At 37.7% G+C, this 57671-nt stretch carries 33 protein-coding genes, 3 pseudogenes and 1 riboswitch (1 of these 37 running past the window's edge); of the genes and pseudogenes, 18 read left to right on the top strand and 18 right to left on the bottom strand.

Annotation, left to right across the window (positions count from 1 at the left end):
• From ACFIL7_RS05155 to ACFIL7_RS05125, 7 genes and pseudogenes are all read left to right on the top strand, one after another.
• Window positions 1-2537, top strand: partial view of an autotransporter outer membrane beta-barrel domain-containing protein gene (locus ACFIL7_RS05155; protein WP_375683422.1) — the end only. The gene continues 3478 nt to the left of window position 1, outside the view; the window shows 2537 of its 6015 coding nt (coding positions 3479-6015); its start codon lies beyond the left edge, outside the window; it ends in the stop codon at window positions 2535-2537.
• Window positions 2538-3213: 676 nt separating this feature from the next.
• Complete coding sequence (locus ACFIL7_RS05150) at window positions 3214-6345, top strand: autotransporter outer membrane beta-barrel domain-containing protein (RefSeq protein WP_375643387.1); 3132 nt, start codon at window positions 3214-3216, stop codon at window positions 6343-6345.
• Between the two features lie 1165 nt (window positions 6346-7510).
• Entirely contained in the window at window positions 7511-10312 is a 2802-nt protein-coding gene (locus ACFIL7_RS05145; RefSeq protein ID WP_375683421.1) for an autotransporter outer membrane beta-barrel domain-containing protein, read from the top strand.
• Window positions 10313-10757: 445 nt separating this feature from the next.
• The gene (locus ACFIL7_RS05140) at window positions 10758-14108 is read left to right on the top strand and encodes an autotransporter outer membrane beta-barrel domain-containing protein (protein ID WP_375683420.1); all 3351 of its coding nucleotides are present in this window, start codon (window positions 10758-10760) and stop codon (window positions 14106-14108) included.
• Between the two features lie 542 nt (window positions 14109-14650).
• Window positions 14651-14779 (top strand): hypothetical protein, encoded by a 129-nt coding sequence (locus tag ACFIL7_RS05135; protein WP_375634810.1) that lies wholly within the window; start codon window positions 14651-14653, stop codon window positions 14777-14779.
• 28 nt (window positions 14780-14807) lie between these two features.
• Window positions 14808-15534, top strand: a pseudogene (locus ACFIL7_RS05130) (autotransporter outer membrane beta-barrel domain-containing protein); the annotation flags it as partial.
• A 173-nt stretch (window positions 15535-15707) separates the two neighbouring features.
• A complete protein-coding gene (locus ACFIL7_RS05125) occupies window positions 15708-19046 on the top strand; it encodes an autotransporter outer membrane beta-barrel domain-containing protein (protein ID WP_375677084.1) in 3339 nt (1112 codons plus the stop codon).
• 894 nt (window positions 19047-19940) lie between these two features.
• Here the strand turns inward: ACFIL7_RS05125 and ACFIL7_RS05120 are convergent.
• The 4 genes and pseudogenes from ACFIL7_RS05120 to ACFIL7_RS05105 all read right to left on the bottom strand — a co-directional run.
• Window positions 19941-20602 (bottom strand): annotated as a pseudogene (locus ACFIL7_RS05120) (autotransporter outer membrane beta-barrel domain-containing protein); the annotation flags it as partial.
• Window positions 20603-21134: 532 nt separating this feature from the next.
• Complete coding sequence (locus ACFIL7_RS05115; protein WP_375633825.1) at window positions 21135-22106, bottom strand: WD40 repeat domain-containing protein; 972 nt, start codon at window positions 22104-22106, stop codon at window positions 21135-21137.
• A gap of 10 nt (window positions 22107-22116) precedes the next feature.
• The gene (locus ACFIL7_RS05110; RefSeq protein WP_375633824.1) at window positions 22117-23145 is read right to left on the bottom strand and encodes a CobW family GTP-binding protein; all 1029 of its coding nucleotides are present in this window, start codon (window positions 23143-23145) and stop codon (window positions 22117-22119) included.
• Between the two features lie 21 nt (window positions 23146-23166).
• Window positions 23167-23910: a creatininase family protein gene (locus tag ACFIL7_RS05105; RefSeq protein ID WP_375661860.1), complete on the bottom strand. Its 744-nt coding sequence runs from the start codon at window positions 23908-23910 to the stop codon at window positions 23167-23169.
• A gap of 1480 nt (window positions 23911-25390) precedes the next feature.
• On the opposite strand from ACFIL7_RS05105, the gene ACFIL7_RS05100 reads away from it, so the two are divergent.
• On the top strand, window positions 25391-25747 hold the full coding sequence (locus tag ACFIL7_RS05100) for a hypothetical protein (protein WP_375683419.1): 357 nt from the start codon (window positions 25391-25393) through the stop codon (window positions 25745-25747).
• 803 nt (window positions 25748-26550) lie between these two features.
• On the opposite strand, the gene ACFIL7_RS05095 is transcribed toward ACFIL7_RS05100, so the two are convergent.
• Window positions 26551-27885: an NAD(P)H-dependent oxidoreductase gene (locus ACFIL7_RS05095; protein WP_375661862.1), complete on the bottom strand. Its 1335-nt coding sequence runs from the start codon at window positions 27883-27885 to the stop codon at window positions 26551-26553.
• A gap of 163 nt (window positions 27886-28048) precedes the next feature.
• Between ACFIL7_RS05095 and ACFIL7_RS05090 the strand changes: the two genes are divergently transcribed.
• The gene (locus ACFIL7_RS05090; RefSeq protein ID WP_375640770.1) at window positions 28049-28528 is read left to right on the top strand and encodes a MaoC family dehydratase; all 480 of its coding nucleotides are present in this window, start codon (window positions 28049-28051) and stop codon (window positions 28526-28528) included.
• Between the two features lie 171 nt (window positions 28529-28699).
• Here ACFIL7_RS05090 and ACFIL7_RS05085 read toward each other — a convergent pair.
• From ACFIL7_RS05085 to ACFIL7_RS05070, 4 genes and pseudogenes are all read right to left on the bottom strand, one after another.
• Window positions 28700-28876 (bottom strand): annotated as a pseudogene (locus ACFIL7_RS05085) (integrase); the annotation flags it as partial.
• A gap of 563 nt (window positions 28877-29439) precedes the next feature.
• Window positions 29440-30099 (bottom strand): methionine ABC transporter permease, encoded by a 660-nt coding sequence (locus tag ACFIL7_RS05080; protein ID WP_375643374.1) that lies wholly within the window; start codon window positions 30097-30099, stop codon window positions 29440-29442.
• Window positions 30092-31126 (bottom strand): methionine ABC transporter ATP-binding protein, encoded by a 1035-nt coding sequence (locus tag ACFIL7_RS05075; RefSeq protein WP_375661863.1) that lies wholly within the window; start codon window positions 31124-31126, stop codon window positions 30092-30094. The genes ACFIL7_RS05080 and ACFIL7_RS05075 overlap by 8 nt, the downstream gene beginning before the upstream one ends.
• A 48-nt stretch (window positions 31127-31174) precedes the next feature.
• Window positions 31175-31993 (bottom strand): MetQ/NlpA family ABC transporter substrate-binding protein, encoded by an 819-nt coding sequence (locus ACFIL7_RS05070; RefSeq protein ID WP_375661864.1) that lies wholly within the window; start codon window positions 31991-31993, stop codon window positions 31175-31177.
• A 505-nt stretch (window positions 31994-32498) separates the two neighbouring features.
• Between ACFIL7_RS05070 and ACFIL7_RS05065 the strand changes: the two genes are divergently transcribed.
• The gene (locus ACFIL7_RS05065; RefSeq protein ID WP_375636988.1) at window positions 32499-33137 is read left to right on the top strand and encodes an SH3 domain-containing protein; all 639 of its coding nucleotides are present in this window, start codon (window positions 32499-32501) and stop codon (window positions 33135-33137) included.
• Between the two features lie 284 nt (window positions 33138-33421).
• Here the strand turns inward: ACFIL7_RS05065 and ACFIL7_RS05060 are convergent, their stop codons facing one another.
• The 4 genes from ACFIL7_RS05060 to ACFIL7_RS05045 all read right to left on the bottom strand — a co-directional run bounded on the left by ACFIL7_RS05060 (window position 33422) and on the right by ACFIL7_RS05045 (window position 38162).
• A complete protein-coding gene (locus tag ACFIL7_RS05060; RefSeq protein ID WP_375618537.1) occupies window positions 33422-34453 on the bottom strand; it encodes an aspartate-semialdehyde dehydrogenase in 1032 nt (343 codons plus the stop codon).
• Between the two features lie 1262 nt (window positions 34454-35715).
• Window positions 35716-36096: a helix-turn-helix domain-containing protein gene (locus tag ACFIL7_RS05055; RefSeq protein WP_375683418.1), complete on the bottom strand. Its 381-nt coding sequence runs from the start codon at window positions 36094-36096 to the stop codon at window positions 35716-35718.
• A gap of 1183 nt (window positions 36097-37279) precedes the next feature.
• Window positions 37280-37486 carry a Trm112 family protein gene (locus ACFIL7_RS05050; protein ID WP_273791466.1) on the bottom strand — a complete coding sequence of 69 codons (207 nt, stop codon included), beginning with the start codon at window positions 37484-37486 and terminating at the stop codon, window positions 37280-37282.
• A gap of 13 nt (window positions 37487-37499) precedes the next feature.
• On the bottom strand, window positions 37500-38162 hold the full coding sequence (locus ACFIL7_RS05045) for an LON peptidase substrate-binding domain-containing protein (protein ID WP_375610818.1): 663 nt from the start codon (window positions 38160-38162) through the stop codon (window positions 37500-37502).
• Window positions 38163-38608: 446 nt separating this feature from the next.
• A riboswitch (glycine riboswitch) is annotated at window positions 38609-38706 on the top strand.
• 136 nt (window positions 38707-38842) lie between these two features.
• Between ACFIL7_RS05045 and gcvT the strand changes: the two genes are divergently transcribed.
• From gcvT to gcvP, 3 genes are read left to right on the top strand one after another with little or no spacing between them, the layout of a single operon-like run.
• Complete coding sequence (gene gcvT / locus ACFIL7_RS05040; protein ID WP_375633819.1) at window positions 38843-39955, top strand: glycine cleavage system aminomethyltransferase GcvT; 1113 nt, start codon at window positions 38843-38845, stop codon at window positions 39953-39955.
• Between the two features lie 6 nt (window positions 39956-39961).
• Entirely contained in the window at window positions 39962-40330 is a 369-nt protein-coding gene (gene gcvH / locus ACFIL7_RS05035; protein ID WP_375633818.1) for a glycine cleavage system protein GcvH, read from the top strand.
• A gap of 5 nt (window positions 40331-40335) precedes the next feature.
• Window positions 40336-43131 (top strand): aminomethyl-transferring glycine dehydrogenase, encoded by a 2796-nt coding sequence (gcvP, locus tag ACFIL7_RS05030; protein WP_375634792.1) that lies wholly within the window; start codon window positions 40336-40338, stop codon window positions 43129-43131.
• 1540 nt (window positions 43132-44671) lie between these two features.
• Here the strand turns inward: gcvP and alr are convergent.
• The gene (gene alr / locus ACFIL7_RS05025) at window positions 44672-45787 is read right to left on the bottom strand and encodes an alanine racemase (RefSeq protein WP_375633817.1); all 1116 of its coding nucleotides are present in this window, start codon (window positions 45785-45787) and stop codon (window positions 44672-44674) included.
• Between the two features lie 805 nt (window positions 45788-46592).
• Between alr and ACFIL7_RS05020 the strand changes: the two genes are divergently transcribed.
• Complete coding sequence (locus tag ACFIL7_RS05020; protein ID WP_375633816.1) at window positions 46593-47420, top strand: ferredoxin--NADP reductase; 828 nt, start codon at window positions 46593-46595, stop codon at window positions 47418-47420.
• A 224-nt stretch (window positions 47421-47644) separates the two neighbouring features.
• Complete coding sequence (locus tag ACFIL7_RS05015) at window positions 47645-47866, top strand: hypothetical protein (RefSeq protein ID WP_375683417.1); 222 nt, start codon at window positions 47645-47647, stop codon at window positions 47864-47866.
• A 2-nt stretch (window positions 47867-47868) separates the two neighbouring features.
• Here the strand turns inward: ACFIL7_RS05015 and eda are convergent, their stop codons facing one another.
• Window positions 47869-48534, bottom strand: a complete 666-nt coding sequence (eda, locus tag ACFIL7_RS05010; protein ID WP_375633815.1) for a bifunctional 4-hydroxy-2-oxoglutarate aldolase/2-dehydro-3-deoxy-phosphogluconate aldolase — start codon at window positions 48532-48534, stop codon at window positions 47869-47871.
• A 115-nt stretch (window positions 48535-48649) separates the two neighbouring features.
• On the opposite strand from eda, the gene ACFIL7_RS05005 reads away from it, so the two are divergent.
• The 3 genes from ACFIL7_RS05005 to ACFIL7_RS04995 all read left to right on the top strand — a co-directional run bounded on the left by ACFIL7_RS05005 (window position 48650) and on the right by ACFIL7_RS04995 (window position 53060).
• Window positions 48650-49567: a rhodanese-related sulfurtransferase gene (locus ACFIL7_RS05005; RefSeq protein ID WP_375613636.1), complete on the top strand. Its 918-nt coding sequence runs from the start codon at window positions 48650-48652 to the stop codon at window positions 49565-49567.
• A 1699-nt stretch (window positions 49568-51266) separates the two neighbouring features.
• On the top strand, window positions 51267-52400 hold the full coding sequence (locus tag ACFIL7_RS05000; protein WP_375633813.1) for a type III PLP-dependent enzyme: 1134 nt from the start codon (window positions 51267-51269) through the stop codon (window positions 52398-52400).
• A 75-nt stretch (window positions 52401-52475) separates the two neighbouring features.
• Complete coding sequence (locus tag ACFIL7_RS04995; RefSeq protein ID WP_375612299.1) at window positions 52476-53060, top strand: GNAT family N-acetyltransferase; 585 nt, start codon at window positions 52476-52478, stop codon at window positions 53058-53060.
• A 1071-nt stretch (window positions 53061-54131) separates the two neighbouring features.
• On the opposite strand, the gene ACFIL7_RS04990 is transcribed toward ACFIL7_RS04995, so the two are convergent.
• From ACFIL7_RS04990 to ACFIL7_RS04980, 3 genes are all read right to left on the bottom strand, one after another.
• Window positions 54132-55703 carry a DHA2 family efflux MFS transporter permease subunit gene (locus ACFIL7_RS04990; protein ID WP_375634787.1) on the bottom strand — a complete coding sequence of 524 codons (1572 nt, stop codon included), beginning with the start codon at window positions 55701-55703 and terminating at the stop codon, window positions 54132-54134.
• Between the two features lie 24 nt (window positions 55704-55727).
• On the bottom strand, window positions 55728-56822 hold the full coding sequence (locus ACFIL7_RS04985) for an HlyD family secretion protein (RefSeq protein WP_375633811.1): 1095 nt from the start codon (window positions 56820-56822) through the stop codon (window positions 55728-55730).
• 173 nt (window positions 56823-56995) lie between these two features.
• Window positions 56996-57388 (bottom strand): Fur family transcriptional regulator, encoded by a 393-nt coding sequence (locus ACFIL7_RS04980; protein WP_375612302.1) that lies wholly within the window; start codon window positions 57386-57388, stop codon window positions 56996-56998.
• Window positions 57389-57671 lie beyond the last annotated feature (283 nt).

Raw genomic sequence — 57671 nt, 5'->3', positions numbered from 1 at the left:
CAAAGTTTGTGAGTGCTGTGCTTGCAGAAGAAAAAGCAGAGATTGTTTTGGATAAAAACTCAACAATTCAATCTTCTGTAATTGGGCTTGAAGCTAAAAGTGGCGGAAAAATTAAGATGATTGGTGGAACAGTAGATGCGCTTTATGTGGGTGCTTTGGCAGGTTCTGGATCATCTGTTAATTTGAAGGATATGAAGATTAACGTAACGGGGAATTTTGCTTCAGCTGGTCTGGTGAGTCAGGCTGGTGAGATAACCATGGACACTGGAAAGATTGCTATTGAAAGAGGAGTGGCAGTAAGGTCGGAATCTGGAGGCAGCGTTAAGTTAGACAAAGTTAGCATTACTGCGAAAAAAGCGCAGAATAAGTTAGATTCAGCAGAGAATTTAGAGCGTGCAGCTTTTCTGGTGAGTGATAATGCTTCTGTTGATTTTAAGAACGGAAATGTTGTTACTGATGCCCATGCTGTGTGGGTTATGAAGAGTGGGGATGCTGTTGAGACGGGTTCTTCTAGGAGAAGGAGATCTTCTGACGTTCGTCCTACTATGAATCACGTAAATATCGAGTTTTCTACTGTTAAAGTGGAAGGTGACGGAGTCTACGGCATATATTTTGATGGGGGAACACAGAAGGAAGCGAGTCAACAAAATCGAAGTAAGGATTTAGCAACTGAGCAAACAAGTGTTGTTAAGCGGAGCGCTGTATCCAAACAGGAGAATGCAACTATAGGCGTAACGGGGGCAATTTCATTGAAAAAAACTGATTTTGAAGTTGCAAATGGTATAGCTATCTATGGTAATAATTCTGGTGGTCGTGTTTCATTAGAAAATAAAACAACCCTTGCTGGTGACTTGTTATTAAAAGCCGAGAATGATTCGAACATATTGGTTTCAGTTGATAATTCTATTGTTACAGGCAGTGTTCTCGTTGATAAAAATTCTTATGCAAAATTAGACTTGGCTAATAATTCACAGTGGATTCTAAAAAGAAGTGCACAGAGGAATTTGGGGACTCTAGATTCAGGATGTGTGGATTCATGCATTTCTTCTGTAAGTCTTGTAAATAGTGCTATTGATTTTGCACCTTCAGAATCTGAAGGAAAATATCAGACTCTCCATATTGGAAATGGGAAAGGAACTATTTATGCGGCACAGGGTAATACTGTAATTCATCTCAATGCACGTTTAAATCCTCGTGATCCGAGTGATCAGCAAGTCACTGATCGGCTTGTCATTCATGGTGATGTTTCTGGAAAAACAAAAATACATGTACGAGGTGATGCGGGCAATGTAGGAGATGGTAAAGCGAATGCCAAGATTGCTCATACTGTTTCAATTATTCAGGTCTATGGTCAAGCGAAGAAAGACTCTTTCCAACTCGATGGCAATTATGTTGCACTGATAAACTCACCTTACAAATACACCCTTCGTGCTTATGCTCCAGAAGCGACTTCGAAACAGGAGCATGTTCAGCAGAAATTTGTTAAGGAAGGTGGAGAATTTTGGAATTTCCGTTTAGAGAATCAGTATGTTAAGTCTGTTGGATCTGCTGCCCTTCCTGAACAATTTGTAAGGTCTGTTGTTCCACAGGTTCCAACTTATCTCAGCTTGCCTAATAGTGTATTCCACGCTGGTTTGATGGATATTAGCAATCAAAATAAGCAATTGGAGACGTTGCGGATGACTTCTACAGGAATGGTAGAGGTTCGTGAAAATCCTGCTTTATACTTGCGCGGCTATGGTGGAAGTTACCGTTATGCTTCAGATCTGTCCGCACTTGAATATGGTTATGACGGCGATCTTAGTTATAATGGTGTAGAGGCGGGTGTTCTGCTGCAAACTATTGAAAATACCGACAATGCTATATCCTTTGGCGTTATGGGAACTTATGGAAAACTTTCTTTGCAGCCTGTGAATGTTGAGTACAGTCAGAAGAGTGCATTTGATAAATGGACTGCTACGGTATATGGTAGCATGCAGCATAATGTTGGCTTCTATGTCGACGGTCTTTTATCCTATGGTCTGTTCAAAGGTGATGTTCTCACCCTTGCACGGGGTAAAACAGCAACATTAAAAGGTAATCCTTTGAGTGTTTCTTTAGCTGGTGGTCAGACAATTGCGACAGGATATAAGGGCTTTGTCTTTGATCCGCAGGTTCAGGTTGTGTATCAACATCTCCAGTTTAATAAAGCTCGTGATATTGACAATTTTGATATTGAAATGGGTAACCTTAATCAGTGGGTAGCACGTGTTGGTGGACGCTTAACCAAGATTCCTACAGGTTCTGAAGGCGTGAATGCTATTGCTTTCTATGGTAAGCTTTATCTTGCTCATGGTTTTGAAGGAAAACAGTCTGTGCATTTCAATGATGCTTTCAAGTTAGGAGCTTTTGGTTCTTCTCTAGAGGCTGGATTAGGTTTTAATGCCAAATTGTTGCCACAGTTCTCTCTGCATGCTGATATTCTCTATCAACATAAGCTTAATAAGGCTGGTTTTTCGGGAACAAGTTTTTCCGGAGGAGTACGTTATCAGTTTTAATATAAGGTACACTATGTACCTTTTTAGAAAAGGCAGCACATTGTGCTGCCTTTTTTCTTTATAACAACTTGTGTTATTCTTAAAAAATCTCGTCTTCTTTATTAAGCAAAAAAGACATAGTTTGTTTTATGCATGAGAGCACTTTTCTCCACTAAAGCGAATTTTCTTAAAATTTATGCTGCTACTGATGCGATAGAGTGCCTCGCTTTTATCGGCTTTTTAAGCGTTCAGCAGACCGGTATGCGTTACGTTATCCTTTTTAGTACTGTATTGATATTATCTAATATAATATTTGATGTTTTCTAAAGCTCGTTTTTGAGAGTTTGTTTTCTACTGATTTAAGTCATTGTTTCATTCATCTCCTTGTGGATTAATTTTTAAAAATCACAAGGTTTGATTGTGTTTTTAATTAATTGCACGCACTGGTTTTATTTTTTCTTTACACGAAATACAGAATGCATTATACACTCATAAAGTGTGTTTTTGTAATTGTTCTCTTATAGGTGGTTTTGGCGTAGAGCTTTTGCCAAATTTATTGGGATAATTCATTACACAGTTCAGATGAGCATGAGGCATGTTCTTTTGTTACACTTTTCGTATTTTTGAGGTGTGCAATGGGGTGTTTTGTAAGTGCTTTTGTTTTTAATGAGAGGGGAAGGAAAGTTTCGAGGGAACTATGATTAAAGTTTTTAGAAATCATCTATGTTTATGTGCTTGTACAACAGCTATCCTCTCTTTGTTCCAAAATGGAAGAGAAGTTTATGCGGCTGCAGAGGGGAAGGATAGTAAACCTTATGTTATAAAGGTTATCCCAGTTGTCTCTGCTAATTCTTCTTCTCATCTTAGCGGGAGTAATAAGCATAAGCTTCCTCTTAGTGGAGAAAGTGGGGATAATTATTATCCTCCTAATATGATTAATGTTGGCGATAACGATGATGGTATTCGTGGAGGAAATGATTATCGTCAGCTTAGTGGAGTGGAGGGATGGAATGGACATAAGGATAATGTAAATAACTCTGTTAAAGATGCAGACTCTGATGGAAGAGGAGTGAATCCTGGGTTTTATTACCATAGTGGGTTGTATTATGTATGTGATAATTGTGGGATAGATCCTAAAATTGATAATAAATCTTATACAATTACGAAAGAGAACTTTTCCAACTATCCTGTTGATCCTACTGCTATAACGGTGAAACGGATAGGGACCAGAGTTTATGGAGAGAATGTAACTGTTAGCAGTGAAGTTTCTGATAAATCTTTTTTGCGTGGTGTGGCTGTATCAGATGATGGAAAGATTGTTTTGAAAAAACCGACGCTTCAAAATACAAAGTTAGCTCTTTTCGCTCATAATGGGATAATTGAGATAAAGCAGGGGATTATAGAGGACAGTGATAGGGCTGTTGAAGCCGTGGGGAATTCATTGGTTATTTTAAAGGATACAAAAGTTAATACGCGTGATGGGAAGGTAAGTCTTTCCAGTTATAGCGGTGCAGATATCTGGGTGGAAGGTGGGGAGGTTAACTATACCAACAGTCATGGGATTTCTGCGATGTTGGGAGGCACGGTGATTCTCGATGGTGTTACTCTTACTGGAAAGGGACACAAAGACAAAAATGATGCAGCTTTTTTAATGGATGAAGGGGGACGTGTTGAGTTTACAGGGGGGACTATTAAGGTTGAGGATGCACATGGTATATTATTAGAAAATCCCGTCAAGTCTTTTAGTGTTGTACCAGAACGTTCTGACTCAAAAGATGAAACTGAAGATTTATCGAATAACTTTTATGTGACCGAGGCTAATTTTAAGTCTTCTTCTGTTACAGTAAAGGGTGAGGGATCTTATGGTATCTATTTTCAGGGAGAGAAGCCATGGAGCGAAGATGTGGATAAAAAAGAGGAGATTTCATTAGAGGAAGAAAAAGCTCCACCACGATTGGAAGTTGTTAATTTGGATACAACAGAGTTTTCTGTTTTAGACGATACGGCTCTTTATGGTAAAAACGTTATTTCTGGTGCGGTGAGTTTGATGAAAAGTACTCTTCGTTCAGGGGATTTTTTATTAAGAGCTGAGAAAGGGGCTTCTATAACGGTTTTGGCTGATGGTTCTACCCTTGAAGGTCGTACTCACGTTGATAAAAATTCTAATGCTGAGCTTTATTTAGGAGGTCATTCTACATGGATTTTACCACAACAGGTGCAAAAAGATCAACATGAGCCTGCAAATATCTCTTCTATTTCACTCGTTAGTCTTATGGGTGATAGCTCTATTAATTTTAAAAGACATGAATCTTCTTCTGCTGATGATTATCAAACTCTTCGTATTGGAAAGGGAAAGGGTGAGGTTTATAGAGCACGGGAAGGTGCCTCTATTTCCCTTAATACATACCTGAATAGTGGTGGTGCTCTTAATCATCAAAAGACTGATCGTGTTTTAATTCATGGTGATGTTTCGGGAAAAACAAAGCTCCAAGTGCATGGAGTTGCAGGAAGTCCAGGAGGATACACGGGAAGGGGAGGAAATGATGAAGGTATTTCAATCATTCAGGTTTCTGGACAAGCAGAGCAAGATTCTTTTCAGTTGGAAGGTGGTTATATAGCACTAGATAAATTACCTTATCAGTATAAGCTTTATAGTTATGGTCCAGGATCTGAGTTTGGAAAAGCAAGCATGGATCAGAGATTAGTTGAAGGGAGCGGAGATTTTTGGGATTTCCGCCTTGAAAGTAGGTCTATAGATTCTGATGTTCAACCTAAACCAGATCCTGCTCCTAAGCCAATTCCGGGACCAGAACCTTCTCCAGAACCAGCTCCGGAGCCCCATCCTCGTCCTAAGCCGGGCGTTAAGGCTGTTGTTCCGCAGGTTCCGACTTATCTCCTTTTGCCTAATGCTTTACGTCATATTGGTTTGATGAATGTTAACAATCAAAATAAGCGGTTAGAAGCTTTGCGAATTACTTCTGGGGGCTTATTAGAAAGTCGTGAAAACCCTCTCTTTTTTGTGAGCGGTTATGGCGGCAATCATCGTTATACTTCAAATCTTTCCGCGCTTGAATATGGTTATGGCGGCGAGTTTAATTATAATGCCATAGAGGCAGGCGTTTTGCTGAAAGCAATCGAAAATATGTATGGTTCCACTTCTTTTGGAATTATCGGGGCTTACGAGAGATTTTCTTTGCAACCTTTGAATGTTGAGCAGAGTCAAAAAAGTACATTTGATAAATGGTCAGTTACGGCATATGGTGGTATGCAGCATGATGCAGGTTTTTACGTTGATGGTCTTGTGTCTTACGGCTTGTTTAAAGGTGATGTTCTAACAACTGCACGGGGCAAGACGGCAACATTAAAGGGTTTCCCTTTAAGTGCTTCATTAACTGCTGGTAAAACGTTTATGGTGGGGGAGGACGGTTTTGTTTTTGATCCGCAAGTTCAGGTTGTTTATCAATATCTTCAATTTAATAAGGTGCGTGATGTGGACGGCTTTGATATTGATTTAGGAAAACTTCATCAGTGGGTAGGGCGTGTTGGAGGACGTTTAACAAAGAGGCTGGTTGCTACTGATGAGGCTCAGGTTGTTTCTTTCTATGGCAAGCTTCATCTTGCTCATGGTTTTGAAGGAAAACAATTTGTGCATTTTAAAGATGCTTTTCAGCTAGGTGCTTTTGGTTCTTCATTAGAAACTGGATTAGGTTTTAATGCCCAATTATCTCAAAATTTTGCGCTTTACGGCGATTTGGTTTATCAGCACAAACTAACGAAAGCTGGTTTTTCTGGAACGAGTTTTTCAGGTGGATTGCGTTATCATTTCTAGTATTATTTCTGTTTTTGATTAATCTTTCAAAAAGCTACAAGTTATACTTGTGGCTTTTTCTCATTATCTATTCATTTTGTGTTATAGCATTTTTACGAGAGTATGACTTTGCATATCTTTAATATGCTTTTAGGTTGGACTTATTTCGTTTTTTTGAAAAGTCTGAAGGCTTGTACGTTATCGTTTCAAAACGCGTATTTCAGAGTGATTATTATAATATTTTGATTTATAAAGATATTTTTAATTTAGGGTGCTGAAATATTTTCAATGCTCTTATGATGAATCCATAAAAAGCACTCCTGTTCATATTATATGTAAAATTAGCAAGTGGATAATCGTTTAAGAAAGGAGTCAATATAATTTTGGGAATTATATTAAGAGGAGAGGATTTACAATATTAGAAATTGGCAAAGACAAAGATGCTACTCAGGCACAATGAGGGCTGTATCCGATAAACTTGATATTATATCTGCTGTCGTTATGAAATGGGGATGGAAATATGAGATATATCTGAGAAAATTGGTGAATGAGAAACATAATGACGTATTGTTTTTTGAAAGTGTGTTTTCTTTAAATGCATAAATAAAAAGATGAAGTCATGTGTCATCTTCACTTTTTAAAATATGGCTCTGAATGTTTTTGAATATTGTAAAGTTGAATTAAAAGGAAAAGGTAAAATCGGAACTGATTTTTACACGTTCCTACTTTTTATTAGACTGTCTTACCATGAAGATTGCCTAAAAGGCATATGTGAACTCTTGTTTCTCAATTTTGGCATATGTTTTGTCTGCTTACAGAGTGTACACTGTTTCAATATAATATTATCGTAAGGATGTTGATTATATCCGTTCTGGCGGTGATTAGACGGCAGTTAAAGTAGGTGTTCTTAATGCATGTCAACTGACTAAGGGTGTTTTTGACTAACAACGTTAAAGGTGATTTTTCTGTCGTTCTTCAGTTATATTTTTGCAAATTCTTTGTAAAAGCGACAGATTTAGATTGTATTTTCGAGTAATTTTTTTATTCCATATTTACATAAAACACAAAAAATATTAATAAACTCACGATATTAAAACCTAAACGTATTAAATATTTTTCTTTTGGTTAAGTTTTTTGATACGTTATGTATAGATCTTAGTAAGAAGAGGGGGGTTATGGTGGAATTATGGTCAATCTATTTAAAAATCGCTTCTCCTTATGTACTTTTACAACGGCACTTCTTTTTTTGACACACAATGTTGGTGTTTTTGCACGCAATGCTGAATCTCAGGTTATCTCTGGAAGAAAGCAGTCTTCATGTGATCAGAATGCAGCATTTTATCAGTGTTCTGATGGTGGAGCGCACGAAATTAATAATAAAGTTTATTCGTTAATGGATAAAAATGTTAATGGTGTTCATGGAGCCATGGAGGCGTCTAAGGAAGGTACAATTATTCGTGGCAAGAATATAACTGTTAAGGGTATTTTGGATGAAAAGAATAACTCGGAAAACAATTTTTGGAAATATGGAGTAAAGGTATCAGAAAAGGCGACCGTCGTTCTGAGCGATTCCACGTTGAGTGGGGTTTTAGTGGGGGTGGAAGCTCAAGGTGGATTCATCGTAATGTCTGGTGGATCAATTGATGCAATCAAAGTGGGGGCTTTTGCTGGAGGAAAATCTCAAAGTGGTGTTGATTTAACGAATACGCAAATTAGCCTAGGGAGAGTTGGGGTTAAAGCAGAAGAAAAAGGATATCTTATTTTAGAGGGTGTCTCTATTACCGGCAAGGGGAGTACCGGCAAGGATGATCAAGGGCTGGATGCAGGTCGTCAGGCAGCTTTTCATATATCTGAAGATGGTTATGTTCAGTTTATGAAAGGTTCTGTTGATGTTACTGATGCTCATGGGCTTTTATTGCAGGGAGATAAAGCTCCTCAGATTAATATTGGAGATTCCAATATTACAGTGAAAGGTAATGCATTTTATGGTATACACTTTGAAGGTGTGGCAGCATCAGAAGGTTCGTCAGAGGGAAAATCATTGCGCGTTGATTTGAAAAAGACGCGTTTTGTCGTTCCAGATAGTATAGCTGTTTATAGCAGTAAATCTGGAAAATCTAAAATATTTTTAAAGGAAACAAAGCTTTTTGGGGATTTGTTGCTGAAGGCTGATCGTAACTCTTCTATAGAGGTTGTTGCTGATGCTTCTGCACTTGTCGGTCAAACTCAGGTTGATAACAGTTCTAAAGTCGACCTTATCTTGGGAAATAATTCACAGTGGGCTTTATTGCAACCAAGACAGAAAAAATTACAAGATCCTAATTATAGAGGTGTTTCGTTTATTTCATCGGTACACCTTTCTAATAGTTCCATTACTTTTGAAAAACCAAAGTCCAGTACTAATCATGCATATCAAACGCTTTATATTGGAAAAGGAACAGGTATTGTTTATCAGGCTTTTGGTGATGCTTGGATTCATTTGAATGCACGTTTAGATCCTAGTGATACAAGTGATCATCAAGTAACGGATCGGCTTCTCATTCATGGTGACGTTAAGGGAAGAACTATAGTCCATATACAAGGGGTTGCGGGAGGTTTAGAAGAAAAAAATAAAAAAGCGCATAGTGTTTCAATTATTCAAGTTTATGGAGATGCATCGTATGACTCTTTTCAACTGAATGGGCAGTATGTTGCATTAAATGGCGCGCCTTATAAATATGTTCTTCGTTCTTATGGACCCAAAGCTACTGGAGGGGAGGAGCATGTTAAACAGAGATTTGCTTTGAATGGAGGAGCATTTTGGAATTTTCGTTTAGAAAATGAATATGTTCAGACACCTGCTGTTTCTAAAAGCACTCCTATGGTTTCTAAACGTACACCTCCTGCACGTGCTTCTTTTGAGGATATTGTTCCAGCATCTTCTGAGGAGGTTGTTCCAGCATCTTCTGAGGAGGTTGTTCCAGTGTCTTTTGCAGATAGTCTTTCTAAAATTGAAAATGTTTCTCCGTCTCGACGAGGTGTAAGATCTGTTGTTCCTCAGGTACCAACTTATCTGCTTTTGCCGAATAGTTTGTTCCACGCTGGTTTGATAGATATTAGCAATCAAAACAAGCAGCTGGAGACAGTACGGACTAATCCTAGTGGAATGTTGGAAATTCGTGAAAATCCTGCTTCATTTTTGCGTGGCTATGGTGGAAGTTATCGTTATGTTTCAGATTTATCTGCGCTTGAATATGGTTATGGGGGGGATCTAGGGTACTATGCGCTAGAGACAGGTGTTTTGCTACAAAAAATTGAAAATGTTGACAGTGCTATATCCTTTGGGGTTATGGGGGCTTATGGAAAGCTTTCTCTACAACCTCGAGATGTTGCACAAAGCCAAAAAAGTACATTTGATAAATGGACTGCTACAGTTTATGGCAGTATGCAGCATGATGTAGGATTCTATGTTGATGGTTTGTTATCTTATGGTCTGTTTAAGGGAGATGTTCTGACAACTGCGCGGGGTAAAACGGCAACATTGAAGGGTAACCATTTAAGTGTTTCCTTGATGAGTGGTCAGAAAATTGCCACAGGATATGAAGGTGTTGTTTTGGATCCACAGGTTCAGGTTGTTTATCAGCATCTTCAATTTAATGCGGCTCGTGATATTGATAATTTTAATATTGAGATGGATAAATTTGATCAATTGATGGTGCGTATGGGTGGTCGCTTGATAAAGACTCTTACTGCGTCTGAAAAAGATCGTGATGTTTCTTTTTATGGAAAGATTCATTTTGCCCATGATTTTGGAAAAGAAAGGTCTGTGCGCTTTAAAGATTCTTTCCAGTTAGGGGCTTTTGGTTCTTCTCTAGAGGCTGGATTAGGTCTTAATGCTCGCTTGTCTCAAAAATTTGCGCTTCATGGTGATTTGGTTTATCAGCATAAGTTGAGTAAAGGTGGTTTTTCTGGAATCAGTTTTTCTGGTGGATTGCGCTATCGTTTTTAGGATGATCATCTTGAGGTAAGTTGTTTAAAAAACCACAAGCCATGCTTGTGGTTTTTTATTATTTGTTTGCAACTTTTTAAATAAGTTTTTTAAAAAAATGTTTTTTTTGCATGAGCAAGTTTTTTTCTTTTTAGAAACGAGATAAGGCTTTCTGGTTTGCAGTTTTTGCTTCTTATGCTGTTTTTCTTCTTTGAGTTTATTTTTATTAAATTCTCTTGAAATCACTGCTTTGGGGTGGAATTTTTATTTCTATCTATATTTTTACGCGTTTTTATAAATAATACAATTTTAAATTGTGATATTTTGGGATTCTTGCTTTACATAAAATATAGGGTGGATATATAAAATACAAAACGTATTTTAAATTATCACGCGTAACCAAAGTTATTAAACAGAACGCGTGTTTTTTGTTTTTAGAGAAGGGGAAGAAAGTTTGTAGAAAATTATGTTTAAAAATCATCTCTCTTTATGTCATTTTACAACGGTTATTTTTTTCTTTGTATACAATACTGATGCAGGTGAGATTTCTTCTGAGAAGAAGCAATATTCATGTAACGAAAGCGCCTCATTTTATCGCTGTAATGATGGTAAAACGCATGAAATTGCCAAGAAAACTTATCAACTTACGGGTGAAAGTTCTGATGCTGCCATAGAGGCATCAGGGAAAAATACAGTCATTGAGGGAGAGGCTATAATCATTAACGGTGTTTCGAATGCAAATGGCCATTCAGAAACAAACGCTTGGACAACAGCTGTAAAGTCCTCAAATGGGGGAGGCGTTGCTCTATTTGATTCCATGTTAAATGATGTGTCGATAGGGGCCGATATTAATGATGAGGGAGCTTTTGAGATGCAGAATGGGGTGATTAAAGCAACCAGAATGGGGATCAGTGTTGGGGGTAAAGGGTCGTTTGTTTCTTTGACCAAGACAGAGATTAAGACATCTTCTGATGCGATAGGTCTTTTGAGTCATAATGGTGCAAAAATTTATATGAAAGGAGGAAAAATTGATTTTGCTGATGGTATTGGTGTTCAAACAGGAGGAGATGGAGAAATTAATTTAGAGGGTGTTTCTATTACTGGGAGGGGGAAACAGGGAACAAATATAGATAATCATCGTGAAGGCTCTGCTTTTAGTATGCTTCAGGGGAAAAGCTCTCTTAATTTCCAGAAGGGAAACGTTAATGTCGACAATGCTCATGGCATTGTAGTGCAGGGGAATAACCATAATGCTGCTCATATAAAATATTCCAATGTTTTTGTGAGAGGGAATGGATTTAATGGCATGCACTTTTTTTGGGAAGCTGTCTTAAATGATAAAAAAACAATTATACCTGGAAAAGGGACTGTCCATTTGACAAAGACAACTTTTATGGCTCCAGAAAGTACGGCTATTTATAGCCGCGAATTCGAAAGTTCTGTTAAACTCTTACAAAATTCAAAAATTTCTGGAGATTCACTCCTGAAAGCTGTTGAGCGTTCTAATGTAAAGATTGAGGCTGATGCTTCTACCCTTGTAGGAGGCGCACATGTTGATGAAAGTTCTACAGCTAAGATAGATTTAAAAAATGGTTCAAAGTGGATTTTATCGCGACCAAAATATGACAAATTGCAAAATTCTGATGCTTCTGGTTCTAATTTAGGGGACTATTCCTTCATTTCATCGGTCAATCTTACGGATAGTTCTCTTGTTTTTGAAGAATTAAAATCTAAAACAACAGATGGTTATCAGACACTTCTCATCGGAAAAGGATCTGGGACTGTCTATAAAGCGCATGGTGATGTGAATCTTTATCTTAATGCATATTTGGATCAAGGGGGAGAGCTTGAAAAGCAAAAAACTGACCGGCTTTTAATCAATGGTGATCTTGAAGGAAAAACGACAGTCCATGTGTATAGTGTTCCTGGAAGCTCAGGGGCATTGACGGGAGAGGGCGGTAATAATCAGGGGATTTCCATTATTCAGGTTTATGGAAAAGCCATGGAAGATTCTTTTCAGTTAAATGGGGGGTATGTCACACTTGAAGCCTCTCCCTATCAGTATCATCTTAAGAGTTATGGTCCAAGCTCTTCTTTAGGGGCGGCAGATTCCAATCAAAGAGTGCTTAAAAATTCTGGAACATTTTGGGATTTCCGCCTTGAAAGTAAATTTGTTGATTCCACTAAAGTTTTTCCTGTTCTTGATTTGGTTGTCCCCCCTTCTTCTGATGATATTCCTTCTTTTCCTAAAATTCATCCTAATATTACTGGAGGTGAGGATGGTTCTATTGATTCTAACTCTCAGCAAAAATCTCAGGAGCCAAGTCTTTCTTCTCCTGTAGATTCTCCTGATAGGAATTCCCATCTTACGACTACACCTAATGTATCTGATGTTTTTGTGCTTGAGATCCCCAATCTTCTTTCCTCTCTTGCGCCTGTTGTTCCCGCTATTGCTGAATCTAATCCAGTTGCTCCACCTGAATCTGGTTCACTTGTTCCGCCATCTGTTTCACCCACTCCTTCTGTTGTTTCCCCAGTTGCATCTGGTTCACCTGTTCCGCCGCATGTTTCACCCACTCCTTCTGTTGTTTCCTCAGTTGCATCTGGTTCACCTGTTCTGTCATCTGTTTCACCCACTCCTTCTGTTGTTTCCTCAGTTGCATCTATTTCACCTGTTCCGTCATCTGTTTCACCCACTCCTTTTGTTGTTTCCCCAGTTGCATCTGGTTCACCTGTTCTGTCATCTGTTTCACCCACTCCTTTTGTTGTTACTCCACCTGCGTCTGGTTCTTCTGTTTCGGCATCTGTTTTTGAGCTTTCTTCTCATTTTGAGCCAAATGTGAGAGTCGTTGTTCCACAGGTTTTGACTTATATTCTTGTGCCAAATACTTTATTTTATGCTGGATTGATGGATATCAGTAATCAAAGCAAGCAGTTGCAAGCGCTGCGAACTGTTTCTGGTCGGTTGTTGAAAAATGATGAAAATCCCGCTTTGTTTTTGCGCGGTTACGGTGGACATCATCATTATACTTCAAATTTGTCTGCATTTAAATATGGTGATTATGGCGGTGAGCTTGATTATAATGCACTAGAGGCAGGTATTTTACTCAAGAAAATCGAAAGTGCATACAGTACGACATCTTTTGGGATTATGGGAAATTATGGCAAACTTTCGTTGCAGCCTCGAAAGGTTAAACAAAGTCAAGAAAGTATATTTGATAAATGGACAATCACAGCATATGGAAGCATGCAGCATGATACGGGTCTCTATATGGATGGTCTCTTCTCTTATGGTTTGTTTAATGGAAATGTTCTCACACTTGAGCGAGGTAAAACGGCTGCATTGAGAGGGAAGCCCCTAAGTGTTTCTTTAACTGCTGGTAAAACGTTTATGATAGGCAGCCGATATTTTATTTTTGAACCACAGGTTCAGTTTGTTTATCAAAATCTCCAGTTTCAGAAGACTCGTGATATTAATAATTTTAATATTGATATGCGAAGCCCAGATCATTGGGGGATGCGTATTGGTGGGTATTTAACGAAGACACTTACATTTACTAAAGATAAAGATGCACATGTTCTTTCATTCTATGGTAAGCTTCATTTCATTCGTAGTTTTGATGATAAACAATTTGTATATTTTAAAGATGCCTTCCAGCTTGGTTCCTTTGGGACTTCTTTAGAAGCTGGATTTGGTGTTTTTTCGCAATTATCTCCCAAAATTATTTTTCATAGCGATCTGATTTATCAGCATAAATTTACGAGTGACGGCTTTTCCGGAACGCATTTTTCTGGTGGATTAAGGTATCATTTTTAATTGTATTTTTCTTTAATACATCCTTTGTGAAAGACATAAGCACAAAACATGGTTTTGTTGTGTCGTTTTTCTGATTTTTGACTTTACATATAATACAAAACAAATTATATGTAACGGCACATAATAAGAATAATACGTAGATGAACCAGGTGTGTCTTTTCAGTTTTTTATGAAGATAAAATAAAGGAAGTTTAGACTAAATTATGATTAAAGTACTAAAACGCTATGTGTGTGTGTTCTCTTACGACCTCTATTTCTTTCTTCGTGCACAATATAGATGTGAGTGTAGAAGATTATAACCCCTCGTGTAATTCTCTTTTTAAGTCGTATGCGTGTGATACAGTTGATGCTTCTCGTACTTTTGGAAGTCGTAATAAGTTATATATGAGTGGATTGGATAGGAGGGCTACAGGTGTTATTTTTACAATACGAACTCATAACATAGTTATTAAGCCGCAAAAAAGTAAAGGGGAAAAAGGCTTTCAGGAACTGATGGAATTTTAGAATTAAAGAGATCTGAGAAGATTACATCAGCAGTGGTTGTGTCAAAAGATAATAAAGCTTCTTTTAAAAAGAGTTCTATTACAGGAAATGGCGAAAAGAAAAGTGGTAGAAATGCTACGTTATCTCAATCTGTGTTTGGTGTGAAGCAGGGTGGTTCTTTCCTTTGATGAAGGTAAGATTCAGGTTTCTAATGTTCATGGTATAGAGGCAAGTGTCTTGCTCAATGCGATTGAGGATACACATCACACTTTGAGCTTTGGAATAAGGGAGAATATGGAAAAAAATTCTCTACAACCTCAAGATGTTAAAGAAAGCAAAAAAGTACATTTGATAAATAGTCTATTACAGTATATGGCAGCATGCAGCATGATACAGGCTTTTATATAGATGTCCTTTTTTCCTATGGTTTATTTAAAGGGGATGTTCTGACGCAAGCGAGAGGCAAGACAGCAACATTGAAGGAAACGCCTTTGAGTGCTTCATTGATTGCGGGCAAGTCATTTATGACAAGGGCATAAAGGGGTTATTTTTGATCCGCAGGTTTAGGTTATTTATCAAAATGTGCGGTTTGATAAGGCGTCTGATATTGATGGTTTTGATATTGAGATGGGAAAACTTGATTTGTGGGTGATGCGTGTTGGTGGTCTTTAAGAAAGATGCTTGCTGCTTTTGAAGAGGCTCTTGTTGTTTCTTTCAATTGCGAGCTTTAGCTTGCCATTAGTTTTAGAGGAAAACAACGTGTGCGGTTTGGAGATGAATTCCAATAAGGGCTTTTGGCTCTTCTCTAGAAACTGGAATGAGATTGAAGGCTCAGTTGTCTTCAAACTTTGCTTTGCATGGAGATGTAACTTATCAGCATTGCCTTAGAAAAGGTGGTTTTTCAGGGATTATTTTTTCAGGCGGTTTATACTATCGTTTTTAGGTGCCTATGAAATATAGAGTAATTTTTACATAAGTTATAGAGTGTTTTATGAAGTATAAAGTGATTATTTAAGTTTTATAATTGCTATTGTTAGTGTGTTTAACTTAATGTTATGGGGAATATTTTTTTATTTTTAACTAACAGGGGGAGAAGGAAAAATTGGGAATAGAATTATGGTTAATGTATTAAGGGGTTATAGATTTTTATTTATTACAACGGCTATTGTTTCTTTTTTGCCAATCGTGAGTGTGAATGCAGATTTTAATAATTTTGAAACTCTCTGTGATCCAAACGCTCAGTTTTATAAATGCAATGATGGTAAAAAACATACAATTGAAAATAAAACTTATCATTTAAAAAATTTTTCGAGAGTTCCTTCTGATTCTGCTCCTATTGCTGCTTTATATATAGAAGAACAAGGTACAGTTGTTGATGCATCTCAGATAACTGTTACGGGCGATAATTCGCGTCAAGGAACTGTATATGGTGCATATCTAAAACGTAATGCGCGTCTTAATTTAAAAAATGCAAATTTTAAGGATGTACTTGCGCTTCATGCGCAAAATTCAGTTATTAGCATGACAGATGGGGCGATTACAGGGACTTCTCGCGTTATGTATGCATTTGGAATAGGAACGGATATTGCTTTAGTGCGTGTAAATATTGAGCTTAAACCAAATGAATTCAATAGTACACAAGAATTAAATAGTACCCAAGAAATGGGGCTGGTTAGTAGTTTTAGTTCAAAGATTAGGATGTCAGGCAGTACCGTAACTTTTAATGAGATTGGTGGGTTTTCAGCACAGTTTGGGGGACAATATACTTTTGATAATACTGTCATTAAGGGAAGAGGGAAACAAGAGACTGTTATAGTAGATGAGAAAAATGTTGATAAATTACTGGGAGCTTTTGAGGTATCTCAAGGTAGTGATGTTCAATTGAGTGGTGGTTCTGTAGAACTTACAGGCATGCATGGCTTTTTGATTAAAAATCTTACAGGTTATACAGATGATAATGGTAAATTAATTAATAAATTTAATCATTTGTATGAGTTTCAAAAGACAAATATTAAGGTTAAAAAGACAAAAATTTCTGTTCAGGGGAAAGGAGCATATGGTCTGTATTTTTATGGGTTAAGTCCAGATGTATGGGTTGATTTGGTAAGGTATAATATGTCGTCTTCAGCGCTTTCGAGCGCGCGAGGAATTACTATAGGAACAGCATCTGTTCATTTGTCAGAGACAAATTTTGCGGTTCCGGATGGTATTGCCATTTATAGTGCCGGATATAGTGCTGGAGATCGTGTTTATGGAGCTCGAGCTAAGGTTAGGTTAGAAAAGACAAAAATCTCCAGCGATTTGTTTTTAAAAGCTGAAAATAATTCTTATCTTCTCGTTGAAGCAAATTCCTCTACACTTACAGGAGGTTCTCGTACCAAGGATGCCTCTGATATTTATTTACATTTAAAGAATGGTTCTCAATGGTATCTTACCAAAAGCAAATATCAAAATCCGCAGGAACCAGATGCTACGGTTTCATCGCTTTCAGGTGTGGATCTTGAGGATAGTACAATTGTTTTTGATCACTATCAATCTACTGGTTATCAAACGCTGTACATTGGAAAAAAAAGTGGTGTAAACAAGTTAGATGAGGAGGAGTACATATATGGTGCAGATGGTAATGTTCAGATTAAGATGAGCACGTTTCTCAATAATGATGGTTCATTTGATTCTGAACAAACGGATCGTATTTTGATCTATGGGAATGTCTTGGGAACCACGCTTATTGGGATAGAAGAACTTTTAAAAACTTCAGATAAAGAAGCAGGCAATAAAAGGAGTCAAAGTATTTCACTTATTCAAGTTGCTGGGACGGCAGAGGAAAGTTCTTTTAAGTTAAACAATAGTTATACTACGGTTAATGGATTTCCTTATCAGTATAAACTTCGTGGCTATGGTCCAAGCTCTTCTTCTGGAAATGCAGACCCAAAGAATAGATTGGTTGCTGGAGAAGGGGATTTTTGGGATTTTCGTCTCGAAAGTGTTTACATTGGTCCTGAATTAGATTCTTCTGAAACTGCTTCTAAGCCAACGTCTACAGTTTTACCTCCTCAATCTGAAGAAGAGACGGTTCCTTCTAAACGACCAACAGAGACTATTTCACCTGAACAACCCCCTTCTGTTGAGCCTCCACTTATACCATCTACACCTTCTTTGCCTGAAGGTTCTAAACCGTCTGAAACATTAATCCCTACGGATTCGACGCTTACTCCTTCTGCATCAGCTCCGCCTGAGCTTCCTTCTGTACCAACAGTTCCAGAGGCTCCTTCTGCTGTGCAACCTATGCCTGTACCGTTTGTTCCAGTTGAAGATTCTACTAATGATGTTCTGCCATCTGAGCCCTCTGCTCCGGAGGACACTTCATCTCTGGATACTGTTTCTCCTCCTTCTGTCCCTGTCGAACCAAAGCCTTCTGAGTCCTCTGATCCTTTAGATCCTTCATCTAATCTCTCTATACCGCTTGATGTTCAGTCTAATCTCCAAATTAGAGCGGTTGTTCCACAGGTTCCAACTTATCTTCTTTTGCCAAATGCCTTATTTCATGCTGGTTTAGTGGATATGACCACGCAAAATAAGTCGTTAGAGACAATGCGGAATGCTTTTCATTTCTTTGGGAAAGATGATAAAAAGACAGCCTTTTTTCTGCGTGCTTATGGGGGGAGCCATCATTATGCTTCCAATTTATCTGCTTTTGAATATGGCTATGGTGCTGAGCTCGATTATAATGCATTTCAAGCAGGTGTTTTGTTAAACGAGATTGAGAGTTTATATGGTCGTACATTCTTTGGAGTTTTGGGAAACTATGGAAACCTTTCTCTACACCCTCAGGATGTTGAACAAAGCAAAAAAAGCGCATTTAATAAATGGTCTGTTGGGGCTTATGGAAATTTGCAGCATGATACCGGTTTTTATATAGATGGGGTGGTATCGTATGGTCTTTTTAAGGGTGATGTTTTGACCCTTGCACGGGGTAAGGTTGTGGCGTTAAAGGGTAAACAGTTTAGCGGTTCTTTAACGAGTGGTAGAACGTTTGCAACAGGGTATAAAGGTGTTGTTTTTGATCCGCAGATTCAGGTTGTTTATCAGCATCTTCAGTTTAATCAGGCGCGTGATATTGATAACCTTGAGGTGGATTTAGGAAAATTTCATCAATGGGTGGGGCGTGTTGGTGGGCGTTTAAGCAAGACGCTTAATGCTTCTGAAGAGGGACGTGAAGTTTCTTTTTATAGTAAGCTTTCTTATTTGCATAGTTTTGAAGATAAGCAATTCGTTTCTTTTAAAAACGATTTTCAGTTAGGTTCCTTTGGTTCTTCTTTGGAAGCAGGGGTTGGGTTTAATGCCCGTCTCTCATCAAAACTTTCTCTTCGTGGAGATGTCACTTATCAGCATAGATTTAAGAAAATTGGTTTTTCTGGAACGAGTTTCTCTGCTGGATTGCGCCACCTTTTTTGAAGAGGTGCAATATGTATTTTTAGTTAAAAGGCAGAAGATTTTCTGCCTTTTAATGTATTGAAATTTATTTTGCCTCATCAATATGGTTATTTTTTTGATATAAAAGATTACAATAGATGCTTTCTTTTATGCGATGAGAAATTTTTCTAAAATTTTTGATGTCAAGATATGAGGACAGATTTCATTGTGAATATGAGAAGTTTAAACGCTGAATGCTTGTGGCATAATCTTTCAAAAAATGCGATATTGATGATTGTTTTTGTCCGTTTCTGTATTAATTTTTATAGATCATAAGTTTAGTCTTTATGAGTTTTATGCATTGTTTTGAATTTTGTTTTAGAACTTTATTCACGTTTATATCATTTAATACGCATATTATTTGTTTCCTTTTTTAGGATTTTTACTTAAGAATTTTGGATAAATATTTATTTTTAGAACAAACAGAGGGAGTTTGAGGTCAAATTATAATAAAAGTAAAGTATGCTTTATCGTGTTGTTACGGTTGTTGTTTTGTAAATGATAGGTGGCAGAGAAATTTCGATAAGATACAGGATATTATTTTTATTGCGGTCATGCGCGGATATCATCATTCTTTTTTCAGCATTCAATATTTGCGCAGATTTTAGCACTCGAGAATGTTCATAAGAAGCAATTCACCTTTTTTCAAAAGTCCTTCTTTGCATGCCAGCTTCGTTTGTGATGGACAAGGGGTTAATTGATTAAATATAAACAGGTTTGAAATGAAAGAAATTTATAATATTCAGTTTTTATTCAATATGTAAAATGATGAGTGAGCATTCTGAATTATTGCATGAAATTTTCCTAAATCAATATTACGCGCCTGATTAAACTGAAGATGCTGATAAACAACCTGAATCTGCGGATCAAAAACANATCAATATCACGCGCCTGATTAAACTGAAGATGCTGATAAACAACCTGAATCTGCGGATCAAAAACAACACCTTTATACCCTGTTGCAAACGTTCTACCACTCGTTAAAGAATCGCTAAACTGTTTACCCTTTAACGCCACAACCTTACCCCGTGCAAGGGTCAAAACATCACCCTTAAAAAGACCATACGATACCACCCCATCCATATAAAAACCCCTATCATGCTGCAAATTTCCATAAGCCCCAANTTTAACAAAACACCTGCTTGAAATGCATTATAATCGAGCTCAGCACCATAGCCATATTCAAAAGCAGATAAATTGGAAGCATAATGATGGCTCCCCCCATAAGCACGCAGAAAAAAGGCTGTCTTTTTATCATCTTTCCCAAAGAAATGAAAAGCATTCCGCATTGTCTCTAACGACTTATTTTGCGTGGTCATATCCACTAAACCAGCATGAAATAAGGCATTTGGCAAAAGAAGATAAGTTGGAACCTGTGGAACAACCGCTCTAATTTGGAGATTAGACTGAACATCAAGCGGTATAGAGAGATTAGACGAAGGATTAACAGGGGCAAAAGACCCAGAAGGCTTTGGTTTAACAAGGGCAGAAGGAGAAGGAACAGAATCCGGAGATGAAGGAGATACCGTAACAGAGGGCGGTAATAGAAGCTCCATGAAATGATTATTAGATGGAATTTTCTAGGCAAGAAACTGAAGTGTAGAAGGCTGCTCGTAGGAAACTTTGCCCTTTAGAAGGGGAAATCAAAAAATTTTTTATTTAGGAAAATAGTGTTGCATTCCCTTCTTCTGATCGTAGGAATAAATCGTTGTTTTAATGATGATATCAGCTATTTTTTGCCAAATTTTTAAGAAAAATGCTTTTGTGGAAGTATGTAGCCTATATAGATGTTTATAGGGAGATGGGGGGCGGTCTTGAGGGTGATGTTTTTATTCTTGTATGGGGGTAGCAATGTTAAAAGGTCAAAAAACATGTTTAAGGTATTTTCTTGTCTAAAGGGGGGGAGGAAAGGAAGAGGGAAGATTTAATGATTACGAAGATTTTAGGAGATTTTGGGAGGGAGATTAGGGAGATAGGATTTCTGAGAGCTCTGGAGATGCACGGGGATAAGATTTCTGGAGGATTGTGTGGGCATTTTTTATAGGCGATAATTGCGCTTGTCGGTGTAATTTAATCAGCGATATTGATTATACCACATTCACCATTTTCGCTACCGAAGGAGAGGTTTTGCCCTGCTTGATCCCAGTTAAGTGCTGAGATAGCGCTTTTCCCACAACCTTTTAGAAGGACTTCTTTTCCATCATGAAAATGTGCCGCTAAAATCATTCCATCATTGAAGCCTATTGCTACAATTTCTTTGTTTGGGTGGCATGAAACGGTGCTAACAAGTGCATTTGCTCGTGTGCCTAGTTCTAGTGGTGTTTTTCCTATGGGGCCATCTTTTGTATGAAAGGGCCAAACAATTGCGGCAGAGGCACCTGATGTTGCTAGCCATTTTCCTTTTGCGCTCCAAGACCAGCTTTTGACTTTGCTTGGATAGCCACTCATGCGGAGGTGCTGATTATCAGTGAGACGCCAGCCATGCAAGGCGTTTTCTTGCATGGTGGAAATGACATAGCGGTTGTCTGGTGAAAAGGTGACACTACAATGAGCTCCTTTCCATACCAATGTGGTGGGAGATATTTGCGTTGATAACCAATGAAGAGTGACTCCATTGTAATGGGCAACGGCAAGTCGCAAACCTTTTGGGGCAAAAGCAAGGCCTTCTACACTGCGTTCATGTGTGAGCTCTTGTCGTTCTTTTCCAATATGCGCAAATGCGAGGCGTGAAGAGGAAAAAGCAAAAGCTTTTTGTGGACCAAAAGCAACGTTGTTTATCCATTTGCGTTCTTTTTGGCTTAACAATTCCGTGTGATCTGCTGCGGTTGTTTGACAGACTTTTCCATCTTCTCCACCGGTGATGATCGCGGTATTGTCATGGGAAAAATGGCTTGAAATTATTCCTTGGTGAACTTCAACGATTTGTGGGGTTGGATTAAAAAAAACAATGAAACCTTCTACGGAAACAAAGGCTGGTTTATTGCCTATAAAACCGCAGGAAAGGCAGTAACTTTTGAGATCATAATGGGTAATGTTTGGCATTATCACTCACTTATGCGCAATTTTCAAAACCAGTTTTTAATTTTTCAGCATCAAGAGAGCGTCCTATAAAGACAAGGCGGCTTTCTCGTTTTTCATCTTCACGCCATGGGCGTTGATGTTGTCCTTCAAGAAGCATATGTATCCCTTGAATGACGTAACGATCATCGTCTCCTTGAAAGGCGATAATGCCTTTAAGACGCAAGATATCAGGCCCTTGTTGCTGTGTAACCTGCTGGATCCAAGGGAAAAACTTTTCTGGTTGCAGAGCATCTGTTTTTAAACTTACAGAAGTGATGGTAATATCATGAATGGTGGATGCGTGATGATGGTCATGATGACAATCGGGACCGCACACATGGTTGGCATGTTGGTGTGCATGTTCGTGATCGAGAAAATGAGGTTCATGATCGAGAGTCCGTTGGAGATCAAAAAAACCACGATTAAGGAGTGTCTCAAGAGGGATATTGGTGCGCTGTGTTGTATAGAGTATAGCGCGAGGATTAATGGCCAGAATAAGGGATTCAGCATGGCTGCGTTCTTGTGGGGTGACAAGATCAATCTTATTTAAAAGAATAATATCCGCGAAAGCAATTTGGTCTTCAGCTTCACGACTTGTTTTTAATTGAGAGGGAAAATGCTTTGCATCAACGACTGCTATGACACTGTCGAGAGCTGTTTTTTCATGGATAGTATCATCCATGAAAAAGGTCTGTGCTACGGGAACGGGATCAGCAAGCCCTGTCGTTTCTATAATGATCGCATCAAATCGATGAGAACGTTGCATCAGACTTTCCAGAATGCGAATGAGATCACCACGCACGGTGCAGCAAACACAGCCATTATTCATTTCATAAATTTCTTCGTCTGATTCAATGATCAGGTCATTATCAATACCAATTTCACCAAATTCATTGACAATGACGGCATAACGTTTGCCATGATTTTCATTGAGAATGCGGTTGAGAAGGGTGGTTTTCCCAGCACCAAGATAGCCTGTGAGAACCGTAACGGGAAGTTTTTTGGGGTGTATCGTTTCCATGGAGAGACCTTTTATTGTTCTTTATTGCCATGTGTTTATGTTAAATCGATTGATATCATCAAGTAAATCACGAAGCTGAGACAGAACATGAGAAAAGATTGCTTCACCGGCTTGTGGTGTTGCTTTGCTTGCATTTCCTGCCGCACCTTGCGTATTTAGATCTTTCATTGTCCAACCAAAGGCATGAGGACCATAAGCACGTAAATACCGATAATTGGCAATCATATCCGCTTGTTTATTATGAAAATTTTCTGCCTTTTCCATATGGACTTTTTCTGGTGCTAAATAGAGCATGAGAGAGGTTTCGATAAAGCCTCCATGGATATCAAGATGTTGTTGAGATGGCTCCATGAGACCTTGTGGTAAACCAAAACGGCTCCAGCTTGTTGCTACAGCGAGCATGGAAAGGCGCTTTCGTAATTCGGTGATAACAATGCTCATTAAAGGTGAATTTCCTCCGTGAGCATTGAGAAGAAGAAGACGGTTGATCCCTTTGTGATAACAGTTTTCACCAATCTTTATCCATCGCTTAATCGCATCAGAAAAGGTAAGGGTTTGTGTACCTGTAACATCCATATGTTCTATAGAATAGCCAATCTTTTCAACCGGTAAAAGTGCGATATGAAACTGCTCTTTTGTTTGTAAAGTGAGAGCTTTTGCAAAAGCTTCAGCTATAATCCAGTCGGTTTCGAAAGGAAGGTGCTCTCCGTGATATTCGTGTGCGCCCAAAGGTAAAAGAGCGAGAAAAGGCCTGTTAGATACCATAAATTATTGCCTAAAAGAGAAGTTAACATAGACAAAGTGATCGAAGGTGCTGTCACTATTTAATCTATCTATAAGAGAAACGCAAATAGGCGTCTTTTTACATCACATATGGATGCATAAAAATGAGAGCTTTGTTAAAAATAGAGAAGCTTTTATTGAGCAAAGCCAACGCAATTTTTCTGTAATATGAGGCAATATTTCTCAAGATAGTTATCTTTTGTAATTATTTCTGATATATATTCTCATTTTTAATAAGTAAATATTCATACATATTAAATTATTATACATCAAATAATGAAAAATATTTTTTATTATTTATTGAAAATATGATTTTTTAGTAATTTTATCCTATTCCTTTTATTTCAAGCATTTGATTAATTATTTATTATTATTTATTTTGCACAAATTGCAGACAGTTATGTGAATATTGCCAAAAATTTTTTTCAAAGAGAATTATTTTTTACTAATACAGAGTAAATATAATTACTCAAAATATAAATAAGGCTGCGCTCTACAATATTGACGAAAAATATGGAATAACTTTTATGAAAATTAAGAAAGAAAGTTGTTTTTCAGTATTTTGGGGATCATTTCATTTTTCATGACTCTCTTTTTATTTAATTTTAGGTAGTTTGTTGGAGCTCTAGTATTGCTTATAATGTTTTTGTAAATCTGATAGATTTACTTATTTTATGCGTTTGTTTTGTTAGGTTTGAAAGTCAATATTTTGTGTTCTTTATGCTGTATGAGATAAAGGGGGCTGAATTACCTCTTTGAAGATGCTATGCGATATTTTTTTCTTTATATATCAGTAAAATTTGAGAATCATTTTATTAATGTCTTTTCCATTTTAAAATAGAGATCTTAATTGCTTTTTTACATTTTTATACCTATTTTATAGAAAATGAGTACACTATTTTAAGGTTGTTTTATTAGGATAGATTTGTTTTAGATCAAGTTTTTATTCGCTACCAATTTTATTTTTCAATATTACTGATAAGTGATATAATAAAAATCCATTAAGTACTATTTCATTTTTATTTTTATTGAAATAATAGACAATCATATATCATTATATTGGCAGTTTTAAATTTTATAGTTCTTTAAAATTAATTACATTTTAAATTATTTATAAAAGCTCTATTATATAATTTTTTAAATTAATTTGTTTCGTAATATTTCTTATAATAAGAAATTTAACAAATTATTATTATTTTTAATTATATCAATAAAAATGACAAAATAATATTACTGTTAGTATCTTGATTTATTATGGTGTAAAAGTAATAAATTATTTTTTATCATTTATTGTTTTTTATCTTTACATGTAATACACAATGTGTTATATTATAATAACAAAATTACATATAATATTTTATTATGTGAAATTATATAAATGATTAAATATAATTTTTGGTTTTTATATATGTGAATATTCTTTCATTTTTTTCAGTGAAGAAAAAGAGGAGTAAAGAAAGCTATGTTTAAAATATTTAAAAATCGTGTATGTTCATTTACTTTTACACTATTTATGCTTTTTTTTGTACAAACTATAGAGGGAAATGCAAGTTTTGTAAAAAATAAAGTTCAAGAGAGAATAGCAATTACTATTCCTACACTAGAAAAAAATGTAGCTATTAAAGCTGTGGATAGAGCTGTTATTCAAGGCGTTGAGGAACAAGATGGCATTGCTTTGGGGAAAGTTGAAAAAGCTGCTGCTTTTTCAGGTGCAGCCTTTTGGGGGGGAATAGGTATTTTATCACTTCTTGCTTCTTTAAGTATTGGGGATGTATTAGGTACTGTTGTATCTCTTTGGGGAATATTTAGTACACTTTAGTAGGAAGCTCATCGACAGAGTCGAGGATTTTTTTGTTCACTTCATTATTTTGAAAAAATAAATATTTTGACTTATTTATACTGTATTGGATAAAAATCACTATTCTTAATACTAAATATGGCTTTTATTAACATTATTAAAGTTCAAGGTCCTGCATTTATGGTTTTTTACAAAATAATGTAACCTGATTTTTTACAGTTTATGTTTATTCCCTAGTAATAAGGCTAGTATACTCATTATCTTTATCAGCTTTTTAATATTGTCTATCTTCTCTCATATGAAGATTATTCATCAAAGGCATATTTTATCCTTTTTAAATTTTTTTATTTTTTATAAGAGGATAAAATAAAAATATCTCTGTATTCATGGCTCTTATGCAATAAGAAAAATGAGAAATTATTATTTATCATTCAAATTTGTTTATGTTAAATACATCAAAAGTATTTTTTATGTATAACAAGTTGTGTTCGTGTATGGACAAAATTATTAAAAAAAAGAGTAAAAATTCTTCTTATGAATTATCTCTAAGGTTCAAGGACTGTTGTAGTATTGGCAAATAAATGATGGTGCTGGTTTGTATCTTTATAGAGTAAAGATAGTAATACACAATGAATCTTATGCCATCTCATGGAGTGGTTTATACTGTCGCATTTACGGGACATATTGTGAGAGGGAAGTGGTAATGTGCATCGTTGGAAAATGCTTTTATTAAAACATAAACCTGTATTTGCGATAGAAGTGTATTCTGGGTTATTCTGTTGCCTAAGGGAAGGATACTGTTAAGTAAGGTAATTCAGGAGTATTTATAGCTTAGCGGAAGAAGGGCTATGAAGTAAAAGGTCTTGTTTAGCACGAAGACGCGCAATCCATTGATCTTCACGAATAGCAGTATTATGTATTGTAATGAGTTCGTTTTTTTTAATTGCAGCTGTTACTGTTGCTTTTTCTAGAAGACCACAAGGAATGGCGTGGTGAGCGCGTGCTTCTGCGATGTTCATTATCCAAGCACGATAAGTATAAAGACCGATAAAGTCTAGCGGATCACCTGGATGTAAATCTTTTTTAGCAACAGCACAGACTTCTACTACGGGATGGCTAAGAGGGACCATATCTTTTTTGCCATAAAGCATAATACGTGCGCAGGTGAGGGGAACTTCCATTGCTGTTAAATGATAGGGGCGATGAAAGGTGAAGTAAGGTCCCTGGCCAATTTTTAAATCTTCCATACGTTCGCGTAAACGTGGGTGTGCTATTTCGGCAATGACAAAGACACCTGGTGAAACACCTTGACCTATTGAATAATCTACAACACCATATTGCTGTAAAATGCCCCCATCTTGTTTTGGAATAAGCACTTTGTTTAAATCTTGTAGCGCTGCTCGTGGTCCATGCATTCCTGGGCAATCGGGGAGAAGTCCGGTGGCATTGGCAATGGCTGCCATTTCAACCATCGTTTTGGAACCATCAATAAATTCAACCAACATACGCACATTCATATTACGCCGGAATGCTTCTTCTTCGTAAGCATCAGGTGTAGCATCAAAGCGCAGAGGATTATTTTTTCCTTTACCCGCTGCAACAATCTTATGTCCAAGGGCTGAAACAAATTCTATGAGTTCCATACAAGAAGTAGGTTCATCGCCGGCACCAAGTGTATAAATGAGCCCTCGTTTTTCTGCTTCATGTTTGAGATAAGCGCCAATTGTAACATCTGCTTCAACATTCATCATGACAAGATGTTTGTTATTCTCAAGCGCTTTGATACCAATCTCTGCTCCTGCTTCGGGATAGCCTGTTGCATCAACGATAATATCAATTTGTTCATGGCGCAAAACAAGGTTAATATCATCTGTTGCTGCAATCAAACCCTTTTCAATGCTTTGGGTGAGAGCATAAGTATTTTCAACTTCACAGACATGTCCATCTTCGCCATAGGCTAGTGTAGCGGCATCAAAAATACGTGACAGTGTCCTCGTGGCTACAGCAGCGACTGTTATACCATCCATATGCGCAATACTTGATAATAAATCTGTGCCCATTTCACCACAACCAATCAGTCCAATACGGATGGGGGGATGGTTTTCTGCACGTTGTTTCAAATCATGCGCTAAACCTGTTAGGTTCACATTGCTTGCCATTCTTTTTTCCTATTTGAAAACTATTCTGCTAAAGAACTTTTCTCATTCATAAGGTGCATTTGTTTTTAAGACAATTAATCTTTTATTCTTGATGCTCTAATCAATGGATTTTATAAAAGCAAGAGGGGTGGTTTCTTTTATCAAATAAAATAGGAATAGCGTTATGCAGCAAAAAATAACAGTACAAGATGTCACCAGTTTTATTGGGAAAGAAGTGGGATTATCGGAGTGGCGTCTTGTTACACAGGATATGATTAATCAGTTTGCATGTGCTACAGATGATCATCAATGGATACACGTTGATGAGGAAAAGGCTAAAAAAACACCTTTTGGCGGCACGATTGCTCATGGTTTTTTAACATTATCGCTTTTGTCTACGCTCGCTTATGAAGCTCTTCCAGAGTTGGAAGGGAGCACAATGGGGATTAATTATGGTTTCGATAAAGTACGCTTCATGAGTCCTGTGAAAACAGGGGTACGGATACGTGCGCATTTTGTGTTAGACGACGCAGAAATTCGCCCTTCTGGTCGAGTGGTTTTCCATTATGGGGTTACGGTGGAAATTGAAAAGTTAAAAAAACCAGCTCTTACAGCTCAATGGCTTATTGTTGCTGTTGTGGAAGAAAAACCTTCCAATATCTAGATTATTTGAGTGCTTTATTTTATAAAATTTTTATACAATTCTATTAGAAGTTTCTTCAATGATGATATTGAGAATAATCTATAGGATGATAGATATGGTGGAGCTATCATAGCGTTGATAGCCATAGCAGGTTGCTATCTTTCCTAGATCGTTTTGAAGAGGAGTTTCCTAATGAAGATAGTGCATTGCTTCACGCTTTTGTTTATAGCGTTCTTTAATGGGATCATACCCATCACGTAAAACAGAACGCTTCAAATGGAATATACTTGCGTTGCCAATTCACGGGCTTATTTTAAAGCAACATCTCTCAACGCTCGTCACACCCATTTCGCAATGGCGCCTGTGAATAGTATAACGATAAAGCCATTGAGCACCCCTATCTTTATGCTTGTGAAGAAGAAAGCCGACACCATCATATTATATGCTAGCCGCCAATGTTAAGACAGGTCTTGGCGCTTGAGATAATTCATAAGAGGCATGCCTTTCTTTCTTGTATAGTTTTACTCACACGTCTCTTCCCGCTTTTAACGTGCAAGCGAGAGGTTTTGGTTGATTCTATATGGAACAAATTGGGAATGAGAGGATCTTACGGTATTCAGAGTTCTCATTCAATATGAATAACGCCATATTATCATTATAAATTCAATGTGTTATCTAAGGTTGGGAAAGGTCGTGACCAATGTCTTAATTTAAAGAGAGTCTCACATACTGTGAGATCTCTTATTTTATCCCCTTTTATATTAAAGCCATTAAAACTATTTTCTTTCATGTTACAAACGGATGGGGAGAGATAAAAACTGTTTAAGAAAAAAGTTTCTAATCTCTTATGAGCGTTTTCGATAGGCAAGGGTTGGTGCACTTGGAAAGTGGCAAAGAGGATGATGGTATTGGCATGTGAAATTCTAAATCTTTTAATGTTTTGTTTTATCAAGTTTTTGTACGATTTTATCAGAAGTCCATTGGGTTGTAATATTGAGCACGATCAAAAGGATGATGACGATGGTCATGATGAAGGTATTGTAGCGTTGGTAGCCATAGCGGATTGCCATATCCCCTAAACCGCCTCCACCAAGATATCCAGCAAGTGAGGTGGCTCCTATAAGAGAAATGACCATGACTGTAAAACCTGTAATCAGGCTAGGGAGAGCTTCAGGAATAAGAACATGTCTGATAATTTGAAGACGACTTGCACCCATCGAGCGGATCGCTTCAATGAGACCGTTTTCAACGGTTTTAAAAGAGAGTTCCGCCATGCGTGCATAAAAAGGGATAGCTGAAATGGTCAGTATAAAAATTACAGCAGGCATTCCTATCCCTCTTCCTACAACGATACGCGTAACGGGAAGAAGATAAAATGCAAGAATGATAAAGGGAATGGCACGAATACTGTCAATGATTATGCTTAAAGGGCGATTGATGAGAGATGAGGAAAAAATCCCTCCGCGTGCTGTTGTGTGAAGAAGAAGACCAAGGGGAAGCCCTATAATAAATGCCATAACAGAAGCACTAAGTGTCATCAATATTGTATCAATAACAGCTTGGGGAAGTTCATGAGACAGAACATTAAACATAGCCTAAGACCTCACAATATCGTCCTTTTTTCGTTAACCATTGAACAGCTTTTTCTAAAGCTTCTTTATCTTCTCCAGGAAGAGCCAAGAAGAGTCTCCCGATGGTTTCATCTTGAACTGTATCAATGCCACCATGCAAAATACGTGCTTTTAAACCACTCTCATTTTCTAGAAGATGAAGAAAAGGCTGCTGGGCAATTTCACCGGCAATATTAATTTCAATGACAGCTTCTCGTCCAATTGGTTTGAGATTTTTCGCAAATTTTTCAGGAAGTTGCGGGGTTACAAGCTTGAGCATAGCTATGGTTGTATCGTCTTGCGGTGATGTAAAGATGTCTTTCACACGTCCTTCTTCTACAATGTTTCCCTGATTAAGAACAACAACGCGATGCGCTATGGTGCGTACAACTTCCATTTCATGGGTGATGAGCACAATCGTGAGATTGAGGTGTTTATTAATATCAGCAAGGAGCTCTAGAATAGATTGTGTTGTTTCAGGGTCAAGAGCAGAGGTGGCTTCATCTGATAACAATATTTTAGGATTAGCAGCAAGAGCGCGTGCAATGCCAACGCGTTGTTTTTGCCCTCCTGACAATTGTGCCGGATAGCAATATTCTTTCCCAGATAACCCAACCAATTCAATCAGTTCAAGGGCACGTTTGTGGCGTTGTTTTTTACTTACACCACTTAATTTAAGCGGCAATGCAATGTTATCAAGAATATTCTGCGATGAGAGAAGATTGAAATGTTGAAAAATCATCCCAATTCGTTGACGGTAAGGCGCCCATTCTATCTCTGATAGATTGGAAATATCAGCACCTTCAAAAAAAATGGACCCTGCATCAATCTTCTCTAACCCATTTAAACAGCGAATAAGTGTTGATTTTCCTGCTCCACTGCGCCCAATAATGCCAAGGATTTCACCAGCATGGATATTTAAAGAGAGATTATTAATTACCGGAACGCCAGCCGTTTTGTTAAAACAACGGCTGATGTTTTTTAAGGAGATAAGAGTAGGTTTTTCCATTCACAATTACTCGGATACTTGGCACAGTTACTCAGATATTTGGCACAATTACCAAGATGTTTGGGCGGTATTGCCAAAAATCTCTTTGATTTTTGCACGGATAAGATCGTTGTTGTAAGCGGCAACTAATTTTTTAACCCATGGCTCATCTTTTTCGCTCGTGCGTACAACGATGATATTATCATAAGGATTATTTTTTGCACTTTCCCATGCGACGACATCTTTTTCGAAGTTTAATCCGGAAACAATAGCCCAGTTTGTGTTTATAATTGCAAGATCAAAATCGTCAATAGCTCGCCCTAACATACCAGCATCGAGCTCACGAATTTGCAGGTTTTTAGGATTTTCGATAATATCAAGTGGAGATGCAAGAATATTATGAGGATCTTTTAACTTAATGAGACCTAAAGAATTGAGAAGAAGTAAGGCTCTTCCACCATTAGATGGGTCGTTCGGAATACCAACATGTGCACCATCACGAAGATCTTTTAAGTCTTTGACTTTATGCGAATAAACACCGATTGGAGCAATAAATGTATAGCCGACAATTGAAAGTTTATAGCCACGTTGTTTCATTTGTTCATTAAGATAAGGGGCGTGCTGAAAAGCATTCGCATCGATCTCTCCTGCGTTAACAGCGTCATTAGGCAAAGCGTAATCAGAAAAATAAACGAGTTCGATATCTAAACCGGCTTGTTTAGCCTGTTCAGCAGCAGTTTTCCAAATAATCGCATCCCGCCCTTCCATAATACCAAGTTTGATTTTTGATTTGTCTGCGGCCATGGAAAAAGCAGTAGACAAAAAAAGTGCAAAGAGAGAGAGGAATAATCCTATAATCCGACTACGAGAAAAATTTTTTAATGTCATATGCTTTTAACTTTCTTTTTCGAGAAATTTTTTGAGGGAAGTTTCAATATACTCTGTATCTTTTTAGGCAGATTTAAAGTTATACAAGCTTTAGAGAATATTCAATCACTTTTATTTTTTAAAGAGTATTATTTTTCCTTCTATTTTAGTTGTTTTGGGGGCTGATCATCATTTGTTCATAGAAATTCTCTGAAATTCAAATAATTAATTCTTTTATTGCAATCATTTGTTGAGGGAACCAATGCCCCTTTAAAAACTTCTGTAAGGGACAATTGGTTGAAGAACCGGACAATCAGATGATGCTTTAGCCGTAAATTCATGAAGAACATACTGCGCAATCAAGATCAAAAGGCCGTGTTCGTGTAGGCGATAAAGAGAGATTTTGTTGCAATGTTGTGGGGTTTTGGGGGGGAATAAAGGTTGCTGATCATTGGATTTAAATGCGGCAAATTTTTGCAAAGGCGAATTTTTGTCCTTCATATGTTTTAAGAGAGGAAGAAAAATAATGTTAAGAAAGAAATTTTTATCAACAATGATGACTTTATGGGCTTTAGGAGCGTCAGGGGTGGCTGTGACTGCTTTTCACGCGGAAGCTGGAACCATTACAGGAACAGTTGCTCGTGTTGCATCAGGTCAGGTATCTTTACGCACAGGTCCTGCGACAGCTTATAAAGTTATCGCAATGGTTCCAATGGGAGCAAAAGTGCAAATTTATGGCTGCCTATCCAATAAAACTTGGTGTTCTCTTAGTTATCATGGAAAAGTTGGTTGGGCATCTGCACGTTACGTCAATGTTAACGATGTTCCTACCATTGCTTTTAAAAAGATGCCAGCAAAATCAAAATCCATGGTAAAATCGCCAAAAGAAAAAGTAAAACAGGCTGTTTCCGACTTTAAAGCTCTTCCGGCGATTCAAAAAACACGGAAAAATATGCAAAAACTATACAGAACAGATATGATTATCGATTCTACAGGTGTTAAAAAAAGGGATGAACGAACAATTTTAAATCCGTCGCAAAAAGCACAAGGCGTTTCTGTAAAGCACGTGAGTGCTTATAATCCCTCCTTTCCTGATAATGTCAATTACAAAAATTTTGAACGTAATGAAACGCGTTACCGTGTCGTGACCTATCCTGCTCGATAAGGGTAAAGTTAATTTCATAACCGGAATGACAAATAGGATCAGCAGCATGAAGCAAACAATGCTTATGCTGCTGATCCTATTGTACCGTAAAATGTCATTAAGGCGGCAATGCTTAACTTAAGGTGGCGAGGCATTCAAGGATATTCAGAGTCAAATTTGACAATACCTTGGATTACAGTTCTTTAGGATGGTGATATGAACCTTCAGCTGGGGAAGGTTATACTGAAGAGAAGCCGGACTTTTGACAGGACCGGCTAGGGGCTCTTTGTCCTTCGGACAGGGCGTTAATTTGCGGACTTAGGCTTTATCAAATTACGAGAAATGAGCAATTCAGCAATTTGAACAGCATTCAATGCTGCTCCTTTTCTTAAATTATCGGCGACAACCCAGAAAGCTAAACCATTTTCAACGGTGATATCTTCACGAACACGGCTAATAAAGGTATCATCTTCTCCGGTACCTTCATAAGGTGTGGTATAACCACCATCTTCGTGTTTATCGATAAGCTGACAGCCTGGTGCATCGCGGAAGAGCGCTTGTGCTTCAGATGCGCTTAGTGGTTTTTCAAATTCAACATGGACGGCTTCGGCATGACCGATAAAGACAGGGACCCGAACAGCAGTGGCTGTTAATTTAATTTTCGGATCGAGAATTTTCTTCGTCTCAACCGTCATTTTCCATTCTTCTTTTGTATAACCATCTTCCATGAAAACATCGATATGAGGAATGACATTAAAGGCAATGCGTTTAGTGAATTTTTTTGATGTAATTGGGTCTGCAACAAAAACTGCACGTGATTGTTCGAAAAGTTCGTCCATTCCTTCTTTACCAGCTCCAGAAACAGACTGATATGTAGAGACAACAACACGTTTAATGATTGCAGCATCATGGAGAGGTTTTAAAGCTAAGACCAGTTGAATTGTTGAACAATTAGGATTTGCTATAATATTACGCTTAGAAAAGGCATTTATAGCTTCGCCATTGACTTCAGGGACTATCAACGGAACATTGGCATCATAGCGCCACGTGGAGGAATTATCGATGACGACACAGCCGGCAGCAGCAATTTTAGGGGCGTATTCTTTGGAAATGCTCCCTCCCGCAGACATAAGACAAAAATCTGTGTCAGAAAAATCGTAAGTATCCAGTGCTTTTACTTTTAAAGTTTTATCTCCATAAGAAACTTCTTGTCCTAATGAGCGTCGTGATGCTAGAGGGACAATTTCATGCGCAGGAAAACCACGTTCTTCTAAAATTGTAAGCATTTCACGACCAACATTTCCGGTTGCGCCGACAATTGCAACTTTATAACTCATTTTCTATATACTCCTCATGTCTCTCCACGTTTATTCCCCGTGCTATACTCAGGAGAGAGTGAGTTGGTCAAGGAACATCATTAAATTATATTTTTGATTTTCAACAACTCAATTTTGTGCACACCAATCATCATTGTTAGCACAATAAATTGTTTTATTTCAAATAATACGTCTCTTTTAATCTTTCAGAATTGAAAAAATTGAATATTTTACGCTAAGCTATTATCTCTTTAGAAAACACTTTAATTAAGTGAATTTCTTATCTTCTGTCAATTGTTTACCTTCTCACTTTTGAATTTTTTAAGGATGGTATTACGTATCGCGTTGGTGGAATCTTTTAATACTTTATCTGTTAATTGTTGAATTATTTAATTTTCTCCCTATACCTTTAAAAGCGAAGCTTCCTATTACAGTCTGTAAACAGCTAGATTCTAGCGGCTTCCCATTTTTCACTTAAACTAAAGGCTCAACAAGCAGGCCTAAAAATATTTAAAAAGATATTGGGCATCTAAAAAACATTTGAATGTTTCAAGGAGGTATGCGTGCTTCATATCCTCATGCCTTAAATGATAGAATTTATGGCACAACAGGATAAACTTAAGTATCCATATATAGATAAATTCTTATGAAAGTTATATATATTTTTTTCGTGTCTATTTTTTACTTTATATTTCTTATTTTTACTTTAATCCTGTTATGCTATAAAATATCATTATTTGGAGTATGGTAGTATAAGATCTTTGATTTTTCTCGATATATTTAAGTGTTTTTTTAGTGCGTTGGAATATTCTTAGGCTTGTTTGGAGAGCCTTTTGTTTAAGTGACTCATATGAGTGGAAAGTTGTTGAACACTCACATATTTATGTTTAATAAAAGAGCAAGTTAGCACCTCATACATTTTTTAGCACCCAATGTCGTTACAGCTCTTGGTTTGTGAGACGATTCAATAAGAGGTATGCCTTTTTGTACATTTTTACTCACACGCCAACTTTGCTTGTAATGTGCAAACAAGTGATTTTGATTGATTCAATATAGAACACGTTTGAAATGAAAGAATTTTACGATATTCGAAACACTTATTCAATATCAATAACGTTAGATTATGATTATAAATCAATGCACTATTTCTAAGTTAAACTCGTTAGAATTCGGATTATTTACAAATCAGATTAGATTAAGCATTTTCATTCTCATGAAGTGTGGGGAGACAGTCACAATTCTTGTCAAGATTATTAAGGACTTTGATTATCCTTGCAATGAACTTATGAAAATAAGGGGTTATTTTTTTCATCAGAAATCAACTGCAAAATTGCTCTTTGTTTTTTGCGGGTCAGTATTCTGAAATTTTTTAAAAGTAAATATTCTGCTTTGCTTGCTATTCTGTCATCACAATGATAGAGGTTCTCTTCTTTTTTTGCGCCATCAGAATAAAAGAAGGAAACGGGAACATCTAATATATGAGCAATTTCCTGTAAACGTCTTGCACTTACGCGATTTAAGCCTTTTTCATACTTTTGGATTTGTTGGAATGTTACGCCTAAATGACTTCCTAATTGTTTTTGAGAAAACCCCATGACGTTTCTTCTAAAGCGAATTTTTTTGCCTAAAGAAATATCGTAAAAATGTAGATTTTTAGTTTGCACTTTGTTTCCCCTCCGGTTGCGAGCGCCCTCGCATTAGTATCCGGGGTCTGGAAGTGCTGACTCAAAACAGCCTCTTGCTTTTAGTGCTGAGAGCACTTGGACATAACAAGAGCCCCCGGAAAATCCGGGATATCCGCAAAAAGCGGTTTTATTTCTAGTTTGAGTTTTTCGGGCTTCCAGACCCTATTGATCGTCGCGTATACGACCAAAAACGCAAGTTTCATTCATAAGGGAATTATTTTCAATCGTCAATCGAAATTCAAATTGCTTATTCCAAGCAAATAAAGCGTATTTTTTAGTCTATAGAGTTTATAGAAATATCTTTAAAGTGTGGATATCCAGTCTGTACTTACTACTCCCACCGCTACTCCCACCGGTCGCAAGCGCCCTCGCATTGGCATTCCGGGGGCTGGAAGTGCTGAAACCGATTCAGCCTCTTGCTTTTAGTGCTTAAAGTACTTGGACATAACAAGAATCTCCGGAACTCAGAGATGTCTGCAAAGCGGGTTCATTTTTCGTGTTTGAGTTTTTCGGGCATCTAGGACCTATTGATCGTTGCGTATATAACCAAAACACAAGTTTCATTCATAAGGAAATTATTTTCAATCGTCAATTGAAATTCAAATTGCTTATTCCAAGCAAATAAAGCGTATTTTTTAGCCTATAAAGCTTATAGGAATGTCATAAAAACATAAATGTCCAGTTGTACTTATGTTCCCCTCCTGATTTAGTGTAAGTGCTTTTATATTGTACTTTCGCGATAGATCAACAAATTGATTTGTTATGATAAATCATTCTTTTTAACTAAAAATACAAAGCGGAATATCTTAAAACCTCTCATCACAAATCTTTTCATGTTGGATTAATTAAAATCGCTTGCTTGTACATCATAAGCGGGTGGGCCGTGTGGGTAAAAACAAGGGCTGTTTGAATCCTTTTTTCAGATATTTGTGTTGTGCAAGCGAATGTTTTTTATTGCTTCAGAATGAATAGACTGAAACGAGAAAAGCTGTGCTATTTGGGGCTTTGATTGCAAGGGGTAAAGCGATATAAATATCTTTTAAATCAGTGTATTTCTCTATTGTAAAATGCCTTTTCTCAGAATACGTGAATATTGAGAGACCATATGGATATAGAGGTTTGATAACAGTGGGCTTGTAGAAGGAAATTGCATGAGGATTTTTTATTTTTTATGCGTTATTTCTTCATTGTTTTGCAAAGGGCGCGCTTCTGAGGCAAGCATAATGGGAACGCCATCACGAATAGGATAGGCAAGTTTGGCTTTGAGAGAAATGAGCTCTTGTGTTTTTCGGTTGAAAGAGAGCGTGCCTTTCGTCATTGGGCAGACGAGCAATTCGAGCATTTTGGGATCTGTGGTCATTTTTTTCATGTTTGGACATTCATTAGTTTAAGCGGTAATCTGTTCCTGTTTGTTTCATGAGCGAGCGTTCTGTTAATGCAAGAAGAGTTTGGGCACGGCTTTCGATATCTGGAGCTTCAAGGAGAGCTTGTTTTTCTGCTGGTGTAAAGGGGATAAGAGCTGAAAAAGCATTAACCAATATAGGTGTAGGGGCTTCTATGATGCTGCTCCAATTATATTCCATTTCATGTATGGTTAGATATTTTTCTACAACGTCGAGTAAGTTCTCTCGGTTAATGCTTTCTTCAATATCAAATTCTTGCAAGTCTTTTATGTTTGATTGGATGAGAGCTGTTCGATAGGATTTTGTGTTTTTCAATTCTTGTTCTAAAGTGAAGCGGCAAACACCTTGTAAGATAATGAACAGTTGTCCATTTCCTGTTTCACTGTAGTTTGTAATGCGCCCTATACAGCCTGTTTTATAAAGTTGTGTAGAGAAGCGATCTGTATCCGATGAAAGTGGTTGAATAATGCCCAATAGACGATCAGTTACCATAACATTTTCAATCATTTCAAGTGATTCTGGTTCAAAAATATTGAGTGATAAAAAACCACCGGGTAGTAAGAGTGCACCTTCTAAAGGAAAAAGAGCAATTTGTTTTGGAAGATCATTTTCGCAATTGTAAGAGATATTACCAGCTTTCATGAGTATTTTGTCACCTTTGTTCGGTAGTTTTAGTCTGTAAATAGTCGCTATTTATGACACTATTGAGAAAGCAGAAAACCTACTTCTTGTGCATTAAAATCATACTTATAAAATATTTGAAGTCCTTATTCTCAAAAAGAATATGAAACCCTATTTTTAAGGTTGAACTGCGCGCGAAAGAATATTGCTTTGCGATCTTTTTAGTGTGTGACGTTTTGTATGATTTTCAAGAGGTATTTTTGTTTATAGCTTTTGATTTTTGTCTTAAATTTCCTAAAATGTGTTCCTTGCAATTTTTGTAAGGTTCAAAAGGATAATATTATAAATCTTTTGAAGCAGCTTATGCAAGTTTTAAAATGAGAACATTTTCATCACTTTACTAATGACAGTGTGATAAAGATAGGCTATAGGTTTAAATATGCTGGAAAGAGCGTTATCGTTTCTTTCATTCTTTTGCGGGAGAGTGCAGATTGCAAATTTTCGCATTGCCGCCGAAGGGGAAATAGCCCATAATCTCTCAGGCTTTAAGGACCGTAAAAGGAAGAAGGCAGATCTGGAAAGTCGGGAAAACCCGCGCCGAAGGTGTAAGCGAAAGATCTTTTCGCGAGTCTCTCAGGTTGATGACAGAGGGGGCAGAGACGACCATATTCTATGGGCGTTAGCGCAGCTTTGGAGTTATTATGGGCACAGCACAAGAAACATCTTTTTTAAAAACACTTCCTTTATATGATTTGCATGAAAAAGCAGGAGCAAAATTTGGTTCTTTTGCGGGTTGGAACATGCCTTTAACTTATCCTCTTGGCGTTTTAAAAGAGCATCTTCATACGCGTGCACATGCAGGACTTTTTGATATTTCTCATATGAAATTGATTGCGGTTGAAGGGGCACAAGCTGTGGAATTTTTGTCCTATGCTTTTCCCATTGATGCAGCAGCTTTAAAGATTGGGCATTCACGGTATAATTATTTGCTTAATGAGCAGGCTGGTATTCTTGATGATCTTATTATTACCCGTTTGGAAGAGGGTCGTTTTATGTTGGTCGCCAATGCTGGGAATGCACAGGCTGATTTTTTAGAATTGGAAAAGCGTGCGGTTGATTTTGAATGTCAAGTGATTGCCCTTGAAAGGGTATTGCTTGCGCTTCAAGGTCCTGAAGCGGCAGCCGTTCTTGCTGATGCCGATTTACCAGGGAATGAATTGTTCTTTATGCAAGGATTCGAACCACAACAGGATTGGTTTATAACGCGTTCTGGTTATACGGGAGAGGATGGTTTTGAAATTGCTTTGCCTATAGGGCATGCGCATATGTTGGCTGAAAAATTGCTGAGTGATTCTCGTGTTGAGTGGATTGGACTTGCAGCACGCGATAGCTTGCGGTTGGAAGCGGGGCTGTGTTTGCATGGAAATGATATTACCCCTGATACGACACCTATTGATGCGGCTCTAACATGGGCTGTTCCTAAAAATGTTCGAGAAAAAGCACAATTTTATGGTGCAAAGGCTTTTCTTGAAGCACTGCAAAAAGGACCGGCTCGTTGTCGTGTTGGATTAAAACCGCAAACGCGCCAACCTATTCGTGCCGGTGCGCTGCTTCTTGATGATCAAGGTAATGAGATTGGCATTGTAACATCAGGTGGTTTTGGTCCTTCTTTTGATGGTCCTGTCGCGATGGGTTACGTTCCTGTTGATTTTAAAGTTGAAGGGACACAAGTCTTTACAGAACTGCGAGGCAAAAAGATTGTATTATCAGTTCATTCTCTTCCCTTTGTTGAACAACGTTATTTTAAAGGATGATTTTTTATGTCTAAAACTTATTTTACACATGACCATGAATGGCTTAGCGTTGAAGGGCAAGTGGTGATTGTTGGGGTTACGCATTATGCGCAAGAGCAATTAGGGGATTTGGTTTTTGTTGATTTACCACAAAGTGGAACAAAACTTTCCAAAGGAGAGGCGGCGGCTGTTGTAGAATCAGTGAAGGCGGCTTCAGATGTTTATGCTCCTCTTGATGGTGAAGTGGTCGAAATAAATGAAGCCTTGGCTGATAATCCTGAATTGGTAAATCAGAAAGCCGAAACAGAAGGCTGGTTATGGAAAATGACATTGCAGGATGAGACACAACTGGAGGGGTTGTTAGATAAAGATGCTTATAAGGCTTTGATTGGATGAGTACTATGATCGAGCGTTCTTTTTCTTCTCGACATATTGGGCTGCGTCCTGATGAAACACAAAAAATGCTTGATGTTTTAGAGCTTGATTGTGTTGATACACTCATTTCTCAAGCTGTTCCACACTCTATCCATTTGGGACGTTCATTGAATCTTCCAGAGGCTGCTAGTGAAGGACAAGCCTTGGAAGAACTCTCCAAGATGATGGAGCGTAACCATGTGCACAAAAGTTTTATTGGGCAAGGATATCATGGAACTTATGTGCCTCCGGTTATTTTACGAAATCTGTTTGAAAATCCTGCTTGGTATACTGCTTATACGCCTTATCAAGCAGAAATTAGCCAGGGTCGTTTAGAGCTTTTATTTTATTTTCAGACATTGGTTAGTGAACTAACAGGTTTGCCTGTTTCTGCTGCTTCCCTTCTTGATGAAGCAACTGCTTTAGCTGAAGCCAATGCCCTTGCTTTTCGCTTTTTCCGTGAGAAAAAAACAAAAATTTCTCTTCAGAGTCTTTTACACCCTCAGACTTTGAGTGTTGCGCAAACGCGTGCTGAAACACAAGGGATTCAGATTAGCCAAAATGGCGAAATTGATTCTGATACAGCGGCAATTGTTTTATCTTGGCCAGATACAAAAGGTTCTTTTCATGATTACAGTGAGATCATAAAAGAGGCAAAGGAAAAGGGAGCTTTAGTTATCGTTGTAGCTGATCCTTTAGCGCTTACCCTTCAGGAGCCACCTTCTCAATGGGGGGCAGATATCGTTGTTGGCTCTATGCAGCGTTATGGCGTTCCGATGGGATTTGGTGGTCCACATGCTGGTTACCTTGCCGTGAGTGATGCGTTAACGCGTCTTATTCCAGGGCGTATTGTTGGTCAATCCGTGGATACCAAAGGACGCGTTGGTTTTCGTTTAGCTTTGCAAACACGTGAACAACATATTCGGCGCGATAAAGCGACGTCAAATATTTGTACAGCGCAGGCTTTGTTGGCTAATATGGCAACCGCTTATGCTGTTTGGCATGGGCCAAAAGGCTTACAAGAAATTGCGCAGCGAATTCATCATTTAACATGTCGTTTTGTTGCTGGTTTAGAAGCAGCAGGAGTTCATGTTGAAGGGAAAAGCTTTTTTGATTGTGTGAGTATTTCTGTTAAGGGAAAAGCGCGAGAAATTGCGCATCAAGCCAAAATAGGTGGGCGCCTTATTCGTGTTCTCGATGATGACACTATTGCAATCAATTTTGATGAATTATCGACAGAAGAAGATGCTGGTGCTTTAGCGCAGCTTTTTGGGGCAAAATTAGGCGATCAGGTTTCTCCACGACTCTTTGGAAAAAAACGGGATGCTGCTTTTCTTTCTCAGCCTTTTTTTCATGCGGTTCATTCAGAGACAGATATGATGCGCTTTTTGCGTCGTTTGGCGGATAAGGATTTGGCGCTGGATCGCGCTATGATCCCTCTTGGTTCTTGTACAATGAAGCTTAATGCCGCGGCTGAATTAATGCCTGTAAGTTGGGCTAGCATGGCCAATATACACCCCTTTGTTTCACAAGAGGATGCAGCGGGTTATTTGGAGATGATAAACCAGTTAAATGCGTGGTTGTGCGAAATTACAGGATTTGCGCAAGTTTCTTTTCAGCCAAATTCTGGTGCTCAAGGTGAATATGCTGGGCTTTTGGCTATCCGACGATATTACCAATCACGGAGAGAACATCAACGTACAGTTTGTCTTATTCCTGCATCTGCGCATGGTACCAATCCAGCCTCGGCCCATATGGCAGGGATGGAAGTCGTTGTGGTAAAATGTTTAAGCGATGGTGATGTTGATGTAGACGATCTCAAGATGAAAGCGCAATTGCATAAAGATAAATTGGCCGCTCTCATGATTACTTATCCTTCAACCCATGGTGTTTATGAAGAAAGTATTAAGGAAATTTGTTCTATTATTCATGAAAATGGCGGACAAGTTTATTTTGATGGTGCTAATCTCAATGCCCTTGTTGGTCTTGCTCGTCCTGCGGATATTGGCGCTGATGTTTGTCATATGAATCTTCATAAAACATTTGCTATTCCTCATGGTGGTGGTGGTCCTGGTATGGGACCAATTGGAGTTGCAGCGCATCTCAAACCATTCTTACCAGGTCATGAACAAGATGGGACAACACATGCGGTTTCGGCTGCTCCTTATGGAAGTGCGTCTATTCTTGCGATTACATGGATGTATATTCGAATGATGGGGGCTGATGGCTTAAAATATGCAACACAAATAGCCATTTTAAATGCCAATTATATTGCTGCACGTCTTTCAGCTGCTTATTCCATTCTTTATCGGGGCAAGCATGGACGTGTTGCGCACGAATGTATTGTGGATACACGCGTGTTGAAAGAGCAGTATGGGGTGAGTGTTGATGATATTGCAAAACGTCTCATTGATTATGGATTCCATGCGCCCACGATGTCGTTTCCTGTTCCGGGAACTTTGATGATTGAGCCAACGGAATCGGAACCAAAAGCAGAGATTGATCGTTTTTGTGATGCTTTACTCTCTATTGCTGAAGAAGCTAAGAAAGTTGGTAGCGGGGTTTGGCCAAAAGACAATAATCCATTGGTGAATGCCCCTCATACAGTGGCAGATACTTTAGATGATGCTTGGGCACGACCCTATTCGCGACAAGAAGCTGCTTTTCCCAACAGTTTTCTTGATCCAGCCAATAAATATTGGCCTCCTGTATCGCGTATTGATAATGTTGCGGGAGACAGAATGCTCATTTGTTCGTGCCCGCCATTGGGAAATACCTATTAAATAACAAATATGTATTTAATTTGTTTATTTGCATAAACAAAAAAGCCCACACATTTTGTGTGGGTTTTATGCTTGTTGATCATGTTACTATGGAATTATTTGTCTATTTTCTAGAATTTTGCATTGTTTTTTTATAACATGAGCAAAATCAAAAAAGTCGACAAAAAGCTGTGTTTTGTCGGCAATAGGCATGCTCTCCTTTGCCTTCTACCGTATGGCATGGTTTTAGTGACTAGGCGGCATCGGTCTCGCCAGCTAGTTCACGTAAACGAGAGCGAAACCTACGGGGGATAGGGTCACGTCTGTTGCATGTGTTGTGATATATTCCTTCTCACTAGGGTGACGACGACCGGTTGTAGAAGAATAAAATCAATTTTAGTGTTTTTGATGATAAAGACACGCGAAACTCTGTTGTTGCATCTTTTCGAGTCAAGAATTGTCTAAATATTTCTCTTTAATCTGCTTTTTGTAAATATGACGCAAAAATATGTAAAAACACCTGTTAGAATGAGCAAACGCAAAGCCAAATGTATTATGGGTGTTTTTTACAAGGTGTCTTATAAAAAGCCGGCACATCTTTCCACTTCATTGCAAGTCAGTTTGTAACTTTACAGCGCTGTTTTTCTAAGAGCTCGTGTGCTTTAGCTGTTGCCTGTAAATCAACATCCAAACTTAACGCAGCCACATGTTTTGAGTCAGAGATTGAGAAAAAAAGAGCTTTATGAGTAGTTCCAGCTTTTGTCTGTCAGATGAGGGCGAGGGGATTGCGTATTTCTGTTGACGTAACCTTTGAAACTGGAAGACAATCTCATTTTGGGAAAATGTAAAGCCGTAAAGGTAAAACTCAATCCTCAGTTTGTCATCTCCTTTTAATTCAGCTTTGCGGCTTTCAAAAGCATTTAAAGCAATGTTTTTTTAATAATGGGGATTGCACATTGCTCCACACTTTTATTTATTGTGTTTTTTAATGGGGGCACGACCCTCATGTAAAACAGAACGCTCCAAAAAGAATATACTTGGGTTGTTAATTCACATGTTTGTTTTAAAGAGATATTTCGCTCCTAATCCCATTTCGCGACGGCGCTTGTGAATGGTGTAAGGGTAAATCTATTGATCCCCCAATCTTTACGCTTCATAACGGAGTAAGCCGGCACTATCCATACACTTTGCCAGCGCCTAATGTTATAGCTCTTGGCACTATGGTTCATAAGAGGCATTATTCTTTTCTTAAATCATTTTTATCTACACATAGTCCAGCTTGTGGTATGCAAGCGAATGATTTTAATTGGGAAATTAATTTTAAAAACTTTGTAGTAGATTCTTTTTTGTCAATTTATGGGGAAAGGCTAAGTTTTTGTATTTTAGATGAAAGCTACTTCCATAAAACAGTCCATTAACTTGTCTGTTTTGAGATTTCTGTGAATGTACGGTATCTATGACCATTCTATGTGGTTGATTGTTGTAAAATCTTTTGTAAAAGCCCCTCAATTTTCTAAAATGATGATTTTTATCAATTTATTTCTTTATGGCTAAAGAGTTTTTATGTGTAAATGTATTTATAGCGGGAGCCAAGAGATGTTAGAATTTCATTGGGGAGGGTATCGGCATCTATAGATACTTTTTCAAGTGTTTGATGGCGACCAATGAGCTCTACCCAGTCACCAGTTTGAGGTTTTTGTTCAAGATCGGTCGTATCTACAATAATGGAATCCATAGAAACCCGCCCAACCATGGGAAGTTTGTGCCCGTTGAAATAAACAGTTCCTTTATTCGAAAGAGCACGGAGCCAGCCGTCTGCGTAGCCTATAGAAATGGTTGCAAGAGTGCTTGGTCTGTTGGTTATAAAGCTTTCTGCATAACCAACAGGTGCTCCTATATCAACAACGCGGCTTTGAATGACTTGGGCTTCAAGTTTTAAAACAGGTTTCAGAGGTGATGGGTGTTTTCCCCGCGGATCAACTCCGTAAAGTGCAATGCCTGGACGAACAAGATCAAAATAAAAATCTGATCCTAGAAAGATACCTCCAGAATTGGCAAAGGAAACTTTGCAAGCAGGCAATTGCGCAAGGATAGTTTTGAAAGAAGTCAATTGGGCATAATTTGATGGGTGGGTATCATCTTCTCCGTTAGAAAGATGACTAAGAATATATTTTATTTCTGCTTTTTCGAAAATTGTAGGGTGTTTGATGAGTTTTTGTAACTCTTTTTGATCCAGTCCTAATCGGTTCATATGGGTATCGATTTGAACAATTGCTGGAAATTTTTTATCTTTTTTTTGACAAATTTTTTGCCAATTTTCAATGGCATTCCAAGAGTTTAGAACAGGAACAATACCAGATTGTGCGACAAACTCTTCTGCTAAGTGTGGAAGTCCATTCAGAAGGGCAATCGTGACATTTGATGGTAAAATGCTTTTTAATTGGAGTGCTTCTCTGATTTGTGCGACAAAAAAAGTGCGACAACCAGCTTGATAAAGGGCAGGAGCAATTTTGTGAGCTCCTAATCCATAGGCATTTGCTTTTACAACTGCTGAACATTGTGTTGGAGCTACACGTTTGGCTAAAGTGATATAATTGGCAACAATGGCACTGACATCGATGGTTGCTACAGCTGTATAGAGTGATGTATTTATTTCATCATTAACGGATTTGTTCATTTTAAAAGCTTATCTGTGTTCGTGAAATACGGAGTTTTTTTGGTTGTTTCATTGAGGTTCTTTACGATATAGGGGAAAGACACTATTTGCTATGGTCAAAATCATAAGAAGCCTATGCTGCCATTAAAGTCATTTTTTATGTAAAATGGTACTCTGGATATAAGAGATAGTTTAGTTTTATTTGTGTTGTTATCAACATGGTATCTTCTAATGATTTGTAAAACATAGACTTTTTTACTTATTTGCCCTCGTTTAGGCATATAAAAAAATAAACATAATTTATTGTATTGTATCATTTTGAAGAGTGCAATGTTAGACTATTATTGCTGGTGTGATTGTTTTGATTAAATATTGCATTGGCTTCTTATTTAGAGAAGGTAAAATGATTAAATTAACCACGTTAAATCAATGCATTACAAGTTTTCTACCATGAGAGGGAAGATCACTCATCTGTGCAATTTTGGATGTTGTCTCATGCACTTAAAATTATTTTTATTGAATAGAAAACAGTGTAAACACTTTTTGATACATTAAAACTGTTGATTTAGAAAACTCGTTGATTTGGATATTATTTGTTTTCAAGATGGATTGGGTATCCAGTATTTACTTTCTAGTCTTTGATTGGTTTTAAGTGAAATCAATTTTATCGCTTATAGAGTGCACTAGACTCATTTATTTAATTTTGACATAAAAGTGTTAACCTTGAGGTTTTTGTGTTGAGAAAATTGTTGGCAGATGGTTGTGCAAGTACTATATCACGTCAAAGATTCGAAATTTAACGTTCAATAAAGATATGGGGAAGAGTATGAATACGTCTGCTACCAATGTTCCGTCAAGCATCAGCAGCGTTGCAAATTTTCCGATTCCTGAGAATGTGTTCGCCCTTACTGTCCAAGAGGTTTGTCATTATACAGATCGGTTATTTAAATTCCGTCTGAATCGTCCGGAAAGTTTTCGTTTTCGTTCGGGTGAGTTTGTTATGATCGGTTTGCCAAATGCAGAAAAGCCGATTTATCGTGCTTATTCGATTGCAAGTCCCTTTTGGGATGAACAGCTTGAGTTTTTTTCGATAAAAGTTCCAGGGGGACCTTTAACCGAGCATCTCCAAAAAATTAAAATTGGTGATACAGTTCTCATGCGTAAAAAATCTACAGGAACGCTGGTGCTTGATGCTCTTATTCCTGGAAAACGTCTTTATCTTCTTTCAACTGGGACGGGGATTGCTCCTTTTGCAAGCCTTATTCGTGATCCTGAAGCTTATGAAAAATTTGCAGAAGTTGTCCTTATTCAAACAACGCGCGAAAAAAATGAGTTAATTTATGCAAAAGATCTTGTTTCCTCTTTGCAACAAGATCCACTCATTGGAGAGTATGCACAACAGTTGAGATTTTATCCTATGACTACTCGTGAAGCTTCTGAGCATATGGGCCGTATTACGACTGTTATGGAAAGTGGGGACTTTTTTGAAACAACAGGACTTCCTAAGATTCATCCTGATGAGGATCGGGTGATGATTTGTGGTTCCATGGCTATGTTAAAAGATTGCGCAAGGATGTGTGAAAGCTTTGGTCTTGTTGAAGGGGCCAATAATGCTCCTGCTACTTATGTTGTAGAGCGCGCTTTTGTGGAGTAATGAGTGGGAAAGTTGATGCTTTATCTTCTTTCAAACCGGTACGGGTTTTTTTCTTTTGCAAGCTTTATTCGTGAGCCTGACATTTATGAAAAATTTTCAGAAGTTGTTCTTATTTAAATAACGCGCGAAAAGAATGAGTCAATTTGTGCAAAAGATCTTGTTTCCTTTTTGCAATAAGATCCACTCATTGTGGGGCATATGCACAACAGTTGAAATTTTATCCTATGACCACTCGTGAGCTTTCTGAGCATATGGGGCGTATTACGACTGTTATGGAGAGTGGGTGCTTTTTTGAAACAAGCGGCTTTGAAACAATAGCACTTCCCCAAATTCATCTCGATGAAGATTGGGTGATGATTTGTGTTTCCATGGCAATGTTAAAAGGTTGCGCAAGAATGTGTGAAAGCTTTGGTCTTGTTGAAGGGACTGATATTCTTGCACTTTAACATTATATTGTAGAAAGAGCTTTTTTCGAGGGAGAGGGAAGTTGTGATGCGGTATATGCTAATGCAGTAATCGAATCCCAATCACTTATGGCAATAAGTTTTTGGGGCGCTATCCAAGAACCTCCAACGCAGAAGACATTGGGCAGTTGGAGCCATTGTGGTGCACTTTTTTGTGTAATACCGCCTGTTGGGCAAAACCAGATATCAGAGAAGGGAGATGCTAAAGCTTCGATGAAGGAAATACCTCCAGCAGCTTCAGCAGGGAAAAATTTAAGATATGAATAGCCTTTGTTTAATGCTTGCATGAGTTCACTTGGGGTCATTGCAGCGGGAAGAAGGGGAATTTCACTATTTTTTGCACAATTGATTAGTTCATTGGATAATCCGGGGCTTACAATAAACTTGGCTCCAGCTTGTTCGGCTTTTTCGTAATGTGTTGTGTTGAGAATTGTGCCGGCTCCAACAATTGCTTCAGGGACTTCTTGTGTGATTTTCTGAATTGCTTTGAGGGCATTTGGTGTTCGCAAGGTGATCTCAATTGTTTTTAATCCACCTTTGACAAGAGCGCGTGTTAAGGGTACAGCACTTTGTAGATTGTCAATGAGTAAAATAGGTATGACAGTTTGTCCTTGGAGATATAATAAAAGCTTTTTTCTTTTTTGGCACATGATATTTTTTCTTCTTGGAGATGATATTATTTGTATCGTTTGATTAAGCACAATATGTTAAAGAGTACATGAATAAATCTTGAAATTGAATGAAACGCGCGTTATGGCAAAACACATGGAAAAGAATTTTAAAGTTGCTGCACTTTATTGCTTTGCAGATTTGAAGCATTATCATCAATTACAAAAACCTTTGCAGGATTTATGTCAAGCAAAGGATATCAAAGGCACTCTGCTTTTAGCACAAGAGGGCATTAATGGAACAGTTGCTGGTTCTTGTGATGCGATTGAGGCATTGGTGGATTTTATTACGGCTGAGCCAGCGTTTCAAACGCCGGAGATTAAATATTCATGGGCATCAAAAATGCCTTTTCATCGCATGAAAGTGCGGTTGAAAAAAGAGATTGTGACAATGGGGGTTGAAGGGGTTGATCCGCTAAAAGTTGTTGGTACTTATGTCGATCCTGAAGATTGGAATGCTCTTATTCAAGATGAAGAGACAATTTTAATCGATACACGGAATGACTATGAATATGCGATAGGGAGTTTTCAAGGAGCGATTGATCCGCAGATTAAAACATTTCGCGAATTTCCTGAATGGGTGCGTAAACATGAGGCTGAGTTAAAGAAAAAAAAGAAAATTGCTATGTTTTGTACAGGCGGCATTCGGTGTGAAAAATCAACAGCTTATGTTCGTGATCTTGGTTATGAGCAAGTCTACCATCTAAAAGGAGGTATTCTGAAATATTTAGAAAAAATTCCAAAAGAGAAGAGTTTATGGTGGGGTGAGTGTTTTGTTTTTGATGAGCGTGTTTCTGTTCAACATGGTCTTGAAGAATGTGGACGCGAATTATGTCGTGCGTGTCGTTCTCCTCTTAATGCTGAAAGCAAATTATCGCCTCATTATGAGGAAGGTGTTTCCTGTGATGCTTGTTATAACACGCGTAGTGAAGCCGATAGAGAGCGCTTTCGTGAGCGCCATAGGCAATTTCAATTGTTGAAGTTGCGTGCAATTGATTCTCATCAAGGGACATAAGGATATCGCAGTGTAGAGTTTTAAGTTGTAGCGTTTTTCTCTTAAATTTAAGAGAGAAGAGTTTTTTAATATTGGTAGAAAAATATTTTATAAGACCGGATATTATTCGGTCTTTTTGTTTATGTTAAATTATTTGACTTATAAATAATCATTATAGATTGTTCGCTCTCCTTGACTTTATAGGATTGAGTTTTCAGATACTTTTCATTTTAAAATAGAAAAGCCGTTCACCAACAGCGCAGAGGAGGGAGATTTATAGTTTAAGAGAAAAGCGTATGAATAAGATGTGATTAATAAGAGGAGATGAAAAAGCAGATGCTAGGTGGAAAAAATAAAATGATAATAGGAGTTTATGATTTCAGAATTTAATATAATACATTAATTTATAATGATAATTTATTTTCATTTGAATAAAATAGTTCAATATTGTGAACTTTATTGCTTTCAGATTAGATGAGAACGAATCGCGTAAAATTCATTCACTTGTACGTTGCAAATGGGAGCAACGTGTGGACAAAAATCATTTTAGATAAGGTGTTATGAAACATTTCAATGTAGGAGTTTCTGCAATATTGGGAGTTGGCAGATAGAATGGGAGCGTTTGTTTTTAATTTCATAAGTATAAAGAGGGTGAGATGTAGTTGATCTATATCATACAAGCTATATTATACGGGGAATTCTTCATGATATTTTGCTTAAGCGATGTTGTGAAATGAATGTGGAAGTAGGGGTGTTTTTTAGGATGTAAATGAGAAAGATGATGGCGTTTTGTTGGGGGAAGGACACGTTATCTTTAAAGACGATGGTGCTTCAGTCGTTACTATCCTCAGTCTTCAATGTTGGTCATCTTTGCATTTGAGAGGATATATAAGAGGTACTCCTTTTTTCAATTGTTTTTTATTTGTGATGCGCAAAAGAATGATTTTAATTGATTCATTGTAAGAGGGTTGAAATAAGAGGATTTTATAATGGGATTTTTGTTTAAGGGCACAATAATAAATTGTCATTATAAATTAAGTTTTGAATAATTTATTTTGCGTTATTTTCTGCTGCGGATATTAGGAGATAGAATAGGGTAAAGAAACGAGGGGCTTTAAACACAAGACAGTGATTTATGTTGCACGGATAATGTAAGGGGTGTGATCTCATGAAAGCGGATGGATGGCTTTGTCTGGGGGAGAGTGTTGTTTTTTTGCACCATTTTATCTTTAAGAATTAAAAAATGTTTAAAATTAAAAAAATGATTGAAATGAGAAAGGATTCGTTTTATAGGATGCCTTGCCCAAAGTCGCACGTGCCTGTGGGTGTCCGCTGGTTCTCAAATGGTGAGATTAACCGGTACGGTACCTGGAACTAACCGCTCCAGTCATTCTTACAGCCAATTGCAAGAATGAGGACATCTTGAAGCAACGACGGTGCGGGCCTTTCTGGTGTCTTCCAGCTTTTAAATGCTGGGATAACTATAGAGGCACACCTCATTGCCTTCAGTGCGGAAGTGGTTTTCTCAACTCCAATCAAAAAGGCAGATAAAATAGAATAACGCGGCTTCGCGCTGTTCTTTCGCTGCATGCAATGCTAATTTCTGATTTTTTGTAATCAGAATGGGGATGGTTGTTGTGTGTTTTTTGTCCTTTAGCTTTTGGCAGCTTTGGCTGTCCAAGCATAGAGTGGGGGAGCTTTCCCTCAAGGAGAATTGCAGATGGCAACGCAACGTATTCGCGATTTTCTTGCAACACATCGTTCTGAAGGTCCATGCTTAATTGTTGACCTTGATGTTGTTCGTGACAACTATTTAAATTTTGAAAAAGCTCTGCCGCAGTCTCGTATTTTTTACGCAATAAAGGCAAATCCAGCTCCTGAAATCTTGCGTTTGCTGAGTTCTTTAGGATCTTCTTTTGATGCGGCTTCTGTTGCAGAAATTGAAATGGCTTTAAAAGCAGGAGCAACGTCAGAGCGTATTTCTTTTGGGAATACGATTAAAAAAGAGCGTGATATTGCACGAGCATATGCATTGGGAGTTTCACTTTATGCCGTTGATTGTGTTGAAGAAGTGGAAAAAATTGCGCGTGTTGCTCCAGGAACACGTGTTTTTTGCCGTGTTCTTACCGATGGCAAAGGTGCAGAGTGGCCATTGTCACGCAAATTCGGTTGTGTTCCAGCTATGGCGGTTGATGTTCTAAGACGGGCACACCAATTGGGTTTGCAAGCCTACGGTGTTTCTTTTCATGTTGGATCTCAGCAGGTTGATCTGAGTGCGTGGGATCGTGCTTTATCGGATGCTTCTACAGTTTTTAAGCGCTTGGAACAAGAAGGTATTTCACTAAGGTTGGTGAATATGGGGGGCGGTTTTCCAACGCGTTATTTGAAAGATGTCCCTACAGAACAAGCTTATGGTACAGCAGTTTTTGATTCATTGAAAAAGCATTTTGGTAATCGTATCCCTGAGACGATTATTGAGCCAGGACGTGCGATGGTTGGCAATGCTGGTGTTATTCGTACAGAAGTTGTTCTAATATCTAAAAAAGCTGATAATGATAATGTACGATGGGTTTATCTTGATATTGGAAAATTTAATGGTCTTGCTGAGACTATGGATGAAGCCATTCGTTATCCTATTGAGACACCTCATGATGATAAGGTAATGGAGCCTTGTATTTTGGCTGGACCAACATGCGATTCGGCAGATGTTCTCTATGAAAAAACACCTTATCCGCTTCCTCTATCCCTAACGATAGGAGATGAAATATTGATTCATGGAACTGGTGCTTACACAACAACTTACGCATCGGTTGCTTTTAATGGTTTTGAGCCTTTACGATCATATGTGATCTGAGGTTTCCTTTTAACTATAGTTTTTTTAGACTTTTTGCTATGCTCGTCATGGCGCTATAAGAGGGCGGTCATTGAGATGAACATGATGAACTTTCAAACAAAAGATGGGGCGTGTTTTACACTTTTATTGGAGCAAGAAACCGATAAGCCTTATCGAGAAATTTTGCTTGATTCAACGATGGGGTATGGACGTAAACGTAAATCATCAGAGGCTTTACGTCGTGGTCGGTTAGCTGCTCAAGGACTTTCTTTTGTGGTTAAAAATGCGCTTGGAGAGCTTGTGGGAAGTGTCCGTCTTTGGCATGTTTCTTTTTCTAAAAGAAAAAATAAAACACAACATGCTTTACTTTTGGGCCCCTTGGCTGTTGCATCTGAATGTGCTGGTATGGGAATAGGATCAATTTTAGTCCGCCATGCAATTGAAACAGCAAAAAAATTGGGATATGGCGCCATTTTGCTGGTAGGGGATTTTGAATTTTATCAACGTTTTGGCTTTTCAAATAGTTTAACAGAAAATTTGGCAATGCCTGGTCCTTACGAAAAGCATCGCTTTCAAGCGTTGGAACTGATACCACATTATCTTTCTGGGTGTTATGGCACTTTGGTTCCTAGTGGAGAACGAGAAGTTTCAAATCGTTTTCAGCATCATAAAGTGGCTTGAAGATCGTGTTTATTTTGTTTTTCAACAGCTGGCATTGAGGAGAGCATACTGTTTTGGCTAGAGCCAAAGTATTTAGCGGTACAAAGTTTTTGGGGAGTTGTATTGCGATTTTATTATATGGCTGGTTTCTTATTTTTGATAATTTCAGTTAAGTGAGTAGGAATATATTTTAAGCTCATTTTTTGAAATAGCGTCCTATTTTATAATATTAAAGGAACCGGATTTTTGAGTGGTTTTGTATTCTTTAAAAGCCAGTATCATCATACATTTTCCAGTTTTCAATATCGTTGGTAGATCTTGCATCGAAACGGTTGGATATTTTATTTTTTTCTTAAACAGTTTTTGTTTCTTTGCTTTTTATGTGCAAGGGAATGGTTTTGATTGATTCAATAGAGAGATATTTTGAGAAATTTTATACAATTTTAGCGCTTGTTGAAAGAGAAGGGGCTTAAGAAAGAAAAATATACAGCAGTAGAATCAAAATTATAGGTATCAGCTTTTTTAAAAGAGTGTAAAAAATAAAATTACATGTTCAAAAGCAGCTTTTTTGAAAAAAATATATAATTACTTTTTTACTATAAAGGTAAATCGTTTTGCAATTAGCATGAGAGGATCAAATACAAAATGATTTTTTCATGTAAAATTTTGCATTCAGAATCAAAAAAACGTTGTCCTACACATTATAAGGGAAATAGGTGCGTGAATAAAAATCACAAGAATCATAAATCTTTTATGAATATTCTTGTAAGACTCAAAAGAGTAAAGGGCCAAGAATCTTTTAATCTTTTGTGCCCTATGGTGATAAATCAAAAATCTTATAGAAATAGCTGCTTTATCTTTATAGTGTGGAGCACGTTAGGTAAGATCTTTGTTTACCGATCATCTAAAACAATTTTTGTATGTGAGAAGTTATTTTAAAAGTGCGTAAAGAGCCTGCATTGAAAAGAATTTTTATCAGAAGAATCATTTAGAATCACATATTTATTTATACTGTCTCTTGAGAAAAGGTAAAGTGCATAGGAAGCGAGGAAAGTGATAAGGATAAAAAATATTTCTCAATTTTAATTAAGCTTAGTGATTTGGTGGTGAATCCATGAGAGGTGGTATTTTTTTGAGAAACATGGTCATAAATGTCAAAACACCAAAGATGATGGTTATGATAAAGAAAATATCACTAAAAGCCATAATCATTGCTTGTATGCGTACCATATTAAACAATTGAGAAAGAGCCAGGGTATAGGAATCAAAGGTTTCTGTTTTGAATAATAAAGTAAGCTTTGAAAGCATTTCAGTTGCTTGTCTGTTTGCGTGGTTAAGTGTTTCGGCTATTCGTTCATAATGGAAATCCGTGCGTTTTGTCATGATAGTGCTGATAATGGCAAGCCCTACAGCACCACCTAGATTCCGTGTGAGATTAAAGAGTCCAGAAGCATTTTGCATTCGTTCTGGTGGGAGTGTTCCCAAGGCAATATTATTAATAGGAACCATACATAACATTACAGAAGCACCACGGAAAACTTGCGGCCAAAAAAGCTGCCAAAAATCCCACTTATCTGTGATAGTGCTTGCCATCCAAGTGCCTATTGCAAAACCAAAAAGTCCTATTGCCATCATTAAACGTGCATCCATTCGTGCTGAAAGGAATCCTGCAAGGGGAGCCGTTAATAACATGACGAATCCTGAAAGAAACAATGTTTCTCCAATCATAAGGGCATCATAATGGCGGATTTGGCTCAAATAGACAGGATAAAGGTACGTGAGTCCATAAAGACCTATCCCCAGTGAAAAGGAAAAAATGGATGCAGCTGAAAAATTGAAATTAGAAAAAGTAGAGAGATCTACAATGGGTTCTTTTGCTGTAAAAGCACGCCAGAAAAACAAGGCGGCAGCAAGAATCATGATAATGAATAAATTCCGAACCAGCCTATCATTCAGCCAATCATGACGTGCGCCTTCTTCTAGTACATACTCTAAAGTTCCTAGAAAAACAGCCATAGAAATGAGCCCCAACCAGTCAAATTTAGCCATGAGAGATGGATTTGCTTTATCAAAATCAATCAATTTCCAAGCGAGAATTGAAATAATAATCCCAAAAGGCACATTAATGAGAAAAAGCCAGTGCCATGATAAGATATGACAAAGATAACCTCCGACCGTTGGACCAATAGTGGGGGCTAATGTTGCGACTAGTCCAACAATAGGGGTAACAATTGGGCGTTTGGAAGGAGGGAAAAGAACATAAGAGGCGACAAAAACGCTTGGGATAATTCCTCCACCAATAAAACCTTGCAATGCACGGTAGATAATCATCTCTCCAATAGATGTTGCTGTTGCACAAAGAACAGAAGTAATCGTAAACCCGATCGCTGATATGGTGAAGAAAATACGTGTTGAAAGCAATCTTCCTAAGAATCCAGAAAGGGGCAACATGATGACTTCAGCGATGAGATAGGAGGTTTGAACCCATGAAATTTCTTCAGAGCTTGCAGAAAGACCAGCTTGAACTTCGGCTAAAGAGGAGGCAACGATTTGTATATCCAAAATCGCCATGAACATGCCAAAGGCCATAACTATGAAAATCACAATGTTACGGATTTCTATGCGCTCTTGAGACTGTATGGGCTTTGGTATTGAAGATGTCATAATAATGAGGTCATTTGCTTGTTATTATAAGAGACTTTTATCTTGTGGTTTTGTACGTGTATCAACTTCTACTGAAACACTCATTCCTGCTCGGATATGTCCGGTCTTTAAGACTTCTTCTGGAATAGAAATACGTACGGGAATGCGTTGGACAATCTTTGTAAAGTTACCGGTAGCGTTTTGTGGAGGAAGAAGAGAAAAAACAGCACCTGTTGCAGGTGAAATAGAAAGCACTGTTCCTGTAAAGACCTGCTTTTTGAAGGCATCAACAGAAATATAAGCCTTTTGTCCTGCATGAATATTTTGCAACTGTGTTTCTTTATAGTTTGCTTCAATATAAAGTGCATGGATGGGGACTAACGCTGCAAGACGTTGGCCATTTACAACAAAATCTCCCGTTTTTGCTGTTAAATTTCCTATGATTCCATCAAATGGCGCGCGTATAATGGTTGAATCAAGATCACGTTGTGCTTTTTCACGCGAAAGTTCTAAACTCTTTGTTTGGCTTTCTGTTTCACTTCGTTGTGCTTCTAGTACTCGGATATTTGCACGTGCTGCAGCGATTTGTGCATCTGCTCTGTTAATATTTGCAATGGCTTGTTCATAAGCTGATTTGGCATCATCGACATCAGATTGAGGAGCATAACGATTGGCTTTCAGTTCTGTTACACGTTTTAAGGTGAGTTGTGCATTGGTTGCTATGGCTGAAGCGGCTGCTTTTTGCGCTTTTGCATCATCTAAAGCACTATGAGCGGCTGTGATTTGTGCATCAATGCGTAGAAGTGTTTTTTTCTGTGTGTCAAGATGCGCTTTTGTTTGATCCAAGGCTATTTGATAATCACCATTGTCTAAGTAAAATAAAACATCGTCCTTTTTTACAACTTGGTTGGCTTTAATGGCAATTTTTGCAATATATCCATTTAATTTAGTCGCAATAGCGGCTATATCTCCTTGTACATAGGCATCTTCAGTGGATAGCATATAACGCCATTGCGTTATCCATTTGTAGCTAAACCAAAGCACAAAGAGTGCAAAGACAATAAGAAGAGCCTTGATTACTTTCTTTTTTTGCGTTTTATTGAAATTTTTGGTTGAAAAAATTGTCTCAGCTACGGACATGATTTTATACTTTCAATATTTATGTTCCAATGAGTATAATAAACCCATCACTAAGATCGGGTGATATACATGCACGGACGATAAGAGCTTTTCAAACAATAAGGCGATCCCTGGTACATAATGCTAAATATATAAACTTGCAAGTTAGAGATCTTGTTTTCAAGTTAGCGGTCTTATTTTATTGCGCATTTTTTACAAAGACCTCGTACTTCTAAGGTGCTTTTATGTGCTTGGAAGTCAACAGCTTGAACCATCTGTTTTAAACTCGATACAATCGTTTGATTTTGTATTTCGTTGACTGTGCCACAGTTTTCGCAAATTATAAACGTTGTAAGTTCATGTTGACAGTTTTCAGGGTGTAAACAGACCATAAAGGCATTTACACTTTCAAGACGATGAATACACTTTAATTGTACGAGTTTTTCTAACGCACGATAAACTTGGAGAGGTGCACGAAAACCTTCTTCGCGTAAGTGATTGAGAATCGCATAAGCACTTAAAGGCCCTTTTGCATTTTTTAAAGTGTTTAAAACCAATGTTTGGTTACGCGTCAGTTTAGATGACATTGACATCTTCCTTTTGCTCTCGTGGAAAAGCATAAAGTGTGTAAAATATTTATGCAATGGTGATTATAGAATATGTACTCTATCTTTAGCCTTTTACATGACATCCTTGCGATATGTAAGAAAAGTTGCAATCGTTGTGAGGGGAGGGGTATTATAATCTGAAAGCCGCTGCTATCGGGCATGAAACTTTTATACGCTTCTTATTTTTCCTATAATTGCTTGTTGCCAATAATGTCTTGAAATAGGATTTTTTGTTCAATATTTTATTGGTATTGTTTTGGGC

The sequence above is a fragment of the Bartonella sp. AP3QHHD genome (genome assembly GCF_042195765.1).
In the GTDB taxonomy this organism is placed as follows: domain Bacteria; phylum Pseudomonadota; class Alphaproteobacteria; order Rhizobiales; family Rhizobiaceae; genus Bartonella.
This window is presented reverse-complemented; position numbering and strand designations above follow the sequence as displayed.

What these genes read in the sequence shown, in the direction of transcription:
- gcvT (WP_375633819.1), top strand. Translation starts at nt 38,843, where the DNA reads ATGGGCACAGCACAAGAAACATCTTTTTTAAAAACACTTCCTTTATAT.
- ACFIL7_RS05115 (WP_375633825.1), bottom strand. Translation starts at nt 22,106, where the DNA reads ATGCCAAACATTACCCATTATGATCTCAAAAGTTACTGCCTTTCCTGC.
- ACFIL7_RS05095 (WP_375661862.1), bottom strand. Translation starts at nt 27,885, where the DNA reads ATGGCAAGCAATGTGAACCTAACAGGTTTAGCGCATGATTTGAAACAA.
- gcvH (WP_375633818.1), top strand. Translation starts at nt 39,962, where the DNA reads ATGTCTAAAACTTATTTTACACATGACCATGAATGGCTTAGCGTTGAA.
- ACFIL7_RS05145 (WP_375683421.1), top strand. Translation starts at nt 7,511, where the DNA reads ATGGTCAATCTATTTAAAAATCGCTTCTCCTTATGTACTTTTACAACG.
- ACFIL7_RS05060 (WP_375618537.1), bottom strand. Translation starts at nt 34,453, where the DNA reads ATGAGTTATAAAGTTGCAATTGTCGGCGCAACCGGAAATGTTGGTCGT.
- gcvP (WP_375634792.1), top strand. Translation starts at nt 40,336, where the DNA reads ATGATCGAGCGTTCTTTTTCTTCTCGACATATTGGGCTGCGTCCTGAT.
- ACFIL7_RS04980 (WP_375612302.1), bottom strand. Translation starts at nt 57,388, where the DNA reads ATGTCATCTAAACTGACGCGTAACCAAACATTGGTTTTAAACACTTTA.
- ACFIL7_RS05140 (WP_375683420.1), top strand. Translation starts at nt 10,758, where the DNA reads ATGTTTAAAAATCATCTCTCTTTATGTCATTTTACAACGGTTATTTTT.
- ACFIL7_RS05070 (WP_375661864.1), bottom strand. Translation starts at nt 31,993, where the DNA reads ATGACATTAAAAAATTTTTCTCGTAGTCGGATTATAGGATTATTCCTC.
- ACFIL7_RS05050 (WP_273791466.1), bottom strand. Translation starts at nt 37,486, where the DNA reads ATGAAAAAAATGACCACAGATCCCAAAATGCTCGAATTGCTCGTCTGC.
- ACFIL7_RS05000 (WP_375633813.1), top strand. Translation starts at nt 51,267, where the DNA reads ATGGCAACGCAACGTATTCGCGATTTTCTTGCAACACATCGTTCTGAA.
- ACFIL7_RS05105 (WP_375661860.1), bottom strand. Translation starts at nt 23,910, where the DNA reads ATGGTATCTAACAGGCCTTTTCTCGCTCTTTTACCTTTGGGCGCACAC.
- eda (WP_375633815.1), bottom strand. Translation starts at nt 48,534, where the DNA reads ATGTGCCAAAAAAGAAAAAAGCTTTTATTATATCTCCAAGGACAAACT.
- ACFIL7_RS05100 (WP_375683419.1), top strand. Translation starts at nt 25,391, where the DNA reads ATGTTTAAAATATTTAAAAATCGTGTATGTTCATTTACTTTTACACTA.
- ACFIL7_RS05065 (WP_375636988.1), top strand. Translation starts at nt 32,499, where the DNA reads ATGTTAAGAAAGAAATTTTTATCAACAATGATGACTTTATGGGCTTTA.
- ACFIL7_RS05015 (WP_375683417.1), top strand. Translation starts at nt 47,645, where the DNA reads ATGACCACTCGTGAGCTTTCTGAGCATATGGGGCGTATTACGACTGTT.
- ACFIL7_RS05045 (WP_375610818.1), bottom strand. Translation starts at nt 38,162, where the DNA reads ATGAAAGCTGGTAATATCTCTTACAATTGCGAAAATGATCTTCCAAAA.
- ACFIL7_RS05125 (WP_375677084.1), top strand. Translation starts at nt 15,708, where the DNA reads ATGGTTAATGTATTAAGGGGTTATAGATTTTTATTTATTACAACGGCT.
- ACFIL7_RS05150 (WP_375643387.1), top strand. Translation starts at nt 3,214, where the DNA reads ATGATTAAAGTTTTTAGAAATCATCTATGTTTATGTGCTTGTACAACA.
- ACFIL7_RS04990 (WP_375634787.1), bottom strand. Translation starts at nt 55,703, where the DNA reads ATGACATCTTCAATACCAAAGCCCATACAGTCTCAAGAGCGCATAGAA.
- ACFIL7_RS05005 (WP_375613636.1), top strand. Translation starts at nt 48,650, where the DNA reads ATGGAAAAGAATTTTAAAGTTGCTGCACTTTATTGCTTTGCAGATTTG.
- ACFIL7_RS04995 (WP_375612299.1), top strand. Translation starts at nt 52,476, where the DNA reads ATGAACATGATGAACTTTCAAACAAAAGATGGGGCGTGTTTTACACTT.
- alr (WP_375633817.1), bottom strand. Translation starts at nt 45,787, where the DNA reads ATGAACAAATCCGTTAATGATGAAATAAATACATCACTCTATACAGCT.
- ACFIL7_RS05090 (WP_375640770.1), top strand. Translation starts at nt 28,049, where the DNA reads ATGCAGCAAAAAATAACAGTACAAGATGTCACCAGTTTTATTGGGAAA.
- ACFIL7_RS05080 (WP_375643374.1), bottom strand. Translation starts at nt 30,099, where the DNA reads ATGTTTAATGTTCTGTCTCATGAACTTCCCCAAGCTGTTATTGATACA.
- ACFIL7_RS05110 (WP_375633824.1), bottom strand. Translation starts at nt 23,145, where the DNA reads ATGGAAACGATACACCCCAAAAAACTTCCCGTTACGGTTCTCACAGGC.
- ACFIL7_RS05020 (WP_375633816.1), top strand. Translation starts at nt 46,593, where the DNA reads ATGAATACGTCTGCTACCAATGTTCCGTCAAGCATCAGCAGCGTTGCA.
- ACFIL7_RS04985 (WP_375633811.1), bottom strand. Translation starts at nt 56,822, where the DNA reads ATGTCCGTAGCTGAGACAATTTTTTCAACCAAAAATTTCAATAAAACG.
- ACFIL7_RS05075 (WP_375661863.1), bottom strand. Translation starts at nt 31,126, where the DNA reads ATGGAAAAACCTACTCTTATCTCCTTAAAAAACATCAGCCGTTGTTTT.